The organism is Nonomuraea mangrovi (assembly GCF_042681425.1).
In the GTDB taxonomy this organism is placed as follows: Bacteria; Actinomycetota; Actinomycetes; order Streptosporangiales; family Streptosporangiaceae; genus Nonomuraea; species Nonomuraea mangrovi.
Genome location: NZ_JBHUFV010000003.1, coordinates 528,766 through 584,861, shown reverse-complemented (window position 1 = coordinate 584,861; position 56,096 = coordinate 528,766). Strand labels below are relative to the sequence as shown.

The window sequence follows — 56,096 nt, the reverse complement described above, 5'->3', positions numbered from 1 at the left end:
AGGCCGGACTGGTCGATGTACAGCAGCGCCACCAGGCTGAACAGCACCAGCACACCCGCGTGGGCATGACCCGCGCGCCAGAGACCTCGGCGGACCGGATTGTCGTTGTATCCGGGGACGTTCCGCATGAGGAAGGTCAAGAGGGTGACGCCGCCGTAGGCCACGAACGGGACGGTGATGAGGAGCACGCCGGCGGTGCTGAGCGTCGCGGGGGACATCTCGGACCTCCTGAAGAGATGGGCCTCCAGTATTGGATAGGAGTGCTATCCAGTCAACCCCATGAAGATCGCCGGGCTGGGCGCGCGAATTGTCGCCCGGTTCGGGGAAGATATCCAGAAGAGGCAGTCCCCCAAGCGGAGGAAGATCATGGCGAACAGGGACACCGGCGGTCAGAAGCAGACCGGCCGTCGCGAGAACGAGGTCGAGGAGACCGAGGCCTCGGCGGCCAGTGATGTGCAGGAGCGCCAGGAGAAGCTGACCGACGACGTCGACGCGATTCTGGACGAGATCGACGAGGTTCTCGAAGAGAACGCAGAGGAATTCGTGCGCTCATACGTCCAGAAGGGCGGCCAGTAACAAGGCACAACCCGAAGAGGTGCGAAGCGGGCGGGAAGCGCCCGAGGGGGCCGCGGGGCGTCCGGACCGCGGGGAGATCACGGTGCTCTCCGGGTTCGGCAGGCGCACGGCTGACCGGCGTGCGCGGTACCGCGAAGCCTGTTTCCGGGTGAAGTCCACCCGGTGTGTCACACGCGGGCCATGCGTGGGATCAAGATCAAGAATCGCGGTGGAGAGCGGGAACACCCGCTGGAGCACCGCCACGGCATCACCGAGGACGACGACGAGCGGATGCTCGCCCGGCAGGGCGGGCTCTCCGCTGCCCACCGGAGGATGCCCGGCACGCGCATCCGGGTGCCGGGTGCCGACGCCGACACATCGCCCATGGGCCGGGCCGGGACGCGGCTCTGGCTGGACGACGTGATCCCACCGGGGCGCCCCCCGCGGCATGACGCGCTGCCGTCGGTTACCGTCGCTCGCCGGTCTGGGTGTATTCGACGGAGACGCCGAGCAGGCGGACGGGGCGGTCCTGCCGGAAGCGGTCGAAGATCGTGAGCGCGGCCTGTTCGATCGTCGCGGCGTCGAGGGTGGGGGCGGGGAGTTTGGCCTGCCGGGTGTGGGTGGTGAAGGGGGCGTGGCGGACCTTCACGGTGACCCGGGTGACGGGGCGCCCCTCGGTCTCCTCGGCCAGCCGCCGGGCCAGCGCGGTGATGTGCTCGCGCATGGCGGCGGGGTCGGTGAGATCGCGGGTGAAGGTGGTCTCGTGGCTGTGGCCGCGGGGGACCCACGGGGTGGTGGTGACGGTGGTCTCGCCCTTGCCGAGGGCGAGGTAGCGCAGCCATGGGCCGTTGGTGGGCCCGAAACGGCCGGCGAGCTCGGCGGGGTCGGCGGCGGCGAGCTGGGTGACGGTATGGAGGCCGAGGTCGGCGAGTTTCTTGCCGGTTCTGGGCCCGACGCCCCACAGGGCGGTGGTGGGGCGCTCGCCCATGGTGGCCTGCCAGGTCTCGGTGGTGAGGCGTGAGACGCCCGCGGGCTTGTTGAACTGGGCGGCGAGCTTCGCCTGGTGCTTGTTGTCGCCGATGCCGATGGAGCAGGTGAGTCCCGTCGCCGCGGTGACGGCGTGCTGGATGTCGCGGGCGAGGGCTTCGGGGTCGTCGGTGGTGGCGCCGAGGAAGGCCTCGTCGAGTCCCCAGACTTCGACGATGACGGGGAAGGAACGCAGGACGTCCATGACGGCGGCGCCGGCGGCCTCGTAGGCAGGCAGGTCGGTGGGGAGGTAGACGGCGTCGGGCAGGCGTTTGTGGGCGGTGCGCATGGGGGTTCCGGAGTGGACGCCGTACTGCCGGGCCTCGTAGGAGGCGGTGGCGACGACGGTGCGGGGGGTGGTGGGGTCGCCGTTGCCGCCGACGATGACGGGGCGTCCCCGGAGTTCGGGGTTGCGGAGGATCTCGACGGCGGCCATGAAGGCGTCGAGGTCCACGTGGAGTACCCAGTCCCGCATGGGTCCAGTATGGCCGCCCGGGGCGGGCGCGGCCCGGCCGAGCGCAGGGTTCCCCTGACGGTGCGGGCAGGTCAGCCGGCGATGTCGGCGGCGCCGCCGACGAGCCGTTCGAGGGTGTTCCGGTAGGTGGCGGCGGCTCGCTCCGGGCTCCTGCCGCTGACGGCGGCCGCGGTGGCTTCCTGAAGGGCGGCTGAGACCTGGGGGTGACGGCCAGGGACGGCCGGTAGGCGGTGAGGGGGAGCACCTCGTCGGCGATGTGCTTCAGCTGGGGACGGAGCGCCAGAAGGAGTCGCTTTCGGCGAGGATGCCGATCCTGCCGTCGGCGAACGCGGCGAAGGACCGGCCGCGACCGTCGGGCTCCTGCTGGAGCCGGGGGTCGCCGAGCCCTGTGGTGTAGATCTGCCGGTAGAAGGCGAGGACCTCCTTCATGGCGGTGGAGGCGCCGGTCCATTTCCCGCGCGCGTAGATCTCGGAGCCCGTACCCGCGAGGAGGGGCAGGACGCCGTTCATGGTGGTGGCCTCGCCCATGGCGGTGCCCGCGTCGATCTGGACGGGGGTGACGCCCGGGAGCTTCTTCAGCGCGGCACCCGCGTCGAGGATGTCCTGCCAGCTTCCCGGCTGCCAGTCCAGGGGGAGTCCCGCCTGCCGGAAGAGGTTCCTGTTGTAGTAGAGGACGCGGGCGTCGGCGCCGAGGGGCAGGCCGTACCTCCTGCCGTCGAACTGGCCGAGCCCCTGGACGGCCTGCGGGATGTGCGACCAGCCCTCCCACCAGTCGGCGGCGGGTCCCGCGACGTCGGTGAGGGGCCTGAGACGGCCGGACCGGGCCAGCTCGCCGATCCAGAGGCCGTCGAGGGTGATGACGTCGGCGCCCCTCCTCGACTGGAGGTCGCGGGCGATCTTCGTCCTGTACTGCTCGGCGTCGCCGCCGGGCAGGAGGACGACCTTGACGCCTGCCCGTTGGAAGGCGGGTGCGACCCAGGTGGTGATCCAGCCGTCCGCAGGCTCGCCGCCTGCGGCGACGGTGAGGGTGACGGGCGTCTGCCGGGCCGCTCCGCCGATGCCGCAGGAGGAGACGGCCAGGAGCGTCGCCGCCGCGATGAGGGCGGGCGGACGGGGGAGCCGCATGCCCGCCTCCCGGAGAGGTCGTTACGACGTATCGACCATCGCATGGGGCTGCCTGGCCGTAAATGGTTCGCGCTGAGCTGATCGTGGGAAGTGCATGCAACAGCACAACATGAGTAGGGTCGGGCCTAAGGACACTGAGGTTTTTGGAGGGAGTCGCGTGGCACCGAACAGGGATCTGTCCGCCGGCTTGATGAGCCAGCTCTTCGTGAACAACGGAAATTCCTCGTTCTCTGAGTTCGTCGGCAGTCATGCTCCTGACCTGCTGCCGACGCGCGCGCAGACGCTGGCCACGCCGATCGGCGACCAGGTGCCGCACGCGACCACGATCGTCGCCGCCACCTGTGCCGGTGGGGTGGTGATGGCCGGTGACCGCAGGGCGACCTCGGGGAACATGATCTCCCAGCGTGACGTGGAGAAGGTGTTCAGGGCCGACGACTACTCCTGCATGGGGATCGCGGGCACGGCCAGCACGGGTATCGAGATGGCCAGGCTCTACCGGGTGGAGCTTGAGCACTACGAGAAGATGGAGGGCCGCACGCTGTCGGTGGCCGGCAAGGCCAACAGGCTGGCGACGATGATCCGCGGCAACCTGGCGATGGCGATGCAGGGCCTGGTGGTGGTGCCGTTGTTCGCCGCCTACGACCCTGACAGGGACGCCGGGCGGATCTTCAGCTACGACGTGGCGGGCGGCCCCTACGAGCGGGACAGGTTCGACGCGATCGGCTCCGGCTCGATCTTCGCGCGGGGCTCGTTGAAGAAGCTCTACAGGGAGAACGCGCCGGCCGGGGACATCGTGACGGCGGTGATCCAGGCGCTCTACGACGCCGCGGACGACGACTCGGCGACCGGTGGCCCCGATGTTACCAGGAAGATCTGGCCCATCGTCGCGGTCATCGACGGCGACGGCTTCCGCCGCCTGAGCGACGAGGAGGTCGCCGCGGTGGTCGAGCGGATGCTCGAGGAACGCATGATCTCCCCTGACGGCCCCATCGCCCCGCTGTCCTAGAAAGGACCTCCCGACGTGTCCATGCCTTTTGGATATGCTTCGCCCGAGCAGATCATGCGCGACAAGGCCGACTACGCGCGCAAGGGCATCGCGCGTGGCCGCAGCGTGGTCGTGCTGCAGTACGCCGACGGCATCCTGTTCGTCGCGCCGAACCCGTCGCGCGCGCTGCACAAGGTGAGCGAGATCTACGACAAGATCGGGTTCGCCGCGGTCGGCCGCTACAACGAGTTCGAGGAGTTGCGGCTGGGCGGCATCCGCTATGCCGACATCAACGGCTACACCTACGACCGATCGGACGTGACGGGCCGCGGGCTGGCCAACCTGTACGCGTCGAACCTGGGCCGGATCTTCACCGAGTCGATCAAGTCGCTCGAGGTGGAGGTCGTGGTGGCCGAGGTGGGCGACACGCCCGACGGTGACGCGATCTACCGGTTGACGTTCGACGGCTCGGTGTTCGACGAGCACGGGTTCGCCGCGATGGGCGGGCAGGCCGAGGCGGTGGCGGCGAGGCTGAAGGAGCGCTACCAGGAGGGGATGGCCCTGGGCGACGCGCTGGAGGTGGCGCTGGTGGCGCTGACCGAGCCGGGCGGGGAGCGCCCGCCGGCGGGTCAGCTGGAAGTGGCGGTGCTCGACCGCAACCGGGAGCACCGCAAGTTCCTGCGCCTGACGGGGCCCCGCCTGGAGCGGCTGCTGCGCGCCGCGCCCGCGGCCCCGCAGCAGGACGACACGCCGACGGCCCCCGAGCCCGACGCGGGCGACGGCACCGAGTAGCCCGCCGCGCCCCTCGCGAAGGGGCCCGTACGGCAAGCCGCGAGACGGCCACCGGGGTCACCCGGTGGCCGTCCGTCGTTCACACGTGCTCCAGCGGGACTTCGGCCCGGCGCCGTCACGTCACCGTGCTTGCTCCAGTGGGACGTCGGTGCCCGGCGCCATCACGTCGCCGTGCGTGCTCCAGCGGGACTTCGGCCCAACGTCGTCACGTCGACCGTGCGACCGGCGCGGCCCGATCGGGCGCGTTCCACGCCAAACCCACAAGGGGACAAATGTGAGCGGGATCACACGATCTTCGTAGAACCGTGGCTCCAGGTTTGGGATCAAAACCCGTGTGAAGACGAGAAACCTCGCGGCCGGTGTGGCCGCGGTCGCCTGTTCGCTGGTCATGGTGGGCGGAGCCGCGCACGCGGCGACCGGGGCCGCCCCCAAGTTCAAGGCGCCGGAGATCTTCGGCAAGACGTTCCAGGCCGACCCGGGCCACGACTTCACCAAGGGCATCCACTCCAGGCGTGACGGCATCCTTCGCGGCTGGATCACCGATGTCCAGAGTGACGGCACCGCCGAGTACGAGCCGATCAAGTGGCGGCCCGGCAAGGAGACCGAGGGGTACTTCGTCGGTCCGCCGGAGGGCGACGTGATGGCCTACGCCTCGCCGATCGCCAAGAAGGCGGTCTATCTGAGCGCCTTCGGGTGCAGCACCCGCACCGCGTTCATGACGGTCGATCGCAGGACGGGGCTGGGCAACAAGAGCTGCTCGCGCTCGGTGCTGGTGAAGCGGGCGGCGAAGACCAGGGTGCCTTCGCTCATCACGGTCTACAAGGGGCAGATCGTGAAGGTGCAGGAGATCTACACGCCGTGAGCGTGGCGGGACCGTCCGCGGGGGCGGCGGCCCCCCACGCCCGCCTTCGCGGTGGTGCCCGGCGTCCGCCGGGCGGCCGGTTGTCCCTGTGTTCCACGCGCTGCTCTCACGGAGGCGAGCAGCGCCAGCCCGTCGCGGGCGCGGCGCGTCCTGTGGTGGGGCGCCCGGCGGTCGGCGCGGGACCGCCGGGCGCCGTCCCGCCCGGGGCGCGCCACCGGGAGGACATGAAGTTGAAAGAAAATCGAAACACGCCAAGATCTCTCCCGCTGGCGATTTCGGGGAACTAGTGTGAGGTGATGGATCGTCGCATCTTCGGGCTGGAGAACGAGTACGGCGTGACCTGCACGTTCAGGGGGCAGCGCAGGCTGTCGCCGGACGAGGTCGCCCGCTACCTGTTCCGCCGGGTCGTGTCCTGGGGCCGATCGAGCAATGTCTTCCTCCGCAACGGCGCGCGTCTGTACCTCGACGTGGGCAGCCACCCCGAGTACGCAACACCAGAGTGTGACAACGTCATCGAGCTCGTGACCCACGACAAGGCGGGCGAACGGATCCTCGAGGGCCTGCTCGTCGACGCGGAGAAGCGTCTACGCGAAGAGGGCATCGCCGGTGACATCTACCTGTTCAAGAACAACACCGACTCGGCAGGCAACTCCTACGGCTGCCACGAGAACTATCTGGTCGGCAGGCACGGCGAGTTCGGCCGCCTGGCCGACGTGCTGATCCCCTTCCTGGTCACCCGGCAGATCATCTGCGGCGCAGGCAAGGTGCTGCAGACGCCGCGCGGTGCCGTCTACTGCGTCTCGCAGCGGGCCGAGCACATCTGGGAGGGCGTCTCCAGCGCCACGACCAGGTCCAGGCCGATCATCAACACGCGCGACGAGCCTCATGCCGACGCCGAGCGTTTCCGCCGGTTGCACGTCATCGTCGGCGACTCCAACATGAGCGAGTCGACGATGCTGCTGAAGGTGGGCGCGACCGACCTGGTGCTGCGGATGATCGAGGCGGGCACGGTCATGCGCGACCTGTCGCTGGAGAACCCGATCAGGGCCATCCGCGAGGTCTCCCACGACATGACGGGACGCCGCAGGGTCCGCCTGGCCAACGGCAGGGAGGCCTCCAGCCTGGAGATCCAGCAGGAGTACCTCACCAAGGCCAAGGACTTCGTCGACAGGCGCGGCGGCGACCCCGTCGCCCGCAGGGTGCTGGAGCTGTGGGAGCGCACGCTGCACGCGGTCGAGACCGGCAACCTCGATCTCGTCTCCCGCGAGATCGACTGGGTGACCAAGTACCAGCTCATCGAGCGCTACCGCAAGAAGTACGACCTGCCGCTGTCGAGCCCGCGCGTGGCCCAGCTCGACCTGGCCTACCACGACGTGCACCGTCGGCGCGGCCTGTACTACCTGCTGCAGAAGCGCGGCGCGGTCGAGCGCGTGGCCTCCGATCTGAAGATCTTCGAGGCCAAGTCGGTGCCGCCGCAGACCACCAGGGCGCGGCTGCGAGGGGAGTTCATCCGCAAGGCGCAGGAGAAGCGGCGCGACTTCACCGTCGACTGGGTGCACCTCAAGCTGAACGATCAGGCGCAGCGCACCGTGCTGTGCAAGGACCCGTTCCGCAGCGTCGACGAGAGGGTGGACAAGTTGATCGCCGGAATGTAGAGGGCTTTTGCGGTTTACTTATCGGGCTCGTACACGCTCTTCGGATAGTGTGGCGCGGACCTGTCCGACTCTCTTGGGGAACTCCATGCGCCGCCGCCTGGCCGTACTAGCAGCAGCACCTTTGATCTTCGCCGCAGCCTGCGGCACGCAGACGGGCGGCGGCGAAGCCGCCTCGAGCCCGAAGGTCACCGGAAACGTGGGCGCCAAGCCCTCGGTGACCTTCCCCCAGGGCAACCCGGCCAGCAAGTCGTCGATGGAGGTGCTCAGCCCGGGTTCGGGCGCGAGCGTGGCCAAGGGCGACACCGTGTTCGTGAACCTGTCCGTCTGGAGCTGGGACGGCAAGCAGAACACGCTCGAGGGCTCGACCTACGACACCAAGAAGACCGAGCCGATCACCGTCAACGACCAGATGCCGAAGGTCATGATCGACGGCTTCGGCAAGACCAAGCTCGGCGGCCGTTTCATGACGGTCGTGGCCAACGACAGCTACACCTCGCAGGAGCTGGCCCAGGCCAAGCAGAACGGCATGGACACCTCCAAGCCGCGGGTGTTCGTCTTCGACCTGATCTCCACGCTGCCGAAGGCGGCCACCGGCAAGGCGACCGACCCGGGCGTCAAGGGCGTGACGGTGACCAGCCCCGGCGGTGACGCGGCCCCGACGCTGACCACGAAGTCCTCCGCCAAGCCGCCGGCCAAGCTGATCAACGAGACGGTCATCGAGGGCACCGGGCCCGAGGTGAAGAAGAACCAGTCGGTCGTCGTCCACTACACGGGCAAGCTGTGGGGGACCGACAAGCAGTTCGACTCCAGCTGGGGCAAGGACCCGTTCACCCTGCAAGGTGTCGGCACCGGCCAGGTCATCAAGGGCTGGGACCAGGCGCTGGAGGGCGCGAAGGTCGGCAGCCGCCTGCTGCTGGTGATCCCGCCGAACCTCGGCTACGGCGACACCCCCTCGGGCGCGATCCCCGCCAAGAGCACGCTGGTGTTCGTGGTCGACGTTCTGGGCGCTTACTGACGGAAAATCTGATAGACCAGTGGCCTGCCCCCAGGCCGCTGGTTGATCAGGAGGACGTCCGTGCGCCTGCTCCTGCTGCTGGTTCCGCTGGCGCTGCTGACCGCGTGCACGGGCGCGCCGGCCGCTGACGATCTCGACCTGAAGGTGGGCGGGCGGTTCGGCCACAAGCCGAGCATCGTCTTCCCCGCGGGCAAGCCGTCGGCGGATCTGCAGATCGACGAGCTCACCGCAGGCAAGGGCGCCAGGCTGGCCAAGGACGACGTGGCGATCGTGCAGTACACCGCGCACGTGTGGGACGGCAGGGAGAACCGGCTGGTCGACTCCAGCTTCAACCGCGGCACCCCTGCCGCCTTCCCCGTCGGGCAGCTGCTGCCCGGCCTGGACAAGGCGTTGCAGGGCCGTGCGGTCGGCAGCAGGGTGATCGCCTCGATCCCGCCCGCCGAGGGCTTCGGCGCGAACCCGCCGCAGGGCATCAGCCCTGACGACGACCTGTTCTATGTGATCGACATCCTCGGCTCGCACGCCAGGAACGCGCACGCCTCCGGCTCCGGCAGCCTGGCCGGCGTCAGGGTGAGCGGCCCGGAGCGGCCGAGGCTGTCGATCCCGTCGGGTCCCGCGCCTGATGCGTTCGCGGCCAAGGTGCTCAAGCGTGGCGACGGGCCGCGGACCGAGGCGGGGCAGCTGCTGGTCACCCAGCACGAGGGCGCGGTGTGGGGCAGCCGCAAGATCTTCGACTCCACGTGGAAGTCAGGCCAGCCCAAGGCGTTCACGATCGGTGAGGGCAGCGTCATCAAGGCCTGGGACAGGGCGCTGGTGGGCGTGCCGACCGGCAGCAGGGTCCTGATGATCGTCCCGCCGTCCGCGGGGTACGGCGCGACGGGCCACCCGCAGTTCGGCATCACCGGCGCGGACACGCTGGTGTTCGTTGTGGACGTCCTGGCCGCCTACTAGGCCGGGGTTGTGCGCCCCGCCGCGGCGGGATTCGATGTGACGATGATCCGCGTACTCGTGTCGCTGGCGATCGCCACAGCCCTGCCTCTGGGCCTCGCTCCCGCTGCACCCGCGGCGGCGGCCCCGCGCGACTTCTGCTCAGGGGTGCCCGCTTCGCGCTGCCTCTACGGCGGCGATGTCGGACAGGCGTGGGCGATGGCCTACGCCACCTCCGCGTCGTCGGCCGAGAAGCTGGCCGCCAGGCTCCTGTCGAACGCGAAGGCGGTGCGCAAGGCGGCGGGCGCGCCGCAGGACATGGACATCTGGGTGGTCAAGGGCAAGGACTGCTACCGCACGTACCTGGGCCGCAAGCCCAGCCGCGGGTGCACCTACCAGCACGTGGCCCGGCACTTCGGCTCGTAGACTCGCCGCTGTGAGCGACCTCGAGGCCCTGTCCCAGTTGAGCGATCCCGTCCGCCGCAGCCTGTACGCCTACGTCGCGGGCCATGGCGGCGACGTGGGGCGCGGCGAGGCCGCCGAGGCGGCGGGGGTGTCGAGGACGCTGGCCGCCCACCATCTCGACAGGCTGGTGGAGGCCGGCCTGCTGGAGGCGGGCTTCAGGCCGCAGGAGCGCAAGGGGCCCGGCAGCGGCCGGCCCGCCAAGGTCTACCGGCGGGCGGCGGCCGAGCTGTCGGTGAGCCTGCCGCCGCGTGACTACGGCGCGCTCGCCTCGGTGCTGGCCGACGTCGTCGAGCTGCTCGGCGGCGAGGAGCAGGCCGAGCGGGCGGCGCGGGCGGCGGGCCTGCGCATCGCGGCGGACGGCGGCGACCCGGTCGAGACGCTGCGGGCGCGCGGCTACGAGCCGTACGTCGAGGAGGGCGTCGTCAGGCAGCGCAACTGCCCCTTTCACGCCCTGGCCCAGGACTACCCGCTGCTGGTCTGCTCGATGAACCTGGCCCTGTGCCAGGGCCTGCTGGAGGGGCTGGGTGAGGATCCCGGCAGGGCGGCGCTCGATCCGCGACCGGGTGAATGCTGCGTCACCCTTTCTAAAACTAACGAAGATTGACATAGTGGTGCCCATGCATCTCGCCCAGTTGAACGTCGCACACCTGCGCGCCCCCCTCGACACGCCCGAACTCGCCGACTTCGTCGCCAACCTCGAACCCGTCAACGTGCTCTCCGACGCGGCGCCCGGCTTCGTGTGGCGGTTGAAGGAGAGCGAGCAGGACCCGACCCTGACCGTCCAGCACGACTACGGCGACCACCTGGTCATCAACTTCTCGGTGTGGGAGTCGCGCGAGACCCTGTGGAACTTCGTCTACAAGAGCCGCCACCTGGCGGTGCTGAAGCGCCGCAGGGAGTGGTTCCTGCAGATGGCCGAGCCGTACACGGTGATGTGGTGGGTCCCCGCGGGCACCATCCCGACCCTCGCGGAGGGGATGGACAGGCTCGAGCGCCTCAGGGCCGAGGGGCCGGGCCCCGAGGCGTTCACGTTCAAGGACTTCTACGAGGCCACCACGATGCCCAGGCACATCTCGTCCTGGGTGCCCTCGCCCCAGACGACGTAGCGCGGCGGCAGGTCGCGCAGCAGCGGCAACCGGGCGCGCAGCGAGGCGTCATGGGTGCACGTGGTGCGGATCGTGTCGCCTGGCTTGACGGCGACCGGCTTGGCCAGCGGCTGGAGCGCCTGGTTGTCGAAGTTGTACTGCGGGACGTCGAGGAGGGTCTGGGCGCCGGGCTTGCCCGGGTTCAGCTCCACCTTGATGGCACGGCCGAGCAGGTGCATGTGCCCGGCCAGCGCGTGCAGGGTGGCGGGCTTCTCGATCGGCATGTCGCAGTGCTGGGTCGGGCCGGGGACGGGCTTGCCGCCCGAGCACCACGTGACCAGCTGGGTGGTGAGCTCCTTGGCGTCGCTGCTGAAGCGGCGGCCCACGTCGGCGATGGCCGCCTCGCGCTCGCACAGCGCGCCCTTCTCCTCGGCCGTGCAGGGCAGCTCGATCGGCGCCATGAACAGCTCGGTGCGCAGTGGTGTCAGCTTGCCCGTGGTCAGGCGCAGCCTGACGCTGGACTGGTCGCTGCCCGCGGGCCGGTCGCCGATGGCCAGCGTGCTGTAGTGGACCTGCATGACCAGCGCGCTGCCCGCCGCCATCGGGTAGCCGAGCTTCGGATCGAGCAGGATCTCGCTGGTGCCCGGCGCCCAGTGGCCGATCCAGTCGGCATCGCCCACGCCCGCGTCGCCGAAGCAGCCCCAGCCCTCGCCCGGCTCCTTGGCGTCGTAGGCGCGCACCTCCGCCACCTTGTCGGCGTCGACCCTGAACAGGATGGCGTGGTGGACCACGTCACCGTTCTGCGCGGTGAACTGGGTGCCGGTCAGGAAGGTGTCGGGCGCCGTCAGCTTCGGGTCGATGAGGAAGCAGCGGTACTCGTCGGTGCCGCCGTTGGGTGGCTTGGGCGTGTACGGCCCGGGCATCGTCAGCGTGACGAACCGCTCACCCGCACGCGCGGGTGCGCTGACGGGCGCGGCCGTGGCGGTGCCGTGCAGGCTCCCGTGCTGCCCGGCGTGCGGCCTGTTCGCGACCCCGCTCGCACCGCAGGCCGTCGCGACGAGCGCCAAGATCGTGAGGAGCACGATGCGTGTTCGCTTCATCGCTTCACGATCCCCGACGGGCGGCCCGCCGTCCTCCCTCCACGGGAGGATCTGCCCCCTACCCCAGAAGGGTGACCGCGTGCCGTCCCGCCGCCGCCGAGGCCAGGAAGTAGGCCAGGTCCTCCTCCAGGCCGCGCCCCATCGTCGACAGCTTGACCGGCGACTCCAGCAGGGCCTCGTACAACCCGTCGACCGGCACCGAGACCAGCTCGTGCCGTACGGCAAGCAGCTCGGCCTGGTCGCGCACCCGCTCGCCGAACTCGCCCGGCAGCTCGGGCACCACCACCTGCGCCTCCGACAGCGCCACCCTGCCGTAGGCGGTCAGCGAGTGGTGGGAGACGCCGATGTGCCGCTCGCGCCTGTCCCCCTCGCTGACGCGCAGCGCCGCCACGGGCCGCCCGCCCAGCACGGCGGCGGCGTTGACGGCCTCGCCCGCCGACACCCCCGAGAACCCCCAGCGGGTCCCGGTGCCGAGGTTGCCCGGGCCCTGGGCGACGATCGCCACGTCGGCGTGCAGGACGTGCCTGGCCGCCAGCAGCCCGGTGTGGGTGGTCACGGCCTCGACGTCACCGCCGAAGGCCTGCCCGACGGTGACCACGCCCGCCAGCCAGCCCACCTCGCGCAGCTTCGCGCAGGCCATCGAGAACCAGGCGGGCAGCGCGCCGCCGTCCAGCATCACGTAGGCCACCCGCGGCCGCGGTGACATCCCGCACAGGATGGGCGGCAGCGCCGAGTGCAGATCGGCGACCACGACCGGCATCCCGTCGAGGGAGTCGGCCTCGCGCAGCAACTCGTGGAAGGGGGAGTCCTGCTCGTCGGCGCCGAGCACCGTGGCCTGCAGCGGGGTGTAGCGGGCCTTCACCAGGTGGCCGGGACCTTCAGGATCTTCCGGCAATCTGTTCGGGACGGCCACCACCATGGCGTAACCTCCCGTACCGAGACCCATCGCGAGTGCGGTCGTGTTGAGCAGCACCTCGTCACCTGGTTCGGGACGCCCCACCAGCAGGGGATAGGCCAGCGCCCTGCATGTCCCCTCGGGCACGGTGACCTCGAGCTCCATTGCTCCCGGCCACTCGCGCCGGATCCGGACAACCTCGCCCTTGCGCCATCTGATCACGGAGGCAGGGTAGCGTCGAACGAGTGAGGAGAAGGGCAGATGTCGCGCCGTAAGACAGAGCGGTTGCTCAATCTTGTGATCTGCCTGCTCGCGACGCGCCGCCCGCTGTCGGCAGAGCAGATCCGCCACGCCGTGCCCGGCTACGACCGCGACGGCGACGAGGCCTTCCAGCGGATGTTCGAGCGCGACAAGAACGAGCTGCGCGAGATCGGCATCCCCATCGAGGTGCACCGCGACCCGTGGGAGGACGAGCCCGGCTACCGGATCCAGCGCGAGGCCTACGAGTTGCCGGAGATCACGCTGGAGCCCGACGAGGCGGCCGTGCTGGGCCTGGCGGCCCAGGTGTGGCAGCGGGCCAGCCTGGCCGAGGCGGCCAGCGGCGCGCTGCTGAAGCTGCGCGCCGGCGGCGTCGCCACCGACGCGGGGCCCGGCGAGGCGCTGGAGCTGCGCGTCGACACCCGCGACCCGTCCTTCCCCCCGCTGTGGGAGGCGGTGCGCGACAGGCGGGTCGTCCGCTTCGACTACCGGCCCGCGGCGGGTGAGTCGGTCCGCACCCGCACGGTCGAGCCGTGGGGGGTCATCAGCCGGCGCGGCAGGTGGTACGTCGCGGGCTTCGACCGCGACAGGCAGGCGCCGCGGGTGTTCAGGCTCAGCCGCATCTCCGGCCAGGTGGCCGCGGTGGGCAGGCCTGGCGCGGTCGAGGTGCCCGAGGGGGTCGACCTGCGCTCGATGGTCGGCTTCCCCGAGGAGGCGATGGAGGAGCGCACCGCCGTTCTCCGGGTCCGTCAGGGCGCGTGCGAGGGACTGCGGCAGGTCGCCCGCTCGGTGCGGGAGGGCGAGGACGGATGGGACACGGTGGAGCTGGTCTTCGCCGACCCCGAGCGGCTAGCCGGATGGATCGCCAGCCTGGGAGCCGATGTGATGGTGGTGGGTCCGCCCGACGCTAGGGAGGCCGTGATCGCACGGCTGAAGGGGGCACTGGTATGAGTTCCACCGCGGACAGGCTGCCGAGACTGCTGGCGCTGGTGCCGTACCTGATGTCCCATCCCGGGGCGCAGGTGGGCGAGGTGGCGGCGGTCTTCGGGCTGAGCGAGAAGCAGCTCATCGACGACCTGCAGCTGGTGTGGATGTGCGGACTGCCCGGCCACACCCCCGGCGACCTCATCGACGTCTCCTGGGACGGCGGCGAGATCATCATCGACAACGCCGAGACCATCGCCCGCCCGCTGCGCCTGGGCATCGACGAGGCGAGCGCGCTGCTGGTGGCGCTGCGGATGCTGTCGGCCACCCCCGAGCTGGCCGAGTTCGCGCACGGCGACGCGCTGCCGCGCGTGATGGCCAAGCTGGAGCAGGCGGCGGGCGAGGGCGCCGCGGCCGTCAGCAGCCAGTTCGCGGTGGACGTGGAGTCGGCGCCTGACGCCGCCGCCAGGGTGCGCGAGGCGCTCGTCGGAGGGCGCAGGCTGTCGCTGCGCTACTACGTGCCGGGACGCGACGAGGTGACCCCTCGCGAGGTCGACCCGACCAGGCTCGTGGTCGCCGACGGCCGCACCTACCTGGAGGGCTGGTGCTACAGGGCCGAGGCGATGCGGCTGTTCAGGCTCGACCGCATGCTGACCGTCGAGGTGCTCGACGTCCCCGCCGACCCGCCCGCCGGCGCCGAGCCGATCGACGTCACCCAGGGCGTCTTCAGGCCGTCGCCCACCGACGAGCTCATCGTGCTCGAGGTGACGGCCGCGGGCAGGTGGGTGGCCGAGTACTACCCGTACGAGCAGGCCGAGGAGCTCGGGGAGGGGCGGCTGCGGGTCACGCTGCGCGCCCGTGACGAGGACTGGACGCTCAAGCTCGCGCTGCGCCTGGGCGACACCGGCAGGATCGTCTCGCCCCCGGCGTTGGCCGCCAGGGTGCAGCAGGAGGCCGAGCGGGCGCTGTCGCTGTACGCTCAGGCGTCATGACCTGGATCTACGTGGCGGTCGGGATGGGCGCGGCCGGCATCGCCGTGCTGGGGTTCGTGGCCGTCCGTGTCCTGGTCGCCGCGAGGGAGCTGAGCGCCGAGGTGCGGCGCGCAAGTGCCCAGCTCACGGCCAGAGGGAAAACAATAGGGGCTCGAAATGGGGCGAACGGGAGTGCAGGGGATGAGACTGTGCTTCCGGCAGCGTACGATCGAGCGTGAGATTGCACCTCGCTCAATAAGGATGTTTCATGCCGAACCTCGGAGTGCCTGAGCTCCTGATCATCGCCTGCGTGCTGGTCCTGCTGTTCGGGGCCAAGAAGCTGCCGGAGATGGCACGGGGCGTGGGCAAGTCGCTGCGCATCTTCAAGGCCGAGACCACCAAGCTGCGCGAGGACGACGACGACGCCGGCGTCGCGCAGGCGACCGTGCAGGCTCAGCCTCAGCCGCAGGCCCAGCCCGTCCAGCCGTTGCCCGCCGCCGCCCCCGCGCTGTCGCCCGAGGAGCAGGCCCGTCAGCTCGAGGAGCAGGCCGCCAAGCTTCGCGCGCAGGCCGCCGCCAACAAGAACGCCTGACAACACCCTCATCTCACCAGGGACTGCTGAATGGTGCTGTTCAAACGGCCGGCCAAGGCCTCCGTCGACGATGAGGGGCGCATGCCCCTCATGGAGCACCTGCGCGAGCTGCGCAACAGGCTCGTCATCGCGCTTCTCGCGTTGATCGTCGGCGTGGTCATCGGGTTCTTCCTCTTCGATCCCGTGTGGGTCTTCCTGAAGGAACCGTTCTGCGAGAACACCGCGGCCCAGCAGCTGCGTCCCGGGCAGTGCACCCTGGTCACCGGCGGCATCTTCCAGTCCTTCTTCACCACCCTGAAGGTCTCGGCGATGGTGGGCATCCTGGTGTCCTCGCCCGTCTGGCTCTACCAGATCTGGGCCTTCGTCACGCCCGCCCTCTACCGCAACGAGAAGCGCTACAGCGTGGCGTTCCTGGCGATCGCCGTCCCGCTGTTCCTCGGCGGCGGCGCGCTGGCCTACTTCATCATGGACACGAGCCTGGCGATCCTGCTGGGCTTCGCGCCGGCCGACACGGTCGCGGCCATCCAGATCGACGAGTACCTCGACTACGTGCTGATCATGCTGGTGATCTTCGGGGTGTCGTTCGAGCTGCCGCTGCTGCTGGTCTTCCTCAACATCATCGGCGTGCTGTCGCACGCGACGGTCAAGAAGCACCGCCGCACCGTGGTGTTCCTCATGTTCGTCTTCGGCGCCGTCATCACCCCCGGTGGCGACCCGCTGACGATGATGGCGCTGGCCGCGCCGATGGTGATCCTCTACTTCCTGGCCGAGGCCTTCATCTTCCTGAGGGAGCGGCGCAGGCCGCAGGACCCGGACGAGTTGCTGTCCGACGACGAGGCCGCCCCGCTCAACCTGGACGACTGACGGGTGGACCTCGCTCTCTTAGTCAACCCCTCCGCCGGGGGCGGCAGGACGCTGCGCCTGCTCGAACCCGTGGTTCGCAGGCTGCGCACGGGCGGCGCGGACGTGAGCGTGATCGTGGGCGACGGCCCGGCCGACGCTCTGGAACGAGCCTGTACGGCCGTCGCCGAACGCCCTGACGCGCTGGTCGCCTTCGGCGGCGACGGTCTGGTCCACCTGGCGGTTCAGGCGGTGGCCGGCACCGAGGTGCCGCTGGGCGTCATCCCCGCGGGCACCGGCAACGACTTCGCCGCCGCGATGGGCCTGACCGGCCGCGACCCGGTCAGGGCGATCCTGCGGGGCAGGACACGCGTGGTCGACGCCGCCAGGATCGGACCCGACGAGTGGTTCGCCAGCGTGATGTGCTGCGGCTTCGACTCCAGGGTCAACGAGCGGGCCAACGCGCTCACCTGGCCGCCCGGCATGGCGAAGTACCTGGTCGCGGCCGCGGGCGAGTTGCGCTCCTTCCGCCCCATCGCCTTCAGGCTCACCGTCGACGGCGAGGTCGCCGAGCACGAGGCGATGCTGGTGGCCGTCGGCAACACCTCCTCCTACGGCGCGGGCATGCGCGTCTGCCCCACCGCCGAGCCCGACGACGGCCTGCTCGACGTCACCATCCTCGGGGCGGTCGGCAAGGCGTCGTTCGTCCGCTCCTTCGCCGGCGTCTACCGGGGCCGCCACGCCTCCCATCCCGCCGTCACCATGCTGAAGGCGCGCAGCGTCACGCTGGAGGCGCCCGACGTGGTCGCCTACGCCGACGGCGAGCGCATCGGCCCGTTGCCGCTCACCTGCACGGTCTCGCCCGGAGCGCTGCGCGTCCTGATTTGAGTAGTGGCCTACTCAGGCGCGGCCGGACCCGGCGGGTCACGATGGGGGCATGCCTCGCCTGATCGTCATCCACCCTCCGGCGCTGGAGGGGACCGTGCTGCTCGTGGGGGAGCGGCGGCAGGTGATCGGCCGCGGCTCGTCGGCCGACCTGCGGCTGGACGACCCGCATCTGAGCGCCGTGCACGCCGCCGTCGTGCCCGCGGCCGGCGGCGTGACGATCGAGGACCTCGGCTCCCGCAACGGCACGGTCGTGGGACAGGAGAGGGTGTCGAGACCCCGGCGGCTGCGGGACGGCGACGTCGTCAGGCTCGGCACCGTGCACGCCCGCTTCGAGGACGACGGCGGCGGCGAGCGAGGCCACACCATGGCGATGCCCGCGGCGGTCAGCTACCACGTGGGCAGGCAGGAAGCGGGTCAGCTCAACAACGTCGCGGGCAACCAGTACAACAACCACTACATCCAGCAGCGTGACAGCTTCCTGCGGCAGGTGGCCGCCTACCGCAGCAAGGCCAGGAGCGTGTTCTGGCTCGGCGTCCTGATGATGTTCGGGGGAGCGGCGGCCTACGCGGCGGTGCTCATCAAGGGCATGGGCGACTTCCAGAGCTCGTTCACCAGCGGGCGCATGCCCGAGGACTTCCCCTTCGGGCCCGACGTGGGGCTCGGTGTGCCGGTCGGGCTCATCGCCTTCGCGGTCGGGTTCGTGGGCAACATCTTGTTCTGGGTGGGGCTGATCATGCAGATCGTCGCGGCGGCGCGGGCGCGCAGGGTCGACGTGGATCCCCGGCACTCGTGGAACTCGCCCGCCGTACAGAGGAGATAGCGGTGGTCTTCAACATCGGTTCGCAGCAGGGCAACATCAACAACGTGGCGGGGGACCAGACGATCCACGGGGGGCAGCAGGCGTTCGTCGGCGGCGGCCCGGCCGACTGGGCGGACCGGCTGGCCGAGGCGCTGCGCGGGGCGGGGCTGCGCCAGGAGGCGGCGCAGGCCGAGGCCGTGCAGGCGGAGCTGGCGCGGGCGGAGCCCGACCGCCAGGCGATCGCGGGCAGGTTGACGACGATCGCGCAGGCGGTCGGCGCCGTCGCGGGCGCGGGTACGGCGCTGCGCGAGCCGCTGGCGGCGCTGGCCGACTGGCTGGGGGCCTTGGGAGCGCCGATCCTGCGGATGATCGGCCTTTGATCTACATTGTAAAGGCGCGCGCTCGGGTGTCCGCCGCCGCGACGGACCCCGGGCTCAGCGCTGCGCGGCGACGGGTTCGGCCCGCCGTCCGGTCCTGAGGAAGGCCGTCAGGGCCAGCGCCAGCGCCATGACCCCGGCCCCGGACAGGAACACCACGTCGATGCCGGTGACGAGCGAGCCGTTCGCCGCCACCCTGGTGAGGATCACGCCGAAGATCGCGGCGCCGAGCGCCGAACCCAGGATCTGGGTGAAGCGGATGGCTGTCGTGGCCACGCCGAGTTCGGAGGCGGGCACGGAGTTCTGGACCAGGAAGATGACGATGCCGAGGATCTGGCCGAGGCCCAGCCCGAACAGCAGCAGCTCCAGGCCGAGGGTCCAGGGGGAGGTGTCGACGGCGAGTCGCCCGAGCAGGACCAGCGCGGCGGTGACCATGGCGGTGCCGGCCAGCAGGAACGGCTTGCTGGAGTGGCCCCGGCCGATCAGCACTCCCGACGCCATGCCGGAGACGATCATGCCCGCCGCCATCGGCAGCAGGTACAGGCCCGAGTCCGTCGCCTCGACCCCGGCGACGGCCTGAAGGTAGACGATCGTGTAGAACAGGCCGCCCGTCATGCCGGCGCCCGTCAGGAACTGCAGGGGCAGGGCGACGCGCAGGACGGGGTCGCGGAACATCGACAGCGGCAGGATCGGCTCGGGCGCGGTGGCCTGGCGCCAGAGGAAGGCGGCCAGCAGCGCCACGTCGGCGACGATCAGCTCTGTCAGGCCGTGCTCGACGATCAGCAGGAACAGGGCGGCCGCCGCGGCGACCAGGGCGGCGCCGAGGTAGTCGATGCGGCGGTGCCGGCCGCCGTCGCCGAGGTCGAGCGACATCGCCGCGCTGACGAGCGCCAGCAGGCCGAAGGGCAGGTTGATCAGGAAGATCCACCGCCAGCTGACCTGGTCGGTGAAGAGGCCGCCGAGGAGTGGTCCCGCGACCAGGCCGACCCCCGCGAGCAGGCCGCCGGCTCCGCCGCCCGCCGTGGCTCGCTGTTCGGGCGGGGTCAGGTGGGCGACGACGACGAGGGTGACGCTCATCAGGCCGCCCCCGCCCAGGCCCTGGATCGCGCGGGAGGCGATGAGCTGCGGCATGTCCTGCGACAGCCCGCACAGCGCCGAGCCGAGCAGGAACAGGGCGATGGCGGCGAGGTAGACGCGCTTGGCGCCGTGGACGTCGCACAGCTTGCCGTACAGGGGGAGGGCGGCTGTGGCGGCCAGGGCGTAGGAGGTGACCAGCCACGGCAGGCGTTCGAGGCCGTGCGCGGGGTCGAGGTCGGAGACGATCGCCCACGAGGCGGTGGAGACGATGTTCTGGTCGAGCACGGCCATGACGAGCGTGATCAGCACGCCCGTCATGGCCCAGCCCTTCTGCGCTGGAGACATGAATCTAGACTGGGTCAAAGTTTCGACTGAGTCAATATAGGTATGCTCATGGCGTGGGGCTGCGCGAGCGCAAGAAGCTGGAGACCAGGCAGGCGATCCACGACGCCGCGATGGAGCTGTTCGGCGAGCGCGGCTTCGACGAGGTGTCGGTCGTGGAGATCGCCGCCAGGGCCAAGGTCTCGAAGATGACGGTCTTCAACTACTTCCCGACCAAGGAGGACATCGTCCTCGCGCCGATGGAGGACGACCTCGGCGAGATCCCCGCCCTCATGTCCGACCGGCTGCCCGGCGAGTCCGTCGCGGCCACGGCACGGCGGCAGTTCCTCGACGCGCTGGCCAGGCACGCCCCCGAGACCGGCCTGTGCGACCGCCCAGAGTTCCTGCGCCTGCTCAACCTGATGCGCCGGACCCCTTCGCTGGCGGCGCGCATGCTGCTGTTCCACGTCAAGGCCGAGGGGAGGCTCGCCACCGCGCTGGGCGAGGACGAGCGCGCGCCGTACGCGGCCAGCATGATCTACGGGCTCTGGCGCACCCTGCAGACGCAGAACACCACCCGCATCTACCTGGGCCAGAGCGCCGAGCAGGCCTACCCCGCGGCCGTCGGGGCGGCAGAGAAGGGGTTCGCGGTCCTGGCCGACGGGCTCGGTGACTACCTGGCCTGACCGGAATGGCGGTTTCGGTAGGGTGGTGGTATGACAACGCCAGCGGAACGCTACGCGGCCTTCCGTGAAAAGTACGGGGATGACGGCGCCGCGCTCGGGTCGTTTCGGGGGCACTACGAATTCGACCTGGACGAGTTCCAGCTCGATGCCTGCCGGGCGCTGGAAGCGGGAGACGGAGTCCTCGTGGCGGCCCCCACCGGTTCGGGCAAGACGGTCGTCGGCGAGTTCGCCGTCCACCTGGCCCTGCAGCAGGGCCAGAAGTGCTTCTACACCACCCCCATCAAGGCGCTGTCCAACCAGAAGTACAACGACCTGGTCAAGCGGTACGGCACCGCCAAGGTCGGCCTGCTGACGGGCGACAACAGCGTGAACGGCGACGCGCCCATCGTGGTCATGACCACCGAGGTGCTGCGCAACATGCTCTACGCGGGCTCGGCCACGCTGGCAGGGCTGGGCTTCGTGGTCATGGACGAGGTCCACTACCTGGCCGACCGCTTTCGCGGCGCGGTGTGGGAAGAGGTCATCATCCACCTGCCCGACTCGGTCAGGCTCGTGGCGCTGTCGGCGACGGTCAGCAACGCCGAGGAGTTCGGCCAGTGGATGGGCGAGGTGCGCGGCGACACCACGGTGATCGTCGACGAGCACCGGCCCGTGCCGCTGTGGCAGCACATGATGGTCGGCAACAGGGTCTACGACCTGTTCTCCTCCGACGACGGCGACAACCTCATGCGCATCAACCCCACGCTGATGCGCCTGACCCGCGACGAGGAGCGGCTGGCCGGCGGCAGGGGCAGGCGAGGGTACGGCAGGCCGCAACGCTTCCGCCCACCCGACCGCGCCGCGATCATCGACAAGCTCGACTCCGAGGGCCTGCTGCCGGCGATCACCTTCATCTTCTCCCGCGCGGGCTGCGACGCGGCCGTCATGCAGTGCCTGTACGCGGGCATCAGGCTCACCACCGAGCGCGAGAGCCACGAGATCCGCCAGATCGTCGACGAGCGCACCGCCCACCTGCCCGACGAGGACCTGGCGGTGCTCGGCTTCCTCGAGTGGCGCGACTGCCTCGAACGCGGCCTGGCCGCCCACCACGCGGGCATGCTGCCGGCCTTCAAGGAGGTCGTGGAGGAGCTCTTCACCCGCGGCCTGGTCAAGGCCGTCTTCGCCACCGAGACCCTGGCGCTCGGCATCAACATGCCCGCGCGCAGCGTGGTGATCGAGAAGCTCGACAAGTGGAACGGCGAGACCCACGCCGACCTCACCCCCGGCGAGTACACCCAGCTCACCGGCCGCGCAGGCCGGCGCGGCATCGACGTCGAGGGCCACGCGGTCGTGGTGTGGCAGCCCGGCATGGACCCGATCTCGGTCGCCGGTCTGGCGGGCACCCGCACCTACCCGCTGCGCTCCAGCTTCCAACCCTCCTACAACATGGCCGTCAACCTGGTCGGACAGTTCGGCCGCGAGCGCGCCAAGACCCTGCTGGAGGCGTCGTTCGCGCAGTTCCAGGCCGACCGGGCGGTCGTCGGGATCGCCAAGCAACTGCGCAAGCACGAGGAGGCGCTGGAGGGCTACCAGGAGGCGATGCACTGCCACCTGGGCGACTTCACCGAGTACGCCGGGCTGCGCAGACGCTTGTCAGACCGCGAGACCGAGCTGTCCAAGCAGCGCGGCGCCGCCCGCAGGGCCGCGGCTGTGCGCTCGCTGGAGGAGCTGAAGCCCGGCGACGTGATCCGCGTGCCGGGCGGGCGGCGGGCCGGGCTCGCCATCGTGCTCGATCCCGGGCTCAACCCGCGAGGGCACGGGCCCAACCCGCTCGTGCTCACGATCGGCAAGCAGGTCAAGAAGCTCGACCCGGACGACTTCCCCGTGCCGGTCGAACCGCTCGAGAAGATCCGCATCCCGCGTAACTTCAACGCCCGCGCCCCCAAGGAACGCGCCAACCTCGTCTCCTCACTGCTGGCCAAGATGGGTGACCGTGACCTCGGCAAGCCGGCGCGCGCCCGCGACCACGCGGTGGAGGACGAGGAGATCGCCGAGCTGCGGCGGCTGATCCGCCAGCACCCCTGCCACGGCTGCGCCGACAGGGAGGATCACGCCCGCTGGGCCGAGCGCTACTACAAGCTGCTGCGCGAGACCGAGGGGCTGCGCCGCCGCGTCGAAGGCCGCTCCCACGTCATCTCGCGCACCTTCGACCGGATCTGCGGGGTGCTGGAGCAGCTCGGCTACCTGGAGGGCGAGACCGTCACCGGCGAGGGCCGCCGCCTCGGCCGCCTCTACACCGAGCTCGACCTGCTGACCGCCGAATGCCTCAGGACGGGGCTGTGGGAGGAGCTCGACCCCGCCGAACTGGCGGCGTGCGTCTCGGCGCTGGTGTTCGAGTCCCGCCAGGCCGACGACGCCAGGCGGCCCAAGATCCCCGCCGGCAAGGCCCAGGACGCGCTCACGGCGATGATCAGGCTGTGGGGCGAGCTGGAGGGCATCGAGAAGGACAACGGGCTGTCGATCATCCGCGAGCCCGACCTGGGGTTCGCGTGGGCGGCCTTCCGCTGGACCAAGGGCCACAGCCTCGACGCGGTCCTGATGGACGGGATCAACGGCAACGAGCTGGCGGCGGGCGACTTCGTGCGCTGGATCAAGCAGCTCATGGACCTGCTGGGGCAGCTCGGCAACGCCGCCCCTCCCGGCAGCAAGGTCAAGCAGACGGCCAACAAGGCCATCGACGCCATGCGACGCGGCGTCGTCGCCTACTCCTCGTTGTCGTGAGCGACGCCGCCCGCCGTGTCGCACGGCGGGCGGCGCGGGCTCGCCCTACAGGCGGGGCGGACGGCGGGGCGGGTGGCTGACCGGCCGGTCAAGGTGACGTGGTCGTAGGTTCACCTAAGGTCACCTTCGCGCCAGTTTTCCGGGTGATCACAGCGGAAATGCCCATCTCGGAAGGTCTCCCCCGCCTGGAGGTTGGGATGTTCGCTCTCATCGCTGCCCTGCTGTTCGTGCTCGCCCTCGTGTTCGAGATCGCCGGTGTGGCGGTCGGCGGCGTGATCACCGTCGCCACTCTCGGCACCGCCGGCCTGCTGTGCGTCGCCCTCCACCTCATGGGCGTCGGCGCGGGCTGGAGCGTCCTCAAGAAGTGAGTCACCGGTAGCACCCGAACCGGGCCGCGCGCGGGTTCCCCCGGCTCCGCGCGCGGCTCTCGCTTCCCGGGAGTCTCAGGCGACGGTGAAGCGGACCTCGCGGGTGTTGGGGTCGGCCTGGGTGAGCCGGACCCTGACCGACTGGCCGAGCGGCAACGGGGAGCCGTCGCAGCGGGCCACGACGGCGGGGTCGGTCAGCTGGACCAGGCCGCCCGGGCGGCGCTCGTCGATGTCGAGCACGACGGCGTCGAAGCTCTGCCCGATCCTGTCCCGCAACATGAAAGCCTCCACCAGGTCGATCGAGGCCCGCTCGACCGCGTTCGCGCGGCGGCCGGTGGTGGACATGATCTCCGGCAGGCCCGCCAGCGCCTCCTGGATCTCGGCGGGCACGGGCTCGCCCGCGGCGATCGCCAGGCACACCTCCGTCGCGTAGCGGTCGACCAGGCGCCGCAGCGGCGCGGTGACGTGCGCGTACGGCGCGGCCACCGCCGAGTGCTCGGCCAGCTTGGGCGGCTCGCCGTCGAAGGCGACGTAGCCGGAGCCGCGCAGCAAGATCTTCGACTCGTTGAGGAAGGCGGCGTGGGAGGGGACCTTGGGGTCGAGGTCGTGCACGACGTCGCCGTAGGAGGCGCCCTCGGGCCACGGTACGCCGAGCGCGAGGGCGGCCCTGCGCACCGTCGCCAGGTCGCGGGGCTGCGGCGGCGGGAGCACGCGCAGCACGCCGATCTCCGCGTCCAGCATCATCGAGGCCGCGCACATGCCGGTCAGCAGTGAGATCTGCGCGTTCCACGCCTCCGACGGCATCGGCGCCCGGTACTCCAGGCGGTAGCCGCCGTCGACGGCGACGACCTCCTGATCGGGGGTGGGCAGGGTGACGCCGCCGCGGGCCCGCTCCAGGTTCAGGCGCAGCCGGCCGACCTCGGCCAGCAGCTTCAGCGTGCCGTCGGCGGTGCCGGTTTCGACGGTGGCCTGCACGTAGTCGTAGTCGAGCCGCTCGCGGCTGCGCACCAGCGAACGCTGCACGTCCACGCCGATCAGGTCGCCCTCGGCGTCCAGGTCGATCCGCCACACCGCGGCGGGCCTGATCACGCCGGGCAGCAGGCTGGCCGCGCCCTCCGACAGCACCTGCGGATGCAGCGGCACCTTGCCGTCGGGCAGGTAGACCGTCTCCCCGCGCAGGCGCGCCTCGGCGTCGAGCGCGTCGCCCGGCCTGACGAACGCGCCGACGTCGGCGATGGCGTACCACACGCGGTAGCCGCTGCCCAGCGCCTCGATGAAGACGGCCTGGTCCAGGTCCATGGAGCCGGGCGGGTCGATGGTGACGAACGGCAGTTCGGTGAGGTCCTGCCTGGCGGCGTTCGCTGGGGCGCCTGCCACGCGCGCGGCCTCGGCCAGCGCGGCCTTGGGGAACTCCTCCGGCAGCTTGATCTCGCGCCTGATCCGCTCGAATCCGTCCGCCAGCCGCGGGTGGACATCTCCGGACACTCGGATGTTCGTGCTCACCTGATCAACTTATCCCTAGATGGCAGCATCCTCGAGGCAGGGTCCGGGACCGGGCGGGCTGGGCGGGGCAGAACGGCCCGAGCCCCCGCGACCGCTCCCATCCCGGACGCGGTCGCTAAACCGTTCCAGAGTCTGCGGCCCCTTCTCTCGCTAGACTCCCGGCGAGAGGAAGGGGAGCCGTGGGGCGACCGACGATTGCCGACATCGCCCGCAGGGTGGGGGTGTCCAAGGGCGCGGTCTCCTTCGCGCTCAACGGCAGGCCAGGCGTCAGCGAGGAGACCAGGGCGCGCATCCTGCGCGTGGCCGAGGAGATGAACTGGCGCCCGCACAGCGCCGCCAGGGCGCTCGGCGGGGCTCGGGCCGAGGCGGCGGGCCTGGTCATCGCCAGGCCGGCCAGGACCATCGGGGTGGAGCCCTTCTTCGCGCACCTGCTGTCGGGCCTGCAGGCGGGACTGTCGGCGGGCGCGGTGGCGCTGCACCTGCTGGTCGTGGAGGACACCCAGGCCGAGATCGAGATCTACCGGCGGTGGGCCTCGGAGGGGCGCGTCGACGGGTTCATCCTGGTCGACCTGCAGGTACGCGACCCGCGTGTCGAGGTGCTCGACGGACTGGGCGTGCCGGCCGTGGTGCTCGGCGGTCCCGGCCCCCACGGATCCCTGTCGTGCGTGTGGGCCGACGACAGGGAGGCGATGCTGTCGATCGCCGACTATCTGGCCGCGCTCGGCCACACCAGGATCGCGCACGTGGCGGGGCTGCCCGCCTTCCGCCACACCCAGCGGCGGATCAGGGCGCTACGCGACTCGGCGCGCAGGCTCGGCCTGGAGGAGGTCGTCTCCGTGCCGACCGACTTCAGCGACGCGCAGGGCGCGGCGGCCACCAGGGCGCTGCTGTCGCGGCGCGAGCGACCCACGGCGATCGTCTACGACAGCGACGTCATGGCCGTGGCGGGGCTCGGCGTCGCCGCCGAGATGCGCGTCCCCGTGCCGGGGGAGCTGTCGATCGTGGCGTTCGACGACTCGGTGCTGGCCAGGATCGTGCACCCCACGCTCACCGCGCTCTCGCGCGACACGTTCGCGCTGGGCAGGACGGTGGCCCAGACGCTGCTGGAGACGATCGCCGACCCGGCCGCCCCGCTGAACGTCAAGACGCCCACACCCAGGCTGACCGTGCGAGAGAGCACGTCGGCGAGGAACTGAACCGCTTTAGCGAGGACCGACCCCACCGAGGACCGGCCCCGCCGAGGACCGGCCCCGCCGAGGACCGGCCCCGCCGAGGGCCGGATCGTCAGAGGAGCTGGTCGATCGTGATCGGCAGCGAGCGGATCCGCCTGCCGGTGGCGTGATAGACCCCGTTGGCGATGGCGGCGGGGATGCCGACCAGGCCGATCTCGCCGACACCCTTGACCCCGATGGGGTTGAACCGGTCGGGCCGACCGACGAAGATCACCTCCATCTCGGGGACGTCGGCGTTCACCGGGATCAGATAGTCGCCGAGAGTGGCATTGGCGATGCGCCCGGTCCCCGCGTCGGTGACCACCTCCTCGAACATGGCCATGCCGATCCCGCCGACCGTGCCGCCGATGATCTGGCTGGTCGCGGTCTTCTCGTTCAGGATCCGTCCGGCGTCGATCACCGAGACGATCCTGGCCACCCTGAGCAGCCCGAGGCTTGGGTCGACCCGCACCTCCACGAACCTCGCGCCGAACGGGCCCGCGGGCGCCAGCCCGAGCTGTTGGGAGTCGGCAGGCGTGCTGGCGCCGTTGGCCGTCAGCTCCGCCAGGCCGTGCGCGGAAAGGATGTCGGCGTAGGACTCGCCGCGCTCCGGCGATCCTGTGCGGTGGATCCGGCCGCGCCCGACGCTGACCTCGTCGACGGTGCATCCCGCCAGCGGTGAGGTGGGATCGTCGCGGACCGTGTCCAGGAAGGCCCGCACGAGGTTGCGGCAGGCGGCGTGGATCGCGCTGCCCAGGCCGGCGGTGAGACCTGAGCCGCCCGCCTGGGCCCCCGGCGGCAGGTCGCTGTCGCCGAGCTCGAAGGTGACGCGCTCCAGGTCCAGCCCGAGGAGCTCGGCCGACAGTTGGGCCATCACCGTGTAGGTGCCGGTCCCGATGTCGGTCACCGCGCTGCGCACCAGCGCGGTCCCGTCCCGGCGCACGGTCGCGCCGGCCTGGCACGGCGCCTGGTACCAGAAGAAGGAGACGCCGGCCAGGCCGTACCCGACCAGCCAGTCGCCGTCGCGCATCGAGCCGGGCTCGGGAAGGCGGCGTGACCACCCGAAGCGCTCGGCGCCGACCTCGTAGCACTCGCGCAGCGCCTTGCTCGACCACGGCAGGTCGAGCTGCGGGTGCCTGTCGGCGTAGTTACGCAGTCGCAGCTCGAGCGGATCGATGCCCAGGATGCAGGACAGCTCGTCCATGGCCGACTCCAGCGCGAAGTTCCCCTGTGCCTCGCCGGGCGCGCGCATCGAGTTGCACCAGGTGACGTTCAGCCGGACCTGCCTGTCCCTGGTGGAGACGTTGGGGCAGGCGTACGCCGAGGCCGTGCCCGCCGCGCACGCTTCGATGTTGTTCCCTTCCATCTGCAGGGTCGTGGTGCTCTCGTGGTCGAGGGCGACCAGCCGCCCGTCGCGGGTGGCGCCCATCCTGATGCGCTGCTCCGTGGACGTGCGGTGACCGATGCCGGTGAACATCTCCGGACGGGTCAGCACGAGCTTGACCGGACGACCCACCATGCGCGCCGCCAGCGCCGCCAGCACGACGTGCGGCCAGGCGCGCAGCCCGGCGCCGAACCCGCCGCCGACGAACGGCGCCAGCACCCGGACGCCGCTTTCCGGGACCGCGAACACCTGGGCGAGCGCCGTGCGCACATAGCCGGGCCACTGGGTGGCGTCGTGCACGGTGAGGGCGTCGCCGTCCCAGGCGGCGACGGTGGCGAACAGGCCCATCGGGCTGTTGGCGTTGGGCGCGGTGGTGTAGGTCGCCTCGAACCGCACCTCGGCGGAGGCCAGGGCGGCCTCCGGGTCGCCGCGCGTGCTGTCCACGCCCCCAGGGTCGGTGAGCAGCTCCGCCCGCGGATCGTGCATGTCGGTCACCGGCTCGGCCGCCTCGTAGTCCACCCGCACCCGCCGGGCGGCGGCGGTCGCCTGCTCGGCGGTGTCGGCCACCACCATGGCCAGGTACTGGCCGTAGTGAAGGATCCGGTCGTCCTGCAACGGCGGCGGCGGGGCGGAGAGGAACGTGTCGGGTGCGCGCCCGAGCGGGGGCGCGTTCTCGTGCGTGATGACCGCCAGGACGCCCGGCGCGCTCTCGGCCGCGCCCGTGTCGAGACCGCTGATCCGCCCGGCGGCGATGGTGCTGCGGACGAGCGCCACGTGGGCCAGGTTCGGGAAGCCGAAGTCGTTGGGATAGCGCGCCGCGCCGGTCACCTTCTGGGGGCCGTCGACCCGGTCCACTCCCTCGCCGACCAGCTCGACGTGCTCGAGCGTCGTCATGTCGCTCCTCCCGCAACGGTCCGCAGGGCGCGCACCAGCGTGCGCTCGGCCAGCTCGACCTTGAAGGCGGTGCCCTCCACGGTGAACGGGTCGCGGACGGCCGCCTCGGCCGCCGCGGTGAAGGTCCGCAGGTCAGCCGGCGCTCCCCGCAGGATCTCCTCGGCCTCGGGCACGCGCCACGGGATCGTCGCGACGCCGCCGAGGGCGACGCGTGCCTCGCCGATCACGTCGCCGTCGAGCCGCAGGGCCACGGCCGCGGACGTGAGCGCGAACTCGTACGAGACCCTGTCACGGATCTTGAGATAGGTGGAGCGCGTGCCCGCAGGGAGCAGCGGGATCTCCACGGCGGTGATCAGCTCGCCCTGGGCGAGCACGTTCTCCACGTCGGGCGTCTCCCCTGGAACCAGGTAGAACCCGGTCAGCGGAACAGAACGCTCGCCGTCCGCCCCAAGAAGGCGCACCACCGCGTCCAGCGCCACGAGCGGCACCGCCATGTCGGAGGCGTGCAGGGCGATGCAGTGCTCGCTCGCGCCCAGGATCGCGTGCATCCGGGCCGCGCCCTCCACCGCGGCGCATCCGGTGCCGCGCCGCCGCTTGTTGCAGGCGGGGACGGTGGGGTCGCGGAAGTACCGGCAGCGGGTGCGCTGCAGCAGGTTCCCGCCGATGGTCGCCATGTTCCGCAGTTGGACGGAGGCGCTCAGCAGCAGAGACTCGCGCAGGAAGGGCAGCCGCTCGGCCACCGTCGGGTCGGCGGTCAGTTCCTCCATCGTGGTCAGCGCGCCCACGCGCAGCAGGTCCCCGCTGCGGGTGATGCCGCCGAGCGGCAACCGGGTGATGTCGATCAGCCGGTGGGGCGCGAGGACCCCGTCCTTCATCAGGTCCAGCTGGGTCGTGCCGCCGGCGAGATAGGACGCGGCCGGATCGGCGCTCACCGCCGCCACGGCCTGGCCCACCTCGCGCGCCCTGACGTACTCGAACTCACGCATGGCCGCCACCCGCCCCCGCGACCTCGCGGATCGCCGCGACGATGTTGGGATAGGCGCCGCACCGGCACAGGTTGCCGCTCATGAACTCGCGGATGTCCGCGTCCGACCCGGCGCGCTCCTCGGTCAGCAGGCACACCGCCGACATGATCTGACCGGAGGTGCAGTAGCCGCACTGGAAGGCGTCGTGGCGCACGAACGCCTCCTGCACCGGATGGAGCGCGCCTTCGACCCCGAGGCCTTCGATGGTGGTGATCGCCCGGCCTTCGCACTGCGCGGCCAGCGTGAGGCAGGACAGGATCCGCCTGCCGTCCGCGATCACGGTGCAGGCGCCGCAGGCGCCCTGGTCGCAGCCCTTCTTGGTGCCGGTCAGCTCCAGCGCGTCCCGCAGGGCGTCCAGCAGGGTGACACGGGAGTCCAGGTCGAGCCGGTGCTCGACGCCGTTGACGGTCAAGGTCACCGCGACCCGCGGCACGGACGTCCCCGAGGGTCGTCGCGGATGAGCCCCGTCGTGAGCCATGTCCCCTCGATTCCGGCGCGGCACATGCCGCGGCCTCGCGGGGGGAGGTCTCTTCCGACCGACTATACGCCGCCGATTCGTCCGGATTCGTGGTGATCGATGGCGAGAGCGTCCGTGCTCGGCCAGGCCCGCGTCACCGGGACAGGGCCTCCAGCAGGCGGTTGAGGGGCCCGTCGAGCCCGTAGCGGTCGGCCAGCCGAACCAGCGCCTCGGGGTCGCGAGGCTTGGCCGGCAGGGCGAGGTCGGTCTCCGGCAGCGGCGTGGAGTCGGCGACCTTGACCACCTCGGGGGCGACGTCGAGGTAGTCGCGGGCGGCCGCCAGCTTGGTACGGCACCCTGCGGGGAACCCGTCGGTCTGCCCCGCGTCGAGCGCGGCCAGCATCGATTCGAGGGAGCCGAACCGGGTGATCAGCGAGGCCGCGGTCTTCTCGCCGACGCCCGCGACGCCCGGCAGCCCGTCGCTGGGGTCGCCGCGCAGGGTGGCGAAGTCCGCGTAGCCGCGGCCGGGGATGCCGTACTTGGCGGCGACGAACGCCTCGTCGACCACCTGCAGGTTGCGCACGCCCCTGGCGGTGTAGAGGACGCGGACCGGGCGGGAGTCGTCGACGAGCTGGAACAGGTCGCGGTCGCCGGTGACGATGTCGACGGCGCCGCCCGCCCGGTGGGTGAGGGTGCCGATGACGTCGTCGGCCTCGTAGCCCGCGGACTGCAACCTGGCGATGCCGATCGCGTCGAGCACCTGCTCGATCACGGGGATCTGCGGTACCAGCGTGTCGGGCACCTCCTCGGTGTCGCCGAAGGCCACCCTGTGCGCCTTGTAGGTGGGGATGGCGGCCACCCTGAAGGCGGGCCGCCAGTCGGCGTCCATGGTGGCGACCAGCTCGGCGGGCGCGTGCTTGCGGACCAGTGTGGCGATCATGTCGATGAGGCCGCGCACGGCGTTGACGGGCATGCCGTCGGGCGCCGTCATCGACTCCGGGATGCCGTAGAAGGCCCTGAAGTAGAGCGACGGGGTGTCGAGAAGCATCAGCACCCGTCTATGGTCGCACTCCCGCGTCCTTTCGGTGGCCGCTCGTCGTCCCGGGGGCTACTGGCGGATTCCCGGCCCCACGATGCCGACGGCGAGCAGGCAGGCGTCGTCCTCGGGGTTGGAGCCGCCGATGCCGGCCAGCAGCCTGTCGAGGCCCGCGTCGAGGTCGTAGGCGGGCAGCTCGCGCGCCGCCGCCACCGCCAGGGCCAGCCCCTCGTCGAGGTCGCGGGTGCGCCGCTCCACCAGCCCGTCGGTGAACAGCAGCAGCAGGTCGTCCGGCCGCAGCTCGATGCTGGCCAGCTCGTACGGCTGCTCGCCGGTCGCCCCCAGCAGCACCCCGTGCGGCGGATCGAGCTGCTTGGCCGTGCCGTCACGCACCAGGATCGGCGCGAGGTGGCCGGCCTGACCCCAGGTGAAGACGTTGGTGGCGGTGTCGAGGTGGCCGATCACCGCGGTCGCCGTCGTCTCGACCAGGCGGTGCAGCACCAGCTCGTTGAGCCATTGGAGCAACTGGTCGGCGGGCTGCCCCGTCATGGTGAGCCCGATGAGCGCGTGGCGGAGCTGGGCCATGTGCGCGATGGCGGGCAGGCCGTGCCCCGAGACGTCGCCGATGGCCAGCAGCAGCCGGCCGTCCGGCAGCCCCGCCGCCTCGAACCAGTCGCCGCCCAGGTTGGCGGAGTTGCCGGCCGGCACGTAGCGGACGGCCACGCGCGCCTGCGGCAGGTCGAGGCAGCCCACAGGCTCGGGCAGGATCGCCTCGCGCATCGCGATCATCACGTGCCGTTCCTCGGCGGCCCGCTCGCGGGCCTCGAGCAGCTGGCGGCGCGACTCGGTCATGATGCGCTCGGCCCTTCGCCGCCCCGTGATGTCCTGGACGACGCCGTGGACGCCGATGGGCCCGCCGGCGCCGATGAGCGGTTCGAGTACCATGCGCAGGTTGCGGATCTCGGCGCCGCGCCTGATCCTGAATTCGGCCTGGACCGGCTCGACGCCCTGCACGACCGTCCACAGCAACTGGTCGAGGGCGGCCAGGTCGGTGGGTTCGACGCAGGCGGCCAGGTCGGGCAGGCTGATGGGCCCTTCGGCGGGGTCCCTGCCGAAGATGACGTAGACGTGGTCGGACCAGGCGGCCGCGCCGGTGCGCAGGTTCCACTCGGCCCAGCCCATGTTGCCCAGGCGCTGGGCGTGGGCGAGCTGGACGGCGAGGGCGTCGGCCGCCTCGCGCTGCTGGATCTGATCGGCGAGCTGGCGCACGAGCTCGCCGGCCGTCATCGGCCCGCCGGGCCGCCGGTCGCCAGGGGAGGGGAGGGGCGGCTGAGGGCCGCCCACGACGCCGACCATAAGGGGCTCACTTCTCGAATGGCTGGAACGGGACAATTGCCCCACGGTAAGTGATCGTCCTGGAACGGAGTGTAGCGACGGCATGCGAGTTGTGAGAGCTTTTCATGGAATGTGGCGAGGGTAGATTGGCCTCCGTGACGTCCCAAGACCTTTACCCCGTGTCCCGCCTCGCCGCCGCCCAGGAGGCCACCGCCAAGGCCGGCCTCGACGCGCTGTTGCTGACCCCAGGCCCCGACCTGCGTTACGTGAGCGGATACGAGGCGCTCCCGCTGGAGCGGCTGACCTGCCTGGTGGTGCCCGCGAGCGGCGAGTCGTTCATGATGGTTCCACGACTGGAGCTTCCTGCGGCGCAGGCCTCGCCCGCCTCGCGCCTCGGCCTCGACTTCGTGGCATGGGACGAGACCGACGACCCCTACGACGTCGTCGCCTCGCGCCTCGGCAGGGTCGCCAAGGTGGGGCTGGCCGACCGGATGTGGGCCATGGCCTCGCTGCGCTTCCGCGCCGCCATGCCGTCCACCGAGCAGGTGCTGGCCGGCACGGTGCTGCGCGAGCTGCGCATGCGCAAGTCGGCCGCCGAGGTGGCCGCGCTGCGCGAGGCCGGCGAGGCCATCGACGCCGTGCACCGCCAGGTGCCGCAGTTCCTCAAGGCCGGCCGTACGGAGAGGGAGGTCGGCAAGGACATCCACGACGCGATCCTCGCCGCCGGGCACTCCACCGTCGACTTCGTCATCGTCGCCTCGGGGCCCAACGGCGCCAGCCCGCACCACGAGGTCTCCGACCGTGTCATCCAGGCCGGTGAGCCCGTGGTCGTCGACATCGGCGGCCAGTTGCACAACGGCTACTGCTCCGACTCCACCCGCACCTACTGCGTGGGCGAGCCGCCCGCCGACTTCGCCGCCTACTACGAGGTGCTGCGGCAGGCGCAGGACGCCGCCTGCGCCGCGGTACGGCCCGGCGTGACCTGCGAGTCGATCGACGCGGCGGCCAGGTCGGTGATCGAGGACGCGGGCTACGGGGAGTACTTCATCCACAGGACGGGGCACGGGATCGGCATCGAGACGCACGAGGAGCCGTACATCGTGTCGGGCAACACCGAGCCGATGGAGGCCGGGTTCGCGTTCTCGGTCGAGCCCGGCATCTACCTGCCTGGACGCCACGGCGCCAGGATCGAGGACATCGTCGTGTGCTCCGAGGACGGCGGGGAGCGGCTCAACAACACCCCGCGCGAGCTTGTGATCGTCTGACCGGCGGGCGGCCCGGGCGCCCGCGGGCGCCCGGGCCGCCGTCGCCTTCCCCGTGCCGGCGCCGGGCCCGGCTCCCTCCCACCCCTGGCGGGCGCGGGGTCCGCCCGACCGGCTTCCCCTGCCGGTCGCGATGACAGAATCGGGGGATCGGAGACCCCGAGCCCATTACTGGAGCGTGTCGCGATGACCGTTGAGCGTGCCCTGCCCACCCCCGAGGCGCACGACCTGATCGACCTGACCCGAGACCTGATCGCCAAGGAGATCGCGCCCCGCGCGGCCGCCGACGAGTCGGCGGGACGCTTTCCCCGCGAGGTGTTCACCACCCTCGGCGCGACCGGGCTGCTCGGCCTGCCGTACCCCTCGGAGTACGGCGGGGGCGACCAGCCGTACGAGGTCTATCTGCAGGTGGTCGAGGAACTGGCGGCCGGATGGCTGGCCGTCGGCCTCGGGGTGTCGGTGCACACGCTGTCGTGCTTCCCCTTGGCGTCCTTCGGCACGCCGGAGCAGCGCGAGGAACTGCTGCCCGACATGGTCGGCGGCGAACTGCTGGGCGCCTACTGCCTGTCGGAGGCCTCGTCGGGCTCCGACGCGGCCGCGCTGACCACCCGCGCCGTGCCCGGCCCGGACGGCTACACCGTCGACGGCGTCAAGGCGTGGATCACCCACGGCGGCGTCGCCGACTTCTACATGCTCATGGCGCGCACCGGCGACAAGGGCGCCCGTGGCATCTCCTGCCTGCGCGTGCCGTCCGGGCTCGAGGGGCTCTCCTACGGCGCGCCCGAGCACAAGATGGGCATGCGCTCCTCTCCGACGGCGCAGGTCCGCTTCGACGGGGTACGGCTGCCGCAGTCGGCGCTGGTCGGCGCCGAGGGCGAGGGCTTCCGCATCGCGATGGCCGCGCTCGACGGCGGGCGGCTCGGCATCGCGGCGTGCGCGGTCGGCGTGGCCCAGGCCGCCTTCGACGCGGCCACCGCCTACGCGGGGGAGCGGCGCCAGTTCGGTTCGCGGATCATCGACTTCCAGGGCATCGGCTTCATGCTGGCCGACATGGCCACCCAGATCGCCGCCGCCCGGGCGCTGTACCTGGAGGCCGCCCGCCTGCGCGACGCGGGCAGGCCGTACGGGACCAAGGCGGCCATGGCGAAGCTGTTCGCCACCGACACGTGCATGAAGGTGACCACGGACGCGGTGCAGGTGCTCGGCGGCTACGGCTACGTCGAGGACTTCCCCGTCGAGCGCCACATGCGCGAGGCCAAGGTCCTGCAGATCGTGGAGGGCACCAACCAGATCCAGCGCCTGGTCATCAGCCGCTCCCTCACTCCCGAGTCGCGCCGATGACCTCGGCCAGCGCCTCCGCGATCGGGTAGGGGCGTTCGGCCGGAAGCAGAGGAGTCAGGTCCCGGCCTTCACGCAGCGCCGTGTGCAGGCCGCGGACCCGCTCGGTCAGGTCGGTGATCGACAGCGTCCACTCGCCGACGTAGCGGTCGACAGCCTCGCCCGACAGGCCGATCTGGATCGACCGGTACGGCAGCGCGTTGTGGCGCGGGTCGCGTTCGGGGTCCCACTGGACGCGCACCGGCATGTCCCGCCTGTCCGACAGGCAGGAGTGCGCCAGCGCCCACTCGAACCCCTCGCGGGTGAGCTCGATGGCCAGCACGCGGCCCTGGCCCTGCTTGGTGGCGTAGCCGCAGCGGTACATCATCCACAGGAACGACGGTTTGATCCAGGTCATCCGCCCGCGCTTGAACGGGGGGACGAACCGTTGCGCCGCCAACGCGGGAGCGGCGATGGCCGGGTCGTAGGCCTGGTAGACGGTGATGGACTCCTCGGTGTAAGCGGCTCGGATCTGCCGGTAAGGGATGTTCATGGCGATCAGCGTGCCGAACTCCCACAATCCACGGCAACGGGATTACCGTCGCAAGCATGGACCGCCGCGAGAGGATCACCCTCACAGGAGCCCAGGAGACCCTGCTCGCCACCCTGTACGGCAGGGCGCTCGACGCCCGCTCCCGCGACCCCATCCTGGGCGACGAGCAGGCCGTCGTCGCGGCACGCCGGATCGACTACGACTTCCGCAGGACCGGCATGAACGCGACCACCGCCGCGGGCGTCGCGCTGCGCGCCAGGCAGCTCGACGACTGGCTCGGGGAGTTCCTTGCGGCCCACGCCTCGGCGACCGTGCTGCATCTGGCGTGCGGCCTCGACACCAGGGCGCACCGGATCGCCAGGCCCGCCACGGTCAGGTGGGTGGACGTCGACCTTCCTGAGGTGATCTCGCTGCGCGAGCGGCTGCTGCCCACTCCCGGCGGCGACTACACGCAGCTCGCGGCGTCGGTGACGGAGGAGGGGTGGCTGGAGCAGGTGCCCGCCGACCGGCCGACGGTGGCGGTCTTCGAGGGGCTGACGATGTACCTGAGGCAGGAGGACGGGCGGCGGCTCATCCAGCGGATCACCGAGCGGTTTCCCTCGGGGGAACTGCTGTTCGACGTGTACGGGTCGATGGGGATCAGGCTGCAGAAGCTGGTGCCGGCCGTGCGGAACGCGGGGGCGCGACTGTACTGGGGGGTGGACGACCCGCGGGTGATCGAGGGGTGGCACGACGGGCTGGTGTGCGTGGACGCGCTGCGGAGCGTGGACATGCCGGGGCTGGGTCGGCTGCGGGCGGCGGCGCGGGCGCAGATGTGGGTGCTGGCGCGCATCCCCGGACTACGGGATGTGGGGAAGATCCTGCGTTTCCGCTTCTAGAGGCGCCGCGCTCCGCCTGGGGCCGAGCCGCGGTGAACCTTTTGTTCGGCAAGTGGTGACACCAAGGAGACGACCACGTCGGCACGGGGACTCCCGGCCGGCCCTCTTCTAGGAGTCTCCTCGTGCGGTTGCCATCACCTGGCTTTGTGCTGCCCGGAAACGGGCACCTCGCGTTCCTGGCGGCGCTGGTCCCCGCCGTCGTCCTGCGAGCGCTGGCGATGCTCGGCTACCGGCCCACGCTCTGGTTCTGGGCGGACTCCTTCTCCTACCTCGACGCGGCGGCCCACCCCGTCCCTGGAACGTTCCGGCCACTCGGGTACTCCCTGTTCCTCGCCGCCCTGCGACCGGGCCACAGCCTCGCCCTCGTCACCGCGGTCCAGCACCTTCTCGGGCTGGGCCTGGCGGTCGCGGTGTACGCGGTGCTGCGGCGGCGCGGCCTGCCGGGCTGGGGCGCGACGGCCGTCACCGTGCCCCTGCTGTACGACGAGTTCCTGATCCTCCTCGAGCACATGATCATGGCCGACGCGCTGTTCACCGTGCTGGTCGCGGCGGGGGTTCTGATGCTGTCACGCCAGGACGTCACTCCGCCGGCGGCGGGCGTCGGCGGGGCGCTGCTCGGGCTGGCGGCGATCACCAGGACCGTCGGCGTGGCCGTGCTCATGCTGGCCGCCGCTCACCTGCTGCTGCGCCGTACCGGATGGCGGGCCCTGGCCGGGCTGGTGCTCGCGGGTGCGCTGCCCCTGGTGGCGTACGCCACCTGGATGTACGGCACGAGCGGCACGTTCGGCCTGACCCGAGCCGACGGGCTGTTCCTCTGGTCGCGCACGATGACCTTCGCCGACTGCTCGGCGATACGGCCGGAGCCGCGGCTGGCGCCGCTGTGTCCCGCGACGGCGGTGGCCGGGCGACCCTCGCCCGCCCACTGGCTGTGGGGGCGATGGTCACCGCTTGCCAGGGTGCCGCGCGACAAGAACGCGCTGGCGGGGCGGTTCGCCCGCGCCGCCATCCTCGCCCAGCCCGGCGACTACCTGGCCGCCGTCGGCGGTGACCTGCGCTGGCTGCTGCGTTGGGAGCGCACCACGGCCAGGTCGTCGCGTACGACGAAGACGAACCCCTACTGGTTCCCCTTCGAGCGGCGGCCGCTGAAGCGGTCGGCCAGGGCGGCGGCGGAGGCGTACGAGGGCGGCCCTGCGGCGACGCGGCCGGTCGAGCCCTACGCGGGCTGGCTGCGCGCCTACCAGCGCTTCGGATACCTGCCCTACCCGCTGCTGGTCGCGCTGCTCGGGGGCGCCCTCGTCGTGGCGTCTGTACGGCGGCGCCCCGAGGCCCTGCTCCCTGGCCTGGCCGCCACCGCGCTGATCCTGGCCCCGCCGTTCCTGGTCGGGTTCGACGTCCGCTACGTCGTCCCGGCCATCCCGCTGACCTGCCTGTCGGCGGGGCTGGCCATGGCGGGACCCACGCGTCAGCGGACCAGCCCGAAGAACGCACGGACCTCCGACAGCTCCGGCTGCTCGAACGCGGCGAAGTGCCCGCCCCTGTCGAGCTCGTTCCGGTGACGGATGTCGATGAACCGCCTGCCCGCTCACCGAAGCGAGGGCCTGGGGTTCTCCTCGGGAAAGATCGAGCAGCCGGTCGGAACCGTCACCACGTCGGTGTTCGCGCCCGCGAACCGGCGCTGGACCTGCTTGAAGCTCTCCCAGTAGAGCCGGGCGGCCGAGGCGCCGGTCCGGGGCGACGGTCTGCGGCCTGGTGGACTGCTCGCGAGACGCCCCAGCCGCGGTGGCGCGGCTTGTCGCTGAAGCCGTAGCCCGGCAGGGAGGGACACACCACGTGGAAGGCGTCGCTCGGCCGGGCCTCCTTCGATGCGGGACATCATGCGCGGGCCCTGCCGGGCAGCGTGGCGGCGGCCAGGACGAGCGCCATGGGCAGCACCGTGACGAGATAGGCGGTGCGCAGGTCGAGGGCGGAGCCGAGCGCGGCGAGGGTCGCGGGTGCGGCCAGGATGGCGGTGCCAGAGGCGAGCGCGCCGTACGCCGCCGAGCGGGCGGGGGAGAGCCCGGGCACCTGGATGAGCCGGGCGAGCGTGACGGGGTAGAACGGGGCGACGCCGAGCCCGGCAAGCACGAGCCCGGCGGTGACCGGTACCGGGGCGTCGAACAGGGCGACGACGAGCGTTCCCGCCGCCGCCAGCCCGCAGCCCGCGGGGATGACGGGCAGCCGGCGGACGATCAGGCGTGGAGCCGCCAGCCGTCCGGCCGCCATCCCGATCAGGAACGCGGTCGCCGCGACCGCGGCCGCGCCGGCGGGCATGCCTGTGCCCTGCAGGCGGGCCGTCGACCAGATCGTGAAGCAGAACTCGATCGACACCGCGATCACGATCGCGGCCCACACGCCCGCGACCCGCCACACCGCCGGCGAGCCGCTCCTGGCGGAGCGGTCCTGCGCGAGCGCCGGGCGAGGCTCGCCGGGGGTGGGGCGGGGGCGGGTGTCGGCGGCAAGGAAGAGCAGGGCGGGAACGGCCACCAGGAGGGCAAGCCGCCCGCTGAGTCCCGCGGCGGTCAGCGCGCCGATGGCGAGGGGGCCGAACAGCGCGCTCACGCTCGCCGCCGCGTTCGCGCGGGCCAGGCCAGCGGCGGCGTCGGGTCCGCGCAGCAGGGCGGGGGTGACCAGGACGAACCCGGCCGACCCCAGCCCCAGCAGCAGCGCCCCTGCCGCCGCCGTGACCGCGGCGGCGCCGGTCGCGAGCAGAACCGTCCCCACGGCGGCGACCAGGGCGGAGCCGAGCAGAGCGGGCCGCGTGCCCGAGCCGAGCACCCACCGCCCCGCCAGGCCGACGACCAGCAGTCCCACTCCGAACGAGGACGACAGCCACGCCAGCTCCTCCGGCCGGCTGCCCAGCTCGGCCGCCAGCAGCACGAGGCACGCGCCGAGGCTGTTGATGGTGTAGCCGAGCGCCGCCTGCGCGATCCCGACCTGGCGGACGACGCGCCGACCCCCGTCCGGGACGCTGTTCACGACGCCTTTCACGACGCCGGCCATGGCCCCGCCAGCAGGAGCGCCTGCTGCGGGGCGAGGCGCACCCGTCCCGTCCTCGGCCGCTCCGGCGTGACCGCGGGGTCGTCGCTGTCGAACACGGCGGGCGCGGGCAGCTCCACCTCCGCGGCGGTCGCGTCGCGCAGGTTCGCCACCGCCCAGAGCCCGCCGCGGCGGTAGGCGGTCACGCCCGCGCCGAGATCGGCCCTGGCGATCTCGTCTGTGGCGGCCGCGGGACCGGCCAGGCGGCGCCGCGTCGTCAGGAGCCTGCGCAGGGTGGTGAGATGGGAGGCGGGGTCGGCCTCCTGCGCCGCGACGGTGTCGGCGTCGGTCCTGCCGCCCTCAGGCAGCCACGGCCGCCCGGTGGTGAAGCCCAGACCTGGTCCCGGCCGCCATGGCATCGGGGTACGGGCGGCGTCCCTGCTCTGGCCGGGCTCGGCCGTAGCCAGCGGATCGGCGCCGTGCCCCCGCGGCACGTGCCCGTCGCCCAGCCCGAGCTCCTCGCCCTGGTAGATCCACATCGTGCCGGGCAGCGACGCCATCAGGACGTGCAGCGCCAGCGACCTGCGCCGCCCCACCTGCCCGCCGCCGTAGCGGGTGGCGGCCCTTGGCCTGTCGTGGTTGCCCTGCACCCACGACAGGCGCGGTGAGGCCGCCGCCGCCGCGGCGAGCATGGTGTCGATCCGCTCGGGATCCCAGCCGGACTCCACCAGCCCGAACCAGAACGACGAGTGCAGCCGCTCGCCGTCGACGAAGCGGGCCAGCGTGCCCGGGTCGAGCTCGTAGACCTCGCCGACCAGGAACGCGTCGTGGCGGTCGGCCACCCGCCGCCACCTCTCGTGCACGGCGTGCACGTCGGGCTGGTGGATGTCGTGGCGGTGGTCCTGGCGGCGCCATTCCATGGTCACCCCGCCCACGGGGACGAGCAGGTCGGCGGGCAACAGCGGGTTGTCCCGCAGGTCCGCGTCCTTGACCAGGTAGGCGGCGGTGTCGATGCGGAACCCGTCGAGGCCGCGCGCCAGCCAGTGCTCGATGACCTCGTCGACCTGCGCGGCGAGCGCGGGGTTGCGCCAGTTGAGGTCGGGCTGCTCCGGACTGAACAGGTGCAGGTAGTACTGGCCGGTGGCCTCGCTGAAGGTCCAGGCGGGGCCGCCGAAGTGGGACAGCCAGTTGTTCGGCGGGCCGCCGTCGGGGGCGGGATCGCGCCAGATGTAGTAGTCGCGGTACGGGTCGGCTCTGGAGGAGGAGGCGGCCGTGAACCAGGGATGGGCGTCGCTGGTGTGGTTCACCACCAGGTCGCCGATCACCCGCATGCCCCTGCGATGCGCCCGCGCGAGCAGCTCGTCGAGCGCGGCGTCCCCGCCGAAGGACGGGTCCACCACGCGGTAGTCGGCGATGTCGTAGCCGTGGTCGCGCATCGGCGACCGGAAGAACGGCGTCAGCCAGACCACGTCGACGCCGAGCCTGGCCAGATGGTCCAGGTGCTCGCCCGCGCCTGCCAGGTCGCCCCAGCCGTCACCCGTGCTGTCGCCGAAGGACGGCAGGTACACCTGGTAGCCGACGGCGTCGCGCCACCACGGGCTGGTACGGGCGCGGCGCAGCAGATGGGCCAGGTGCCCCAGGTCGAACAGGCGCAGGTCGCCGTCGAGGCCGCGCAGGGCCGCCGTCGGCATGCCCGCCGCCGTGCCCGCCGCCAGGCCAGGCTCGGAGTCCTCGACCACGAGACAGGCGGCGGGATCGGCCCGCAGCAGGCCGGCGGCCCGCAGGTATCCCTCGGGATCGGGCTTGCCGTGCCGGACGTCGTCGATCGTGAGCAGGAGCGGAGGGTCGATCCCCGCCGCGGCCAGGCGCGCCTTCGCCAGCCGTCCGTCGGCGCTCGTCACCACCGCCCAGGGCAGGCCGCATCGGTCCAGCGTGGCGAGCAGCTCGTGCGCGCCCGGTGCGGCGGCGACGTCCGACAGGTCGTCGTACTGCAGGGCGAGCTGCCGTCGCGCCGCGATCGCGACCTCCTCGGGACCGAGTCGCGGTAAGAGGTGTGCGACCGTACGGCCGGCCGGGCTGCCGTGGGCCACGGCGAGCACGGTGTCCACGGGCACGCCGTACTCGCCGGCCCAGGTGGACCAGGCTCGCTCGACGGACGCGTCGGAGTCGACGAGAGTGCCGTCCATGTCCAGAAGTACCGCCTCGAGCCCGCCGAGGTCTGGCCGTCGTCTCACGTGGCCTCCTTCTGTATAAACTCGTCCATCGAGCATAAAGGAGGCGATGGTGCGGATGGCAAGTCCCTCTCGGGTCGGGGACGCTCGCTGGCGCGGGGCGCTGGCCGTCCTCGAGGAGATGCGCCGCGAGCCGGGCGTGACGAGAGCGGCGGTGGCGCAGCGGCTGGGGCTGAGCAGCGGCTCGGCCACGGAGATCACCGCGCGTCTGCGGGATCTCACCCTCCTGTCCGAGACGCCGGCCGCCGTGGCGGGGCGGGGCCGGCCGACCACGGTGCTCGGCCCGCATCCCGACGGGCCGATCGTGGTGGCCGTCGACCTGCGGCAGGAGGACTGGCGGTGCGCGGTCGCCGCGCTCGACGGCAAGCCGGAGATCGTCGACGGCGGCCCCCACGCCAGCCGCAGCCCAGAGCCCGTGATCGCGACGATCGCCGAGGCGGTGCGCCGCGTGCACGACCGGTACGGCGAGCGGGTCAGGGCCGTCGGCGTGGCGGTCACCGCCACCGTGCAGCACGGCAGGGTCGTGCAGGCCTCCACCCTGGGCTGGGACGCGGTGGACCTCGGCGCCATCGCCGCCGATTCGCGCCTTCCCCTGCTCATCGGCAACGACGCCACGCTCGCCGGCGTCGCCGAGGCCCGCGAGGGGGCGGCGGCGGGTGCGGCCACGGCCTTGCACGTGACGATCGAGGTGGGCGTCGGAGGCACCCTGGTCGTCGGCGGGCAACCGGTCAGCGGGGCGACGGGGGCGGGCGGCGAGTTCGGTCACCTCCCGCTGGGCGAGCCGGGTCTGCGCTGCCCGTGCGGGGCCACGGGATGCTGGGACCTGGCCGTGGACGGCAGGGCCATCGCCCGCCATCTCGGCGATCGGCCGCCCGGCGACCCCCGGACCTACGCGCTGGCGGCCATCGCCAAGGCGCCGGGCGACCCTGCCGTCGCGGCGGCCGTCGAGCGGGCCGCCACCGGCTTCGCCGCCGGCCTGGCCGGACTCATCAACGCCCTGGACCCCGACGTCGTCACACTCGGCGGCCTCGCCCAGCCCCTGCGGACGGCGGCCGAGGCGCGGTTCGAGGCCGCGCTGACCGGCGGGCTCATGCGCTTCCGCAGGGCGGATCCACCGCGCGTGCTGGCCGCCGTGCTCGGGGACGACGGCGCGCTGCACGGGGCGGCGCTCACCGCTCTCGACCACGTGCTGACCGAAACGGGCATGAACGCCTGGGCGGCTACATTGCGGACATGACTGCAGAAAGCATGCGACCGCTGATCGTCGTGGCCGCGGCGATCATCCGAGTCGCCGCGCTGGAGGGCGTCCCCATGCGCATGACCGTGTTCGAGGCGGGGATCAGCCGGGATCCCAGCCCCGCGGCCGAACTGGCGGACCTTCGATGGGCGACGGCGGGGGAGCGCGACCTGGTCCTGGCGCCCGCGGTGCGCGACCACGTGCTCCCGCTGCTCGCGGGCCGTTTGATCGCCGGGCACGACCGAGCACCTCCTGGTCGCCTCGGGACGCCTCCACGCGGGCCCGGCCGACGACCTCCGCCTGCTCGGGCCGGGTGACCTGCTGGCCTTCGCGGGCGACGCGCCGCACGGCTACCGGACCGGCGACGACCCCGCCGACGTCACCGTCGTCATCGCCTCGCCCGCCATGGGCTGACCGCTGATTGGGGCGCCAGGTGTCGCGCACCTCGCCCGTGCGGCCGAATTCGTCGGCGACCTCTCCTAGAGTGGCCCGGTGACTTCCCCCGAGCGCGCTTCCCAGGCAACCGACGTGCTGCGGCGCGTCTTCGGCTACGACTCCTTCAGGGAGGGGCAGCAGGAGATCATCGACCACGTGGTCGTGGGCGGCGACGCGCTGGTGCTGATGCCGACAGGCGGCGGCAAGTCGCTGTGCTACCAGATCCCCGCTCTGGTACGGCAGGGCACGGGCGTCGTCGTCTCCCCGCTGATCGCGCTCATGCAGGACCAGGTCGACGCGCTGACCACGGCGGGCGTCAGGGCCGGGTTCCTCAACTCCACGCAGGAGCAGGGGGAGCGGGCGGCGGTCGAGGAGGCGTTCGTGGCCGGCGAGCTCGACCTGCTCTACCTGGCGCCCGAGCGGCTGCGCTCCGAGCAGACGCTGCGGCTGCTGGCCAGGGGGCCGATCTCGCTGTTCGCGATCGACGAGGCCCACTGCGTGGCGCAGTGGGGCCACGACTTCAGGCCCGACTATTTGGCGCTGTCCACGCTGCACGAGCGCTGGCCCGACGTGCCGCGCATCGCGCTGACGGCGACCGCGACCCCCGAGACGCACAACGAGATCACCGCCAGGCTCGGCCTGGAGCGGGCGCGCCATTTCGTGGCCAGCTTCGACCGCCCCAACATCCAGTACAGGATCGAGCCGAAGAACGAGCCGAAGCGGCAGCTGCTGCGGCTGATCCGCGCCGAGCACGACGGGGACTCCGGCATCGTCTACTGCCTCTCGCGCGCCTCGGTTGAGAAGATCGCCGCGTTCCTGCAGGAGAACGGCGTCAGCGCGCTGCCGTACCACGCGGGGCTCGACGCCCGCACGCGCGCCGCCCACCAGGCCCGCTTCCTCAGGGAAGACGGCATGATCATGGTGGCGACGATCGCCTTCGGCATGGGCATCGACAAGCCCGACGTGCGCTTCGTCGCCCACCTCGACCTGCCCAAGTCCATGGAGGGCTACTACCAGGAGACCGGCAGGGCCGGGCGTGACGGGCAGCCCGCCACCGCGTGGCTCGCCTACGGCCTGCAGGACGTCGTCCAGCAGCGCCGCATGATCGACACCTCCGAGGGCGACGACGCGCACCGGCGGCGGCAGTCCGCGCACCTCGACGCCATGCTCGCGCTCTGCGAGACGGCCGAGTGCCGCAGGGTGCGCCTGCTGGCCTACTTCGGGCAGGAGGGCGCGCCGTGCGGCAACTGCGACACCTGCCTGACCCCGCCGGAGACCTGGGACGGCACGATCGCGGCCCAGAAGCTGCTGTCGACCGTGCTGCGGCTGAAGCGCGAGCGGAACCAGCGTTTCGGCGCGGGTCAGCTGATCGACATCCTGCTCGGCAAGAAGACCGACAAGGTGCTGCAGTTCGACCACGCCTCGCTGACGGTGTTCGGCATCGGCACCGAGCTGAGCGAGACGCAGTGGCGCGGGGTGGTGCGGCAGTTGCTGGCGCTCGGCATGCTGGCCGTCGAGGGCGACTACGGCACGCTGGTCCACACCGACGCGGCCGCGCCCGTGCTCCGCGGCGAGCGGCAGGTGATGCTGCGGCACGACCCGGTGGCCAGGAAGGCCGACAGGCCGGCCAAGTCCGCCCGCCAAGCGGCGGTGGCCGAGCTGCCCGCCGAGGCGCAGCCGCTGTTCGAGCTGCTGCGTGCCTGGCGCGGGGCCACGGCGAAGGAGCAGGGGGTGCCCGCCTACGTCATCTTCCACGACGCGACGCTGCGCGAGATCGCCGCCCGCCGGCCCGGGTCGCTGGCGGAGTTGTCAGGGATCTCGGGGGTGGGGGAGAGCAAGCTGGCCAAGTACGGCGAGCAGGTCCTCGCGGCCCTGGCCGAGGCCGAGTGACCCTGGGTCGGGCCAGCCGTGCGGCCTTCCGCCGGATCCGCTGGGTGACCTCGGATCCGGTCGGCTGAGTGATCTCCGATCGGATCCGCTGGGTGACCTCGGATCCGGTCGGCTGAGTGATCTCCGATCGGGTCAGCCGTGGGTCTCCGGTCCGGTCCGCCGAGGGGCGGGGCCGCCCGCCCGGTAACGATCCACGGGTGCCGGGCGGGCCGGCCTCGTGGGTCGTCTCTGCCGGGCCGGCCCCCGGGTGCGTTCCCCGGCCGGCCGGCCCGGTCAGTGGGTGCGGTCCGTGAGCGAGACGCACAGCGTGCGCAGGTCGGTGGCCGCGGGGAACGTGCTGTCCAGGATGTCGAGCGCCCTGGAGGCGTGCCTGGCGGCGATGGCCAAGGTCGTCGTCCGGCCGCCGGCCGCCTCGATGAGCTCGGCGGCCAGCCGTACCGAGTCCTCGTCGTCGGCGCCGCATGCCAGCAGCGCCGACAGCTCGCGGCCGGCCGGCGAACCCGACGCGAGAGCGGCCAGCACGGGCAGCGTCTTCTTCCTGCGGCGCAGGTCGCCGAAGACGGGCTTGCCGGTGTGGGACGGGTCGCCCCAGATGCCGAGCACGTCGTCCACCATCTGGAAGGCCAGGCCCAGCTCGAGACCCATGTCGTGCATCCGCGCGGCCAGCGGCTCGGACGCGCCCGCGAGCGTGACGCCGAGCGCGGCGGCGCAGGCCAGCAGCGAGCCGGTCTTGTCGGCGGCCATGCCGGTGTACTCGGCCACACTGACCGCGTCGTGGCCGTTCCACGGCCGCTCCTCGAAGGCCATGTCCTGCGTCTGGCCGTGCACGAGCCGTACCAGCGCGGACGACAGGTGCCCCGTGGCGGCCGCGGCATGAGGGCCGGTCGCCGCCGACCTGATCGCCAACGCCAGCAGCGCGTCCCCTGCCAGGATCGCCGGACCCACGCCGTACGCCTTCCATACGGCGGGCTTGTGCCTGCGGCGCTCGTCGCTGTCGATGATGTCGTCGTGCACGAGCGAGAAGGCGTGAACGAGCTCTACCGCGACGGCGCCGGGCAGGGCCGTCTCGAGCGTGCCGCCCGCGGCCTGCGCGCACAGCATCGCCACCGCGGGGCGCAATCCCTTGCCCGCGTCGCCCTCGATGGGGGTGCCGTCGATGTCCGACCAGCCGAGAGAGAAGGCGGCCATCCGCGCGCCCCATGGGTGGAGGTCGGCCACCGCCGCGCGCATGGCTGGTTCGAGCAGCTCACGGCACCGGGAGAGGGTGTCGGCAGGAAGCGCGAGGTCAGCCATCGATCCTCCGATGCACTGGCATGACGCCATAAGTCGCCATCAATCTCCAACCTTGATCAGTACCGGGCGATCATGTGATACTCCACGCGAACCATCATGATTGCGAAGTAGGAGTACATGTCGACCGGTCGCCCGGCGCGCGAAGACTCGGTGATCGCGGCGTCCGCTGCCGGACAGAGCGTCGAGACCATCACTGGACGGATCTCCGCGGTAGATATCTCCAGGTTTGTGCCAGCTTATGGCATTGCCTCCCCCGCCTCGGGCCCCTGGGGCGGTTGACGCTCATGCCGGGCACCGGATGACCCCCGAGCCGGCCGAGACCGCGCAGCCGGAAAGCACCTGTGCGCCGGCCGCCGAGCGCCCGCGCGACCTGCGCGACGAGTCGGGGACCGCCCCGCGCTTCCGTGACCGTCGGTGCCGCGGTACAGCGGTACCCGCGCCCGCTCAGCGCCCCTGCCGCCTGTCGCGGGAACGTCAGCTGGGGCGGCCACAACACGCTCAAGCCCGGCACGGACCGCGACGAGGCGAACGCCGCGATGACGGCGCTCGCCCGTGCCGCGACGGCGCGGATCGAGGTTCTCAAGGCAGACTCCCGCGCACCGCGGCCTGTCTCGAACGCCAGATCGGCTTCACCACCGGCCTCTTCGGTACCTCGAACATCTTGGGAGAGTTGTGAGTGACATTGCCTTCGCGGCCCGCGAACTGGTGGACGGGCTCATGGCCAGGCCATGGGGACAGATGACCGCCTCCGTCTACGAGACGGGCCGCCTCGTCACGCTCACCCCCTGGCTGGCCGGTCACGCCGAACGGGTGGACTACCTGCTGCGCACCCAGCGGCCTGACGGCACCTGGGGCGCGCCCGACGGCTACGACCTGGTGCCCACGCTCAGCGCGGTCGAGGCGCTGCTGTCCGAGCACCGCCGATCCGGCCGCGCCGAGCTCTCCGCCGCCGCCGACCGCGGGGTGGAGGTCCTCCAGGTACGGCTGCGCGCGGCGGCCGACCTGCCCGACCTGCCGGCCATCGAGCTCATCGTCCCGTCCCTCGTCTCGCTGATCAACGAGCACCTGGACGGCGCGAGCGACGCTCTGCCGCTGCCGAGCGGGATGAACCACGACCTCCTTGAGGCGGTGCGCGGGCGGGCGGCCTCAGGCGCCGAGCTTCCGGAGAAGCTCCTGCACGCGCTCGAGATCGTGGGACCCGCGGCGAGAGGCGCGCACGTCCGGCCGACCGCGATCGGCACGATCGGCGCCTCTCCCGCCGCCACCGCCGCCTGGCTCGCCGCCTCCCGCTCCGCACCCGCCGGTCTCCAGCCCGCGGAGGCCGGGACCCGCGGGACTGACATCCATGGGAACGCGAGCGCCTCGAACGTCGGGAACGCGGGCGCGGGGAACGCGGCTGCCGGGCATGCGGTCGTCGAGTACGCGGCCATCGGACATGCGGGCTTCGGCGCGGCGGGCCGTTCCGGCGATCGGGTCTCGGGTGACCGCGGGCCGGTGGGCGATGTGCTGGCCGTCCAGCATCTTGAGGCGGTCGCCAGAAGGCACGGGGGCCCGGTGCCGGTCGGGCTGCCGATCACGGTCTTCGAGCGCGGCTGGGTGCTGAGCTGGCTGACCAGGGCGGGCATCGAGCTGGACGTCCCGCCTGAGATGGTCGCCGACCTGAGGGCGGCCATCGGCCCGGCGGGAACCCCCGCGGGCACGGGCCTGCCCGCCGACGCCGACACCACGTCGGTCGCCCTCTACGCGCTGGCGCTGCTGGGCGCACCGCAGCAGCCGGACAGCCTGCTCGCCTTCGACGCGGGCACGCACTTCTGCACGTGGCAGGGGGAGGACGGTCATTCCCTGAGCGTCAACGCCCACGTCCTGGACGCGTTCGGGAAGTACGTGGAGTGCCGCCCCGAGGCCGAGGGCCGCTACCGCCCCGCTATGGCGCGGCTGGCCCGGTGGCTGCAGGACAGGCAGCGCCCCGACGGTGGCTGGGAGGACCGCTGGCACGCCTCGCCGTACTACGCGACCGCGGCCTGCGCGCTGGCCCTCGACGAGTACGGCGGGCCGGAGGCGAAGGACGCGGTCCTGGCGGCGGTGACGTGGGTGCTGGACACCCAGCGGGAGGACGGCTCGTGGGGGAGGTGGCAGGGCAGCCCCGAGGAAACCGCCTACGCGCTGCAGGTTCTGCTGCAGACCTCGGCCGGAGTCGATCCGCGCCTTCCTGAGGCGGCCGCCGCGGGGTATGTGTTCCTGCGCGACGCCGACCTGGACGATCAGCCGGCGCTCTGGCACGACAAGGATCTCTACACGCCGCAGGCGGTGGTCAGGGCGGCCGTGCTCGCCGCCCTTCACGTCGCCGAGCGCGACCGGAGAGTGGCCGGCCTGGTAAGATCATGAACAATGGCGCAACTAAATGCCAATAAAAGCGGCAATTGCGACATTAACAAATTGTTGCGGCTTGAGTGGAGTATGTGGCGTTGCTAGGGTGTCCGGAGTGTTGGGGCGCCGGGTGCCTGATTGTCCCTTAGCGAATATCTCCCTCGGGTGTACATATGCGCTTGCGTGATTCGCGATTGCGAACCAAGGTCGCCGCCCTCCTCGTCTCCCTCACCGCCCTCTGGGCCTTCGCGGCGTGGACCACCATCCGTGAGGGCGTGGACCTGCTGCGGGCCACCACGCTCGACGGCGGGGTGGCCGTCCCCGGTGGCTCCCTGGTGACCGAACTGCAGCGCGAACGCCGGTTGTCGCTCATCCGGCTGGGAAGCGGCGGCCCCGCCGACCCGCGGGCGCTCCGCGACCAGCGCGCCAGGACCGACGCCGCCGCGTCCGCCTTCATCGAGCAAGCCGGCGCGTCGAGTGTCGCCCTCGCCGCGTCCGACACCCTCGACCTGCGTCTGGAACGGGTGTTCGCCCGTCTCGAAGGGTTGCGGCAGTCCCGCGCCGCCCTCGACGCCGGCGCGCTCGACCGTGAGCGCGCCGCGGCCGCCTACACCGGCGTCATCGACACGATCTACCAGGCCTACGACTCGCTGGCCTTCCTCGACGACGAGCGGACGGCCACGGGCGCCAGAGCCCTCCTCGAGATGAGCAGGGCCGTGGAGCTCATCTCGCAGGAGGACGCGCTCGTCACGGGCGCGCTGGCCACGGGCGGGCTCAGCGTCGCCGAGCGCGGGCGGTTCGCGCAGCTCGTCGGAGCCCAGCGCTTCGCCCGCGCAGGGGCGGCGGTCGAACTGACGGACGCCGACCGCCGCGACTACGACGACCTCGTCGCCGGCCCCGCCTACTCCCGCCTGCACGACCTTGAGGACCGACTCACGCAGGGCGCCGCCCCCGCCGGCGCGGAGCAGTGGAGAGCCGCCGTCGAGCCGGTGCTCGGGGCGCTCGACGCGACCGTGCGGAAGGCCGCCGCCGGCCTCATCGAGCGGGCCGCCCCCGTCGCCGTCGGCATCATCGTCAGCCTCGTGCTGGTAGGCGGGCTCGGCCTGATCGCCGTCGTCACCTCGATCGTGCTGTCGGTCACGACGACCAGGACGGCGCTGACCCAGCTCAAGAAACTGCGCGAGGCCGCGCACGAGCTGTCGGAGCGGCGGCTGCCGCGCGTCGTCGAGCGCATCGGCCGCGGCGAGGAGGTCGACCTGGCCGTTGACGCGCCGCCGTTGACGTTCGGCGACGACGAGATCGGCGAGGTCGGCCGAGCGTTCAACAGTGTGCAGGAGACCGCCATCAGGGTCGCGGTCGAGCAGGCGGAGCTGCGCCGCAGCATCCGCGACATCCTGCTCAGCCTCGCCCGCAGGACGCAGGGCCTGGTGCAGAGGCAGCTGACCGTCCTCGACGTCATGGAACGCAGGGAGCAGGAGCCGGAGGAACTGCGCGACCTGTTCAGGCTCGACCACCTGGCCACCCGCATGCGGCGCAACGCCGAGAACCTGATCGTGCTGTCGGGCTCCTCACCGGGCCGCACGTGGCGCAGGTCCGTGCCCATGCTCGACGTGGTGCGCGGCGCGCTTGCCGAGGTCGAGGACTACACCCGCGTCCAGCTGCGGCCCCTGGGCGAGGCGACGCTGGCGGGCAGGGCCGTGGGCGACGTCGTCCACCTGCTGGCCGAACTGATCGAGAACGCCGTCTCCTTCTCGCCGCCCTACGCGATGGTGCAGGTCAGCGGACAGATGGGGGTCAACGGGTACGTGGTCGAGATCGAGGACCGCGGCCTCGGCATGACGCCGGAGGACCTGGAGGCGGCCAACCGGCGCATCGCCGAGCCGCAGGAGTTCTCCGGTACGGCGCGGCTGGGACTCTACGTGGTCGCCAAGCTGGCCGAGCGGCACGGCATCCGGGTGCGGCTGCGGCCCTCGCAGTACGGCGGGACCACGGTCGTGGCGCTGGTGCCGCTCGAGCTGATCGGCCTCGAACCCGAGCCGGACGACCTCAGGCTCGCGGAGGACACCAGGTTCCCCACGCTGGCGGACCTCACGCGCGCCGAGCTCGGCGAGGGGCAGGTGGGCGAGGGGCAGGTGGAGGAAGGGCGGCAAGCGCGCGGGACCGGCCTCGCGTTCGGGATCCCCGCACCCAGGTCGGCGCTGAACGGCCCGCCCGGCGGCACCGCCACCGTGCTGCGTGCCGCCCCTGTGACGGGGCAGCCGGTCGCGAGAGGTTCCAGGCCCCCGCTGCCCGCCAGGCCCGCCAGGAACGCCCCCGAGGACGTGCCCGGGGACGTCCCCGCCACGCCCGCGCCCGCCGACGTGAGCGCCACGCATACGCCCGCCGACATGACGGCCACGCATAGGCCCGCCGACATGCTCGGGAGGAACGCAGCGAGGCCGGAGCCGCCCGAGGACGGGCCGTCGCCGGTCGTGAGCCCGCTGGACACCACCGTGCTCGCGTCCGGTGTCACCGGCGCGGCGCGGGCGCACCCGGACGGGCAACCGCTCTCCGCCGAGTCGCTCACCCCGGAGTCGCTCACCCCGGAGTCGCTCACCCCGGAGTCGCTCACCCCGGAGTCGCTCACCCCGGAGTCGCTCACCCCGGAGTCGCTCACCCCGGAGTCGCTCACCCCGGAGTCGCTCATCGCGCTGCCGCTCGCCGCCGCCTCGCCCGTGGCCGGGCCGTTCTCCGCCGAGTCCTTCTCAGCGGCGTCGCTCATCTCCGAGCCGCTCACGGCTGAGGCCATCCTGACGCAGGAGGCCTATCTGGCGCAGGCGCAGGAGGCCCTTCTGTCGCCGGAGCCCATCACCGGGCAGGATCGCCTGACGCAGAAGACCCAGGCGGTGCGGGAAGACCCGGCGGCGCTGGTGAGCCCCGTCGCACTGGAGGGCCCGGCCGTGTCGGGAGGCCGGGCGGCGCTGGTGGGGCCGGTCGCGCTGGAGGGCCCGGCCGCGCGGGAAGTCCGGGTGGCGGAGGAAGGTTCGGCCGCGCAGGAAGTCCGGGCGGTGGAGGAAGGTTCGGCGGCCCGCGAAAGCAGGACGGCACACGAAAGCATGACAGCACAGGAGATCGGCGGGGAGCAGGAGCGGCCGGCGTGCACGCCGTCCGGCCTGCCGTTCCGCGTACCCCAGACCCACCTGGCACCCGAGCTCATGACCGAGGAGGCCACGACGCCGCACGAGCAGGAACACGACGAGCGTTCGCCCGAGGAGATCCGCGCGATCATGGGCTCGTTCCAGTCGGGGACCCGCCTGGGCAGGACACAGGCGGCCAAGCTGACCGAGGGGGAGGCGTGAGAGCAACAGGCCATACGACCGATCTGAACTGGCTTCTCGATGACCTGGCGGGCCGCGTGAGGGAGGTGGAGCACGCCATCGTGCTCTCCTCCGACGGGCTGCTGATGGCCTCGTCGAGGGACCTCGACAGGACGGAGGGGGAGCATCTGTCGGCCGTGGCGTCAGGGTTGCAGAGTCTGGCCAGAGGCGCCAGCGAGCACGTCGGCGGCGGAGCCGTACGGCAGACGATCGTGGAGTGGCGATCCCGCTACCTCATCGTCACCGTCGCAGGCGAGGGGGCGTGCCTGGCGGTGCTCTGCCTGCAGGACTCCGACATCGGCCTGATCGCCTACGAGATGGCCATGCTCGTGGCCAGGGTCGGCCAGTACCTCACGTCGCCCGCGCGTGGAGAGGCGGCCCTGTGACGGAGGAGGAGTGGGTCGATCCCGAGATCGTCAGACCGTACGTGGTGACGCGTGGCCGTACCGAGCCCGTGAGGGGCTCCTTCGACCTGATCTCGCTGGCCGTCGCCGTGGGCGAGCCGCCTGAGCCGGAGTCGGGGCTGGATCCCGAACACCTGTCGATCGTCAGGCTCTGCCGTGAGCCGATCTCCGTGGCGGAGCTGGCCGCCACTCTCGACCTTCCCGCGGGCACGATCCGTGTCCTGCTGGGCGACCTGCTGGAGCAGGGGTTCGTCACAGTGCAAGATCCTCAACCCGAGGTGGACATGCAAGACGAGAAGATGTACAGGGCGGTGCTCGATGGTCTTCGGTCGCTCTGAGCGGCGGCGGCTGCCGACCGCCATCAAGATCCTGATCGCCGGCGGGTTCGGCGCGGGCAAGACGACCATGGTCGGCTCGGTGTCGGAGACCAGGCCGCTGCGCACCGAGGAGACGATGACCGACCGCTCGACGGGCGTCGACGACACCTTCGGCGTGGAGGCCAAGCGCACCACGACGGTCGCCATGGACTTCGGCCGCATCACCATGGGCGACGACTACATGCTCTACCTGTTCGGCACGCCGGGGCAGGAGCGGTTCTGGTTCGTGTGGGACGAGCTGGCGCTGGGGGCGCTGGGCGCGGTCATCCTGGCCGACACGCGCAGGCTGGCCGACTGCTTCCCCTCCGTCGACTACTTCGAGCGGCGGGGCACGCCGTTCGTGGTCGCGGTCAACTGCTTCGAGGGCTCGCCGGTCTACCAGCTGAGCGAGGTGAGGCTGGCGCTCGGGCTCGATCCGTCGATCCCGATCGTGCTGTGCGACGCCCGCAAGCGCGACTCCAGCCGCGAGGTGCTGATCACGCTGGTCGAGCATGCGATGAAGGTGCGCGCCCCCGTCGGGACCACCTCGTGACCATCGCCCGCTACCTTTGATCGGATGGAGGAGATCGACCGCCGGATCGTCACGCTGCTGGCCAGGGACGGCCGGATGAGCTTCACCGACCTGGCCAGGGAGACAGGGCTGTCCGTGTCGGCGGTGCACCAGCGGGTCCGCCGCCTGGAGAAGCGCGGCGTCGTGCGCGGCTACACCGCGCTGGTCGACCATGACGCCATCGGGCTGCCGCTGACCGCGTTCGTGTCGATCAAGCCGATCGACCCCTCGGCGCCGGACGACGCGCCCGAGCGCCTGGCCCATCTGAGCGCGATCGAGGCATGCCACAGCGTGGCGGGCGACGAGAGCTACATCCTCAAGGTGCGCGTCGCCTCCCCGATCGCGCTGGAGGAGCTGTTGCAGCACATCCGTGCCTCGGCGAACGTCTCCACGCGCACGACGGTGGTGCTGAGCACGCCGTACGAGCACCGGCCGCCCGAACTGGGCGAGGCCTGACGGCCCCGCCCCCTGTCATCCCTCGCCGAAGATCGGCAGCAGCTCCCGCAGCTCCTCCTCGGTCACCTGCCGGCCGTACGGGGCCCGTTCGAAGGTCTCGGCGTGCCTGACCCCGGAGGCGTGCCGGGCGCCGTAGCGGGCCTCCAGCGCGGGCCGCGCGCCCTCGGGCACGGCCAGGAAGCGCGCCCAGTGCTCGGCCACGAACGCCCGCCCCGCCTCGACGTCGCCCGCCGCGGGCGCCCGGTCGAGGAAGCCGCGCTGCCATGGCGCGTACTCCAGGAACTGTGAGGCGTGCGCCAGGCAGCCGTCCAGCTTGGCCTCCAGCACGTCGTCCACGTCGACGGCGACCTCGTGCCGGTGGAAGGACGTCGAGGCGTAGTCGGTCATGATCAGGCAGACGGGCTGGCGGGGGAGCGGCGGTTTGCCCGCGGTCACGTTGCGGTTGGTGACGAAGGAGACCGCGTCGGCCGCCAGGCGGCCGGCCGCGCGGTTGTCGGGATGCCCCGGGCCGTGCCCGTGCAGGGCGATCACCACGTCGGCGCGCCAGCCGCGGATCGCGGTGATCACCTGGGACCGCATCGCCACCGAAGGCTCCAGCTCGCCGTCGTGCGTGTCGAGGATGTCGTAGTCGATCACGCCGAGCGCGTCGGCGGCCCGCCACGCCTCCTCGGCCCTCCTGACCGCCAGCGGAGCCCTGTCCATCCGGTGGTGTCCCGCGTCGCCGTTGGTGAGCGTCAGGAACTTCACCGCGTGGCCCGCCCGCGCCAGCAACGCGGCGGTCCCTCCCGCGTAGATCTCCGGCTCGTCGGGGTGGGCTCCGATGACCAGGGTGCGCAACATTCGTCCTCCGCCGCTAACCGTCTGGATACTTTCCAGACGGTTAGCCCGGAAGGCTAGCAGCCGGTCAGAGGGTGTCGCCGAAGTGGGCGCGCAGGCGGGTCTTGGCCTCCTCGCTCGCCCCGATCCTGTCCAGTCCGCTCAGGGCGGCGCCGACGATCGGCGGCACGTCGGCCACCACCGGCTTGGCCTGCGGCGCCCGCACCGCGAACCGCTCGTCGAGCAACTCGCTCAGCATCGGGTGGCGCGCGCGCAGCACGCCGCCGCCGAGCACCACCTCCGTCGGCGTCTCCAGCAGTTCCAGGCGGCGCAGGCACACCTCGGCCATCACCACGATCTCCTCGGCCATCCGCTCGACCAGCGATCGGGCGATCGCGTCGCCTGCGGCGGCGACCCTGAAGAGCCCGGGGGTCAGCCCGTGCAGGCTGCTCTCGTCCACATCGCCGAAGTGCAGGCCGAGGACGACCTCCTCGACGGTGGAGGCACCGTAGTGCTCCTTGACGAGCGCGGCCAGCTCGGTGTGCGCGCCCCTGCCGTCCTCGGCCCTGACGGCGTGCCACAGCGCCTCCTCGGCCATGCCGAGACCGCCGCCCCAGTCGCCGCTGATCTTGCCGAGCGCGGGGAAGCGGGCCACCTGGCCGGTGGGGGAGACCCCGACCGCGTTGATGCCCGCCCCGCAGACCACCGCCACACCCCACGGCCCCGACGCTCCCGCGCGCAGCAGCGCGAAGGTGTCATTGCCCACGACGACCTCCCCGGCGAAGGAGCGCGCGGCGAACTCGTCGCTCAGCGTCTCCTCCTCCGCGGGCAGGTCGGCCCCCGCCAGGTAGGCGGCCAGCAGGTCGGCGTACGGCGGAGCCTCCGACGTGCCGAGGGCCCTTGTCAGCGGGCCGAGCGCCTGCCGTACGGCCTCCTCGACGACGTCGGCGGCCGCACTCACGCCGGCGCTCTGCGGCATGAACGCCCCGCC

The 56,096-nt window shown here is 71.9% G+C and carries 52 protein-coding genes (2 of these 52 only partly in view); 34 read left to right on the top strand and 18 right to left on the bottom strand.

Going from position 1 to position 56,096, the window contains the following annotated elements; all coding sequences use genetic code 11:
• A protein-coding gene (locus tag ACFSKW_RS02935) for a hypothetical protein (protein WP_379568790.1) crosses the window boundary here: on the bottom strand, window positions 1–218 show its 5' portion. The gene continues 187 nt to the left of window position 1, outside the view; the window shows 218 of its 405 coding nt (coding positions 1–218); its start codon is at window positions 216–218; its stop codon lies off the left edge, out of view.
• 148 nt (window positions 219–366) lie between these two features.
• On the opposite strand from ACFSKW_RS02935, the gene ACFSKW_RS02930 reads away from it, so the two are divergent.
• Window positions 367–576, top strand: coding sequence for a ubiquitin-like protein Pup (locus ACFSKW_RS02930; protein ID WP_379569187.1), 210 nt, complete (start codon window positions 367–369; stop codon window positions 574–576).
• Between the two features lie 445 nt (window positions 577–1,021).
• Here the strand turns inward: ACFSKW_RS02930 and ACFSKW_RS02925 are convergent, their stop codons facing one another.
• Both ACFSKW_RS02925 and ACFSKW_RS02920 read right to left on the bottom strand, forming a co-directional pair.
• Window positions 1,022–2,056 carry a DNA polymerase IV gene (locus ACFSKW_RS02925; RefSeq protein WP_379568788.1) on the bottom strand — a complete coding sequence of 345 codons (1,035 nt, stop codon included), beginning with the start codon at window positions 2,054–2,056 and terminating at the stop codon, window positions 1,022–1,024.
• A gap of 261 nt (window positions 2,057–2,317) precedes the next feature.
• Complete coding sequence (locus ACFSKW_RS02920) at window positions 2,318–3,181, bottom strand: ABC transporter substrate-binding protein (protein ID WP_379568787.1); 864 nt, start codon at window positions 3,179–3,181, stop codon at window positions 2,318–2,320.
• 190 nt (window positions 3,182–3,371) lie between these two features.
• On the opposite strand from ACFSKW_RS02920, the gene prcB reads away from it, so the two are divergent.
• The 9 genes from prcB (at window position 3,372) to ACFSKW_RS02875 (ending at window position 10,988) form a co-directional block, all read left to right on the top strand.
• Entirely contained in the window at window positions 3,372–4,187 is an 816-nt protein-coding gene (prcB, locus tag ACFSKW_RS02915) for a proteasome subunit beta (protein WP_379569185.1), read from the top strand.
• A gap of 21 nt (window positions 4,188–4,208) precedes the next feature.
• The gene (gene prcA, locus ACFSKW_RS02910) at window positions 4,209–4,958 is read left to right on the top strand and encodes a proteasome subunit alpha (RefSeq protein WP_379569183.1); all 750 of its coding nucleotides are present in this window, start codon (window positions 4,209–4,211) and stop codon (window positions 4,956–4,958) included.
• 334 nt (window positions 4,959–5,292) lie between these two features.
• Entirely contained in the window at window positions 5,293–5,820 is a 528-nt protein-coding gene (locus tag ACFSKW_RS02905) for a hypothetical protein (protein ID WP_379568785.1), read from the top strand.
• Between the two features lie 296 nt (window positions 5,821–6,116).
• Window positions 6,117–7,475 carry a Pup--protein ligase gene (pafA, locus tag ACFSKW_RS02900; RefSeq protein WP_379568783.1) on the top strand — a complete coding sequence of 453 codons (1,359 nt, stop codon included), beginning with the start codon at window positions 6,117–6,119 and terminating at the stop codon, window positions 7,473–7,475.
• Window positions 7,476–7,596: 121 nt separating this feature from the next.
• Window positions 7,597–8,490 (top strand): FKBP-type peptidyl-prolyl cis-trans isomerase, encoded by an 894-nt coding sequence (locus ACFSKW_RS02895; RefSeq protein WP_379568781.1) that lies wholly within the window; start codon window positions 7,597–7,599, stop codon window positions 8,488–8,490.
• Window positions 8,491–8,550: 60 nt separating this feature from the next.
• Window positions 8,551–9,441: an FKBP-type peptidyl-prolyl cis-trans isomerase gene (locus ACFSKW_RS02890; RefSeq protein ID WP_379568779.1), complete on the top strand. Its 891-nt coding sequence runs from the start codon at window positions 8,551–8,553 to the stop codon at window positions 9,439–9,441.
• Window positions 9,442–9,483: 42 nt separating this feature from the next.
• Window positions 9,484–9,843: a hypothetical protein gene (locus tag ACFSKW_RS02885; RefSeq protein ID WP_379568777.1), complete on the top strand. Its 360-nt coding sequence runs from the start codon at window positions 9,484–9,486 to the stop codon at window positions 9,841–9,843.
• 10 nt (window positions 9,844–9,853) lie between these two features.
• A complete protein-coding gene (locus ACFSKW_RS02880) occupies window positions 9,854–10,486 on the top strand; it encodes a helix-turn-helix transcriptional regulator (RefSeq protein WP_379568775.1) in 633 nt (210 codons plus the stop codon).
• 13 nt (window positions 10,487–10,499) lie between these two features.
• Window positions 10,500–10,988: a DUF3291 domain-containing protein gene (locus ACFSKW_RS02875; RefSeq protein WP_379568773.1), complete on the top strand. Its 489-nt coding sequence runs from the start codon at window positions 10,500–10,502 to the stop codon at window positions 10,986–10,988.
• Here ACFSKW_RS02875 and ACFSKW_RS02870 read toward each other — a convergent pair.
• Both ACFSKW_RS02870 and ACFSKW_RS02865 read right to left on the bottom strand, forming a co-directional pair.
• Window positions 10,925–12,067, bottom strand: a complete 1,143-nt coding sequence (locus ACFSKW_RS02870; RefSeq protein WP_379568771.1) for a monooxygenase — start codon at window positions 12,065–12,067, stop codon at window positions 10,925–10,927. The two genes, ACFSKW_RS02875 and ACFSKW_RS02870, sit on opposite strands and share 64 nt — an antisense overlap.
• 58 nt (window positions 12,068–12,125) lie before the next feature.
• The gene (locus tag ACFSKW_RS02865; protein ID WP_379568769.1) at window positions 12,126–13,184 is read right to left on the bottom strand and encodes a DUF3866 family protein; all 1,059 of its coding nucleotides are present in this window, start codon (window positions 13,182–13,184) and stop codon (window positions 12,126–12,128) included.
• Between the two features lie 39 nt (window positions 13,185–13,223).
• Here ACFSKW_RS02865 and ACFSKW_RS02860 point away from each other — a divergent pair, with 39 nt between their 5' ends.
• From ACFSKW_RS02860 to ACFSKW_RS02830, 7 genes are all read left to right on the top strand, one after another.
• Window positions 13,224–14,171, top strand: a complete 948-nt coding sequence (locus ACFSKW_RS02860) for a helix-turn-helix transcriptional regulator (protein WP_379568767.1) — start codon at window positions 13,224–13,226, stop codon at window positions 14,169–14,171.
• A complete protein-coding gene (locus ACFSKW_RS02855) occupies window positions 14,168–15,136 on the top strand; it encodes a helix-turn-helix transcriptional regulator (RefSeq protein WP_379568765.1) in 969 nt (322 codons plus the stop codon). The genes ACFSKW_RS02860 and ACFSKW_RS02855 overlap by 4 nt, the downstream gene beginning before the upstream one ends.
• Window positions 15,137–15,383: 247 nt before the next feature.
• Window positions 15,384–15,707 (top strand): Sec-independent protein translocase subunit TatA, encoded by a 324-nt coding sequence (tatA, locus tag ACFSKW_RS02850; RefSeq protein ID WP_379568763.1) that lies wholly within the window; start codon window positions 15,384–15,386, stop codon window positions 15,705–15,707.
• A gap of 30 nt (window positions 15,708–15,737) precedes the next feature.
• Window positions 15,738–16,571: a twin-arginine translocase subunit TatC gene (gene tatC, locus ACFSKW_RS02845; RefSeq protein WP_379568761.1), complete on the top strand. Its 834-nt coding sequence runs from the start codon at window positions 15,738–15,740 to the stop codon at window positions 16,569–16,571.
• A gap of 3 nt (window positions 16,572–16,574) precedes the next feature.
• Window positions 16,575–17,435 (top strand): diacylglycerol/lipid kinase family protein, encoded by an 861-nt coding sequence (locus tag ACFSKW_RS02840; protein WP_379568759.1) that lies wholly within the window; start codon window positions 16,575–16,577, stop codon window positions 17,433–17,435.
• 49 nt (window positions 17,436–17,484) lie between these two features.
• Window positions 17,485–18,255: an FHA domain-containing protein gene (locus ACFSKW_RS02835; protein WP_379568757.1), complete on the top strand. Its 771-nt coding sequence runs from the start codon at window positions 17,485–17,487 to the stop codon at window positions 18,253–18,255.
• 2 nt (window positions 18,256–18,257) lie between these two features.
• Window positions 18,258–18,614, top strand: coding sequence for a hypothetical protein (locus ACFSKW_RS02830; protein WP_379568755.1), 357 nt, complete (start codon window positions 18,258–18,260; stop codon window positions 18,612–18,614).
• Between the two features lie 54 nt (window positions 18,615–18,668).
• Here the strand turns inward: ACFSKW_RS02830 and ACFSKW_RS02825 are convergent, their stop codons facing one another.
• Window positions 18,669–20,033, bottom strand: a complete 1,365-nt coding sequence (locus ACFSKW_RS02825; protein WP_379568753.1) for an MFS transporter — start codon at window positions 20,031–20,033, stop codon at window positions 18,669–18,671.
• Between the two features lie 53 nt (window positions 20,034–20,086).
• Here ACFSKW_RS02825 and ACFSKW_RS02820 point away from each other — a divergent pair, with 53 nt between their 5' ends.
• The 3 genes from ACFSKW_RS02820 to ACFSKW_RS02810 all read left to right on the top strand — a co-directional run bounded on the left by ACFSKW_RS02820 (window position 20,087) and on the right by ACFSKW_RS02810 (window position 23,823).
• Window positions 20,087–20,695: a TetR/AcrR family transcriptional regulator gene (locus ACFSKW_RS02820; protein WP_379568751.1), complete on the top strand. Its 609-nt coding sequence runs from the start codon at window positions 20,087–20,089 to the stop codon at window positions 20,693–20,695.
• A 30-nt stretch (window positions 20,696–20,725) separates the two neighbouring features.
• Complete coding sequence (locus ACFSKW_RS02815; RefSeq protein WP_379568749.1) at window positions 20,726–23,455, top strand: DEAD/DEAH box helicase; 2,730 nt, start codon at window positions 20,726–20,728, stop codon at window positions 23,453–23,455.
• A 197-nt stretch (window positions 23,456–23,652) separates the two neighbouring features.
• Window positions 23,653–23,823 carry a hypothetical protein gene (locus ACFSKW_RS02810; RefSeq protein WP_379568747.1) on the top strand — a complete coding sequence of 57 codons (171 nt, stop codon included), beginning with the start codon at window positions 23,653–23,655 and terminating at the stop codon, window positions 23,821–23,823.
• Between the two features lie 75 nt (window positions 23,824–23,898).
• Here ACFSKW_RS02810 and ACFSKW_RS02805 read toward each other — a convergent pair whose 3' ends face one another.
• The gene (locus ACFSKW_RS02805; RefSeq protein ID WP_379568745.1) at window positions 23,899–25,326 is read right to left on the bottom strand and encodes an RNB domain-containing ribonuclease; all 1,428 of its coding nucleotides are present in this window, start codon (window positions 25,324–25,326) and stop codon (window positions 23,899–23,901) included.
• A gap of 179 nt (window positions 25,327–25,505) precedes the next feature.
• On the opposite strand from ACFSKW_RS02805, the gene ACFSKW_RS02800 reads away from it, so the two are divergent.
• Window positions 25,506–26,522 (top strand): LacI family DNA-binding transcriptional regulator, encoded by a 1,017-nt coding sequence (locus ACFSKW_RS02800; protein WP_379568743.1) that lies wholly within the window; start codon window positions 25,506–25,508, stop codon window positions 26,520–26,522.
• Between the two features lie 88 nt (window positions 26,523–26,610).
• Here the strand turns inward: ACFSKW_RS02800 and ACFSKW_RS02795 are convergent, their stop codons facing one another.
• The 5 genes from ACFSKW_RS02795 to ACFSKW_RS02775 form a co-directional block, all read right to left on the bottom strand.
• Window positions 26,611–28,815, bottom strand: a complete 2,205-nt coding sequence (locus ACFSKW_RS02795; RefSeq protein WP_379568741.1) for a xanthine dehydrogenase family protein molybdopterin-binding subunit — start codon at window positions 28,813–28,815, stop codon at window positions 26,611–26,613.
• Entirely contained in the window at window positions 28,812–29,801 is a 990-nt protein-coding gene (locus ACFSKW_RS02790; protein ID WP_379568739.1) for an FAD binding domain-containing protein, read from the bottom strand. Before ACFSKW_RS02790 ends, ACFSKW_RS02795 begins: the two co-directional genes overlap by 4 nt.
• On the bottom strand, window positions 29,794–30,318 hold the full coding sequence (locus ACFSKW_RS02785) for a (2Fe-2S)-binding protein (protein ID WP_379568737.1): 525 nt from the start codon (window positions 30,316–30,318) through the stop codon (window positions 29,794–29,796). Before ACFSKW_RS02785 ends, ACFSKW_RS02790 begins: the two co-directional genes overlap by 8 nt.
• A gap of 133 nt (window positions 30,319–30,451) precedes the next feature.
• Window positions 30,452–31,345 (bottom strand): 5'-3' exonuclease, encoded by an 894-nt coding sequence (locus tag ACFSKW_RS02780; protein ID WP_379569181.1) that lies wholly within the window; start codon window positions 31,343–31,345, stop codon window positions 30,452–30,454.
• A gap of 60 nt (window positions 31,346–31,405) precedes the next feature.
• Window positions 31,406–32,677 carry a PP2C family protein-serine/threonine phosphatase gene (locus tag ACFSKW_RS02775; protein ID WP_379568735.1) on the bottom strand — a complete coding sequence of 424 codons (1,272 nt, stop codon included), beginning with the start codon at window positions 32,675–32,677 and terminating at the stop codon, window positions 31,406–31,408.
• 146 nt (window positions 32,678–32,823) lie between these two features.
• Here ACFSKW_RS02775 and ACFSKW_RS02770 point away from each other — a divergent pair, with 146 nt between their 5' ends.
• Both ACFSKW_RS02770 and ACFSKW_RS02765 read left to right on the top strand, forming a co-directional pair.
• On the top strand, window positions 32,824–33,933 hold the full coding sequence (locus ACFSKW_RS02770) for a M24 family metallopeptidase (protein ID WP_379568733.1): 1,110 nt from the start codon (window positions 32,824–32,826) through the stop codon (window positions 33,931–33,933).
• Window positions 33,934–34,116: 183 nt separating this feature from the next.
• Window positions 34,117–35,271, top strand: a complete 1,155-nt coding sequence (locus ACFSKW_RS02765; RefSeq protein ID WP_379568732.1) for an acyl-CoA dehydrogenase family protein — start codon at window positions 34,117–34,119, stop codon at window positions 35,269–35,271.
• Here the strand turns inward: ACFSKW_RS02765 and ACFSKW_RS02760 are convergent.
• Window positions 35,249–35,800 carry a DUF4291 domain-containing protein gene (locus ACFSKW_RS02760; protein WP_379568730.1) on the bottom strand — a complete coding sequence of 184 codons (552 nt, stop codon included), beginning with the start codon at window positions 35,798–35,800 and terminating at the stop codon, window positions 35,249–35,251. The two genes, ACFSKW_RS02765 and ACFSKW_RS02760, sit on opposite strands and share 23 nt — an antisense overlap.
• Before the next feature lie 56 nt (window positions 35,801–35,856).
• Here ACFSKW_RS02760 and ACFSKW_RS02755 point away from each other — a divergent pair, with 56 nt between their 5' ends.
• The gene (locus ACFSKW_RS02755; RefSeq protein ID WP_379568728.1) at window positions 35,857–36,678 is read left to right on the top strand and encodes a class I SAM-dependent methyltransferase; all 822 of its coding nucleotides are present in this window, start codon (window positions 35,857–35,859) and stop codon (window positions 36,676–36,678) included.
• 146 nt (window positions 36,679–36,824) lie between these two features.
• Complete coding sequence (locus ACFSKW_RS02750; protein ID WP_379568726.1) at window positions 36,825–38,234, top strand: hypothetical protein; 1,410 nt, start codon at window positions 36,825–36,827, stop codon at window positions 38,232–38,234.
• 316 nt (window positions 38,235–38,550) lie between these two features.
• Here the strand turns inward: ACFSKW_RS02750 and ACFSKW_RS02745 are convergent, their stop codons facing one another.
• Both ACFSKW_RS02745 and ACFSKW_RS02740 read right to left on the bottom strand, forming a co-directional pair.
• Complete coding sequence (locus ACFSKW_RS02745) at window positions 38,551–39,705, bottom strand: MFS transporter (protein WP_379568724.1); 1,155 nt, start codon at window positions 39,703–39,705, stop codon at window positions 38,551–38,553.
• A complete protein-coding gene (locus ACFSKW_RS02740) occupies window positions 39,702–41,927 on the bottom strand; it encodes an HAD-IA family hydrolase (RefSeq protein WP_379568722.1) in 2,226 nt (741 codons plus the stop codon). Before ACFSKW_RS02740 ends, ACFSKW_RS02745 begins: the two co-directional genes overlap by 4 nt.
• Before the next feature lie 55 nt (window positions 41,928–41,982).
• Between ACFSKW_RS02740 and ACFSKW_RS02735 the strand changes: the two genes are divergently transcribed.
• The 3 genes from ACFSKW_RS02735 to recQ all read left to right on the top strand — a co-directional run bounded on the left by ACFSKW_RS02735 (window position 41,983) and on the right by recQ (window position 45,486).
• Window positions 41,983–43,161, top strand: coding sequence for an ROK family transcriptional regulator (locus ACFSKW_RS02735; protein ID WP_379568720.1), 1,179 nt, complete (start codon window positions 41,983–41,985; stop codon window positions 43,159–43,161).
• Complete coding sequence (locus ACFSKW_RS02730; RefSeq protein ID WP_379568718.1) at window positions 43,158–43,478, top strand: NUDIX hydrolase; 321 nt, start codon at window positions 43,158–43,160, stop codon at window positions 43,476–43,478. The genes ACFSKW_RS02735 and ACFSKW_RS02730 overlap by 4 nt, the downstream gene beginning before the upstream one ends.
• Window positions 43,479–43,653: 175 nt before the next feature.
• Complete coding sequence (recQ, locus tag ACFSKW_RS02725; protein ID WP_379568716.1) at window positions 43,654–45,486, top strand: DNA helicase RecQ; 1,833 nt, start codon at window positions 43,654–43,656, stop codon at window positions 45,484–45,486.
• A 273-nt stretch (window positions 45,487–45,759) separates the two neighbouring features.
• Here recQ and ACFSKW_RS02720 read toward each other — a convergent pair whose 3' ends face one another.
• Window positions 45,760–46,779: a polyprenyl synthetase family protein gene (locus ACFSKW_RS02720; protein ID WP_379568715.1), complete on the bottom strand. Its 1,020-nt coding sequence runs from the start codon at window positions 46,777–46,779 to the stop codon at window positions 45,760–45,762.
• Between the two features lie 672 nt (window positions 46,780–47,451).
• Between ACFSKW_RS02720 and ACFSKW_RS02715 the strand changes: the two genes are divergently transcribed.
• The 6 genes from ACFSKW_RS02715 (at window position 47,452) to ACFSKW_RS02690 (ending at window position 54,289) form a co-directional block, all read left to right on the top strand.
• Window positions 47,452–49,164: a prenyltransferase/squalene oxidase repeat-containing protein gene (locus ACFSKW_RS02715; RefSeq protein ID WP_379568713.1), complete on the top strand. Its 1,713-nt coding sequence runs from the start codon at window positions 47,452–47,454 to the stop codon at window positions 49,162–49,164.
• Window positions 49,165–49,340: 176 nt separating this feature from the next.
• Window positions 49,341–52,484 (top strand): sensor histidine kinase, encoded by a 3,144-nt coding sequence (locus ACFSKW_RS02710; RefSeq protein ID WP_379568711.1) that lies wholly within the window; start codon window positions 49,341–49,343, stop codon window positions 52,482–52,484.
• Complete coding sequence (locus tag ACFSKW_RS02705) at window positions 52,481–52,888, top strand: roadblock/LC7 domain-containing protein (RefSeq protein ID WP_379568709.1); 408 nt, start codon at window positions 52,481–52,483, stop codon at window positions 52,886–52,888. Before ACFSKW_RS02710 ends, ACFSKW_RS02705 begins: the two co-directional genes overlap by 4 nt.
• Window positions 52,885–53,244 carry a DUF742 domain-containing protein gene (locus ACFSKW_RS02700; protein WP_379568707.1) on the top strand — a complete coding sequence of 120 codons (360 nt, stop codon included), beginning with the start codon at window positions 52,885–52,887 and terminating at the stop codon, window positions 53,242–53,244. Before ACFSKW_RS02705 ends, ACFSKW_RS02700 begins: the two co-directional genes overlap by 4 nt.
• The gene (locus ACFSKW_RS02695; RefSeq protein WP_379568705.1) at window positions 53,225–53,815 is read left to right on the top strand and encodes a GTP-binding protein; all 591 of its coding nucleotides are present in this window, start codon (window positions 53,225–53,227) and stop codon (window positions 53,813–53,815) included. The genes ACFSKW_RS02700 and ACFSKW_RS02695 overlap by 20 nt, the downstream gene beginning before the upstream one ends.
• 24 nt (window positions 53,816–53,839) lie before the next feature.
• Window positions 53,840–54,289 (top strand): Lrp/AsnC family transcriptional regulator, encoded by a 450-nt coding sequence (locus ACFSKW_RS02690; protein ID WP_379568703.1) that lies wholly within the window; start codon window positions 53,840–53,842, stop codon window positions 54,287–54,289.
• 15 nt (window positions 54,290–54,304) lie between these two features.
• Here the strand turns inward: ACFSKW_RS02690 and ACFSKW_RS02685 are convergent, their stop codons facing one another.
• Together ACFSKW_RS02685 and ACFSKW_RS02680 are read right to left on the bottom strand one after the other, a co-directional pair.
• Window positions 54,305–55,129 carry a PIG-L deacetylase family protein gene (locus tag ACFSKW_RS02685; RefSeq protein ID WP_379568701.1) on the bottom strand — a complete coding sequence of 275 codons (825 nt, stop codon included), beginning with the start codon at window positions 55,127–55,129 and terminating at the stop codon, window positions 54,305–54,307.
• 64 nt (window positions 55,130–55,193) lie between these two features.
• Window positions 55,194–56,096, bottom strand: partial view of an N-acetylglucosamine kinase gene (locus ACFSKW_RS02680; protein ID WP_379568700.1) — the 3' portion only. 90 nt of this gene lie beyond the right edge of the window; only the last 903 of its 993 coding nucleotides appear in the window; its start codon lies beyond the right edge, outside the window; it ends in the stop codon at window positions 55,194–55,196.

Coding starts and splice junctions, on each gene's coding strand:
- ACFSKW_RS02930 (WP_379569187.1), top strand. CDS start 367: ATGGCGAACAGGGACACCGGCGGTCAGAAGCAGACCGGCCGTCGCGAG.
- ACFSKW_RS02925 (WP_379568788.1), bottom strand. CDS start 2,056: ATGCGGGACTGGGTACTCCACGTGGACCTCGACGCCTTCATGGCCGCC.
- ACFSKW_RS02920 (WP_379568787.1), bottom strand. CDS start 3,181: ATGCGGCTCCCCCGTCCGCCCGCCCTCATCGCGGCGGCGACGCTCCTG.
- prcB (WP_379569185.1), top strand. CDS start 3,372: ATGAGCCAGCTCTTCGTGAACAACGGAAATTCCTCGTTCTCTGAGTTC.
- prcA (WP_379569183.1), top strand. CDS start 4,209: ATGCCTTTTGGATATGCTTCGCCCGAGCAGATCATGCGCGACAAGGCC.
- pafA (WP_379568783.1), top strand. CDS start 6,117: ATGGATCGTCGCATCTTCGGGCTGGAGAACGAGTACGGCGTGACCTGC.
- ACFSKW_RS02885 (WP_379568777.1), top strand. CDS start 9,484: ATGATCCGCGTACTCGTGTCGCTGGCGATCGCCACAGCCCTGCCTCTG.
- ACFSKW_RS02875 (WP_379568773.1), top strand. CDS start 10,500: ATGCATCTCGCCCAGTTGAACGTCGCACACCTGCGCGCCCCCCTCGAC.
- ACFSKW_RS02870 (WP_379568771.1), bottom strand. CDS start 12,067: ATGAAGCGAACACGCATCGTGCTCCTCACGATCTTGGCGCTCGTCGCG.
- ACFSKW_RS02860 (WP_379568767.1), top strand. CDS start 13,224: ATGTCGCGCCGTAAGACAGAGCGGTTGCTCAATCTTGTGATCTGCCTG.
- ACFSKW_RS02855 (WP_379568765.1), top strand. CDS start 14,168: ATGAGTTCCACCGCGGACAGGCTGCCGAGACTGCTGGCGCTGGTGCCG.
- tatA (WP_379568763.1), top strand. CDS start 15,384: ATGCCGAACCTCGGAGTGCCTGAGCTCCTGATCATCGCCTGCGTGCTG.
- tatC (WP_379568761.1), top strand. CDS start 15,738: ATGGTGCTGTTCAAACGGCCGGCCAAGGCCTCCGTCGACGATGAGGGG.
- ACFSKW_RS02835 (WP_379568757.1), top strand. CDS start 17,485: ATGCCTCGCCTGATCGTCATCCACCCTCCGGCGCTGGAGGGGACCGTG.
- ACFSKW_RS02825 (WP_379568753.1), bottom strand. CDS start 20,033: ATGTCTCCAGCGCAGAAGGGCTGGGCCATGACGGGCGTGCTGATCACG.
- ACFSKW_RS02815 (WP_379568749.1), top strand. CDS start 20,726: ATGACAACGCCAGCGGAACGCTACGCGGCCTTCCGTGAAAAGTACGGG.
- ACFSKW_RS02810 (WP_379568747.1), top strand. CDS start 23,653: ATGTTCGCTCTCATCGCTGCCCTGCTGTTCGTGCTCGCCCTCGTGTTC.
- ACFSKW_RS02795 (WP_379568741.1), bottom strand. CDS start 28,815: ATGACGACGCTCGAGCACGTCGAGCTGGTCGGCGAGGGAGTGGACCGG.
- ACFSKW_RS02790 (WP_379568739.1), bottom strand. CDS start 29,801: ATGCGTGAGTTCGAGTACGTCAGGGCGCGCGAGGTGGGCCAGGCCGTG.
- ACFSKW_RS02785 (WP_379568737.1), bottom strand. CDS start 30,318: ATGGCTCACGACGGGGCTCATCCGCGACGACCCTCGGGGACGTCCGTG.
- ACFSKW_RS02780 (WP_379569181.1), bottom strand. CDS start 31,345: ATGCTTCTCGACACCCCGTCGCTCTACTTCAGGGCCTTCTACGGCATC.
- ACFSKW_RS02765 (WP_379568732.1), top strand. CDS start 34,117: ATGACCGTTGAGCGTGCCCTGCCCACCCCCGAGGCGCACGACCTGATC.
- ACFSKW_RS02760 (WP_379568730.1), bottom strand. CDS start 35,800: ATGAACATCCCTTACCGGCAGATCCGAGCCGCTTACACCGAGGAGTCC.
- ACFSKW_RS02755 (WP_379568728.1), top strand. CDS start 35,857: ATGGACCGCCGCGAGAGGATCACCCTCACAGGAGCCCAGGAGACCCTG.
- ACFSKW_RS02735 (WP_379568720.1), top strand. CDS start 41,983: ATGGCAAGTCCCTCTCGGGTCGGGGACGCTCGCTGGCGCGGGGCGCTG.
- ACFSKW_RS02730 (WP_379568718.1), top strand. CDS start 43,158: ATGACTGCAGAAAGCATGCGACCGCTGATCGTCGTGGCCGCGGCGATC.
- ACFSKW_RS02720 (WP_379568715.1), bottom strand. CDS start 46,779: ATGGCTGACCTCGCGCTTCCTGCCGACACCCTCTCCCGGTGCCGTGAG.
- ACFSKW_RS02695 (WP_379568705.1), top strand. CDS start 53,225: ATGGTCTTCGGTCGCTCTGAGCGGCGGCGGCTGCCGACCGCCATCAAG.
- ACFSKW_RS02690 (WP_379568703.1), top strand. CDS start 53,840: ATGGAGGAGATCGACCGCCGGATCGTCACGCTGCTGGCCAGGGACGGC.
- ACFSKW_RS02685 (WP_379568701.1), bottom strand. CDS start 55,129: ATGTTGCGCACCCTGGTCATCGGAGCCCACCCCGACGAGCCGGAGATC.